Raw genomic sequence first — 42783 nt, 5'->3', positions numbered from 1 at the left:
CCGTGACGCCGCGACCGCCGCTGCTCGTCCAGAAGATTGCGCGAGTCGGTGCGGTGTCCGCCGCTCGCGACCGGAATGAAGTGGCGGGCGCCGGCGCCGAGCAGCAGTTCGATGTTCTGTTCGACTTCCTGGGCCGCGATCGCGTCCTCGTCGTCGCGATGCGGCACATGCGCGGCGAATGCAGCCGGCGTCGCGTGCGTGATGCGGGACGTGGCCACGAGCCCGGTCGACCGCCCGCACGACTCGGCGGCCTCGAGCAGGGTGCGATGGGCTCGACCGCGCGTATCGACTCCGATCGCTTCGTTGCGGGTCTGCACGCCGCATGCGAGCGCCGTCGCAGACGCTGCGGAATCGGTCACGCGTGAATCGCTGGCCGCGGTCTGGGACGCGCCGACCAGGTAGGGATCGAGCGAGAGCGGAGCACCCTTCACCCCGCGACCCAGCTCGACGTAGGCGGGGCCGCAGCCGTCACCGATCATGAAGATCACGTTGCGAGCAGTCGCGCGGTGCTCACCCGGCTCGATCGCCCTCGCCAGAGTCACCAGTCCGAGCATCAGCAGGCAACTCGTCATGAGCACCGGAAGCACCGCTGGCCGCGTCCGCCGTCCGCGAAATTTCACCGCGCGAGTACGAAGCGGCGCTGGAAGTTGCGGTCGCCGGCTCGAAAGCGCATGAAGTAAACGCCTGAACCGGCAGGGCGGCCGCCGGAGTTGCCGTCCCACGACGTCTGATGCCGCCCCGCACCCGCCCTGCCGTCGACCAGCCTCGCCACCTCGCGCCCCCGGATGTCGAAGACGCTCATGCGCACGTGGGCTTCGCGCGGCAGCTCGTAGTCGACCCGTGCGGTGCCATGGCTCGGATTCGGATGCACCGCGCCGAGCGCGAACTCCGTCACGGTCGCGACCGGCGTCACCGCGGTGACGCCGTCAACGATCTCAAATCCCGCATCACTCGAATCCACAGTCACGTTGCAGCCGGCGTCGTGCGCGACCACTCGCACGAACGCCGCGCCGGCCGCGACCGTGGGAGGCGAGACGTTCCATGCGAAGGAACCGGTGTTGGCGATTCCGGTCGCGAGGGCTTCGGGATAGCTCGTCCCGCCGTCGCGTGAGAGCAGCACGTCCACGGAGCTCACGGCGACGTCATCGGCGGCGTTCCAGGTGATCTCGCTCGAGGTTCCGACGCTCAGCACCTCCGCGCCATTGGGGGCGGTGACGGCGACGCTCGGCGCGATCGCGTCGTCGTCGTTCTGCAGCGTGCCGCTGGCGACCGCGTCCGCGAGAGTCGCCGCGGTCGGCGAGGCAAGTGTCACCGCGAAGGTCTCGTCGCTCTCGCCGCACGCGTCGCCGTGAATCGTCACGCTGATCGAACCAGAGAGCGCCAGGGCCGGGATCACGAGCACGTCCGAGACGGCATCGTAATCCCCGTCCGCGATCGTCGCGCTGCCGTCGGAGGTCTGGTAGGCGACCGTGACCGGAAGTCCGCTGGCGTAGGACAGCGTGACCGGAAACTCGAACGTGGTCGAGCCCGACTGGGTCTCGACCGCAATGACGTCGCCGATCGAGAGCGCGGGCGCCTCGTCGTCGTTCTCGAGCACGCCACGTCCGACCGAATCGGCCATCAACGCCCCGGCAGGGTTCGAGAGCACGACGTTGAACACCTCGTCCGCCTCGGGGACCGTATCCCCAAAAGCGAAGACGGTGATGCTCTGCGTGAGCTGGTCCGCCGCGAAATTCACGCTGCCGCTGGTCGCTCGATAGTCGCTATCGAGGGTCGTCGCGGTGCTGTCGGCGGTTGCGAAGTCCGCGGACACCGGCAGCCCACTCGCGGTCGAGAGCGAGAGCGTGAACGTGAACGCAGCACTGTCGGCGTCGCCCTCGGCCTGTACGAGGTCGTCGATCGTGAGGCTCGGTGGCGCGTCGTCGTTGGTGAGACTGCCGGCTGCCGCGACCGTCGCGCCGAGCGTCGCGTGGGTGGCCGAGGTGAGCGTGAGCACGAAGGTCTCCCCGTTTTCGAACCGCGTGTCCCCGTTCGCGTTCAGAGTGATCGGGCCGCTCGAGTTGCCGGGCAGAATCGTAATCGAGTCGGTGACGGCGACGTAATCGTTGTCGCTCACGGTCGCGGTCCCGTCCGAAGTCTGATAGCGCACCACCACCGAAGCGACGGCCGGGCTCGAGAGGTTGACCGTGAACTCGAGAGGGGTGGAGCCCGCGTTGCCTTCGTCGAGGGTCACTCCGCTGCCGAGGGTGGCCACCGGCGTTCCGTCCACCACCGTCAGCACCGCGGCGGAAGTGCTCTGCCCGTCGGGGTTCGTGACCTGCACCGTGTACTTCTCGCCGGGCAGGTTCGCGGTCGCGCTCGAGGCGTCGAGCGTCAATTGAAGCGTGGTCGGATTCACGTAGACGGCCGAGACCACGGTCGGCGGGGTGCCGGTGGCGCCGCCGTTCACGACGCTCGCCGCCACGTGTGCGTAAGGCGGAACCCCCGGCAGATTCGTGCCCGGATCCCAGAAGCCCGAGCCCGCGATCGACGCGCCGGTGAGCGTCACGTTCGCCGGGTTCTGGCCTTCGGTGACGTTGGCGATCGTACTGGGCGTCGCGGGCGGCGGCGCGATGAGCTTCACCACGCGCACCCCGTAGGAGTTGCTCGCGTCGCAGAACTCCTGCGTGGTCCACATCGTCTGGTCGTCGAGCGGATCGAGGCTGGTGTACGAGTAGTCGCCCCAGCGTCGTCCGCCGGAACCGCCGGGATCGCTCGGCGGGTTGTAGGGCGTGGTGCTGCTCGTGAACAGCACCGGTGTCTGCATGGTGCCCGGCGCATCGCCGGCGAGGCGCCCGACCGTCGCGGCGTTCGCGCGCTCGTTGGTGCCCGCCACGCTGAAGCCCATCGCCGCGTGGCCCTGACCCGAGACCATGATCGAGGGGATCCAGTAGTGGCGCTGGTCGGTGGAATTCGAACCGGAGGCGGTGAAGACGGTGCCGGACTGGACCAGCGTCGGCGTGCCGGAGCCGACCGGGACATTGAGTTCGTACCAGCGCGAGGCGTTGCGCGTCGCGGTCCCGGAAGTCGCTCCGGTGTTCGTCACTCCGAAGTTGTGCGCGGTCCACAGCCGGCCATTGCGCAGATGGGCCGCGAACAGGCGATCGTCGAGCGCATCGAGACGCCCGGGGTTGCCGCCGCTGTTGCCGAGGTGCGGCACCAGGATCGGCGAGCGCGTGGTCGGCACCGTGATCGAGAGGTTGCCGGAGATCGTGGGTGTGCCCGCGGGATTCGAGACCCGTCGGAACATGAGCGTGCCGAACGTCAGGTTGTCCACTCCGATGAAGTAGCCCTCGGTTGCGGCGGGGTCCAGGTTGTCGACGCCCTGCGGCGTGTAGGGGCCGCTCGAACCTGCGGTCGCGACCAGGCCTCGGAACGCCGTCACCACGATTGGACCCGCGCCGAGCACCGAACTCTTGCGCACGACGTAGCCGTCGGTGCTGTTGAAGGTCAGCGAGGCGCCGCAGAAGTTGTTGGTCCCGATGTACAGCGCGCCGGCGTCCACGCCGAGCGTCGGGTAGTCCGCCAGGCAGGTGTTCGAGATGGTCGGCGGCGTCGAAGCGATCGGGATGAAGAAGCGCGTGAAGACGGTACTCGGGGTGATCACGCCGGCGCTCGCCGCGTCGCTGACCGCGATCAGGATGCGATTCGGAACGCTCACCGAGATGATCACGAGGATCCAGCGCGCGCTCAGCCGGTCGTAGCGAATGCGCGGATCGCTCGTCGACGAGCCGGCCAGCACCGAACTGAAGAACACGTCGGTATCCGTGTTGAGCACGCCATCGGCGACTCCGGTCGACTTGTTGAACGTCACGAGACGACCGTTGACGAACGTCACGAACTGACTCGGCCCGACCGCGCCCATCACGTCAGGCGGGAACGACAGGGTGGGATTCACCCCCTGGAGCGTCGCGGCCGTAAAGTTGGTTCCCAACGTCTGAGGGCTGAGCAGGCCATTGCGATTCGCGTCGGTCTTGCCGTTCGAGGGCAGTCCTGAACCCGCGGGGCTCGCGGGCGAGGCGGGGTTCTGCGGCAGGTTCGAGCGGTCCGGCTGCTCGACTTCGCCCTCCATGTCCTTGGGCGCGCGTCCGCTCGCATCGACGGCCGCCTGCGCCCGCATGATCTGCGCGACCGACTGGCCGACCCCAACGGCACCGGTGCTGGTGGCGGAGGCGACCGGAAGCTCGCGCTCCGCGGCGTCGGCAAATCGAACCGCGAGCACCGGTGACGCGAGCACGAGCAGCATGATCAACAGTGGACGCCGAGGTGCGTTCATGGGGGACTCCGCGACTGGAGTGGGAGGCTCGGGGTATCGGGCTGGGCCGAGAGGACGGATGATTCTAGCCAGGTTGCGCGAATCTCCAACCCTTTCTTGCGCTGCTCCGACCTAGGGAGTGCCGCCACGCTGAACCGGTCGTGCGCCACCGCACGCGGTCGGGCCGGGTCGTCGGCTCGATTCCCGCTCTCCATCCCCACGGAGGACACATGAAGCTGGCCTGCTCCTGGTTGATCGTCGCTGTGGCATTCGCCTTCTCCACACCGGTTCGAGCGGCAGAGCTGCCTCGCTCGCCCGTCGGCGCGATCCGCAACAAGATCTCGGCCGCCGACCTGTTGAGCGCCGAGTCGATTCTCGAAGTCTACGAGCGCAACAATGGCCGCGACGCGCAATGGGTCGAGGGCCTTGGATGGCTGGCGCGTGGCGCGCTGCTGCTCGGCGAACGCGAGAAGGCTAAACGTTACGCGGACACCACCTGTCGGACCTGCGAGACGCGAATCGCAGCCGGGGCAGATCTCGAAACCGAGAGCAGCCTCGTCACCGCACTCGGTGCCTCGATCGAGGTCGAAGCTCAACTGCGGCAGCACTCGAAGGGAACGCGCAATGCGGCCCGGTACCTCGAGGGTCAGCTCGCGCGTTACTCGAAGCCGATCGGATTCCGATCGCGCATCTACAAGCGTCTCAACCTGTTGACGCTCGAGGGTCAGGCGGCGCCCGAGCTCGCGGTCGAGGATCGGCTCGGAGCCGCGTCGACGTCGCTCGCGGCGCTCGAGGGGCGGCCGGTGCTGCTGTTCGTGTGGTCGGAATCGTGCGGAGACTGCAAGGCTCAGGCGGCGGCACTGGCGGCGGTCAAACGGCGCTACGAACCCGCAGGGCTTCAGGTGGTGGCGTTGACGCGCTACTACGGTGGCGAGGAAGCGAGTGTCGAAAAGGCGCGGGCCGACAGCGTGTGGAACGACGTCTACCGCGACATCGGTCCGATCCCGAACGTGTTCAGCACCGCCTCGATGCAGCGCTACGGTGGCTCGAGCACGCCGACCTTCATTTTCGTGGATCGGCGCGGTGTGGTCCGTGACTACCTGCCGACGCGCCTCACCGAACAGGAACTCGATCGTCGCGTGGCCGCGATCCTTCGCTGACCTCGGGTTGCGGGGTCGTCGCGGGTGCCGTGACTGCTAGACTCGCGCCCATGCGCCGCCCCCTGATTGCAGTGCTGCTGCTCGTGACGGTCGCGACGGTCTGGTTGTTGATGCCTCCGCCCGCGGTTCAGCAGGCCGCTGCGCGCGACGCGTCTTCCTACGAGGAAGCGTTCGCGCGGTGGCAAGGACTGCGCGCCGCCGACGCGCTTGCGCTCACGCCCGGCTGCGAGAGCCGCGCGCTGTTGCAGGGTGCTCGCGCGCCCCGCGCGGTGTTGCTGCTGCACGGCATCACGAACTGCCCGCTTCAGTTCGCGGCGCTCGCCGAATCGCTGCACGCGACAGGAGACAACGTGCTGGTGCCGCGGCTGCCGCGTCACGGGCTCGCCGATCGAATGACCGTCGAGCTGGCCTCGCTTCGAGCCGAGGAGGTCGCGGGGCTGGTCGCCGAGTGCGTCGGTGTGGCGCGGGGCTTCGGCGACACCGTGGTGGTCGTGGGTCTCTCGCTGACCGGTGTCGCGACCGCGTGGGCGGCCGACAATCTGGCCGACGTCGACCGCGCGATCGTGATCGCTCCGGCCTTCGCGCCACCCTGGCGACCTGCCTGGCTCGCGCCGCTCGCGACGCGACTCTCGCTGCGACTGCCGAACGTGTTCGTGTGGTGGGACGATGCGAAGGAGGAACGGCTCGAAGGACCACGCCAGTGCTACCCGCGATTCTCGACCCGGGCGATGGGCGAGGGCTACCGATTCGGCGGGCAGGTCATGGTGGACGCCACCCGTGGCGCACCGCGCGCGCGCAGCCTGTGGATCTTCACCACCGCCGACGACCGCGCGGTCGACAATGTGCGCGCCGCGACGCTCGCGCGTCACTGGCGCAATGCGGGCGCGACCGTGAACGAGTACCAGTTCGCCGCCGGTGACTCGATCGTGCACGACATGATCGACCCGGCGCAGGTCGGAGCACGTGTGGCTCGCGTCTACCCGGTGCTGCTGGCCGCGATTCGCGGCGCGCCGCTGCCGCGCTGAGGTACGGCGCTACCGCCGCGTCCGAGCGGCACGGCGGTCGCGACCCGGCTACCGCATCCGCACCAGCTTGTGGCGCACCGTTTCGCCGCCGGCAGTGAGTTCGGCGAAGTAGACGCCCGAGACCATCCGTTCACCACGGTCGTTCGAGCCATCCCATGAAGCCGTCCGTACGCCCGGCTCGATCATCCCGTCCACCAGCGTGCGCACCAGCGCTCCCTGCAGGTCGAAGATTCGCATCCGCACCGGCAGTCGCGCGGGCAGCGAGTAGGTGAGTGCGGCATCGCGTGCGAACGGATTCGGGAACGGCGGGCGCATCACGACTCGAATCGGATCGAGCAACGCGATCGGCCCTTCCGGGATGTCCACGTTCGTGAGGGTGCCCGAGAGCGTGAAGTTGTAGTTGCCGGTGTCGTTGAGTCCCGCGTCCTCGATCATCACCATGTGATACCCGGTCGCGGTCAGCGGATAGCTGACGTTGTCGGTCGAGGTCGCGACCGTGGCGGGTCCGCCGCCGGGCGGATAGATCCAGATCTCGGTATTCAGCAGCCCCGAGGTGGTGACGGCGCCGATCTGCGCGGTCTGCCCGCTGGTGCCGTGGAACGAGTACACGTCGAGGTCGCCGATCGGCGAGATCGAGCCGCTGCGGGCGGCACCCGAGGTCACGACTCCACCGTTGGGATCGGTGGCGGAGGTGAAGATGCCGGTCGTGACGTTCACGAACGCGAGGTTGTAGGTGCCGGTGTGGTCACCGGCGAAGTCCTCGACCACCGCGGTGTAGGTGCCGGTCGCCAGCAGCTGATGATCGAGCCGGTTGGAGTTGACCGAGGCCTCGAAGTTGCCACCGCCCGGCGGGTAGATCGTGACCACGGTGTTGTAGCTCGCCGCACTGGTCTCGACCGCGCTGAAGACCACGCGTTGACCGAGGGTGCCCGTGAACGTGTATGCGTCGAAGTCGCCGACGCCGGTGTTGTTGCCGAGCCTGGTGCCGCCCGACACGATTGCGCCGCCATCCAGATCTCCGCCCGAGGTGTGGGGACCCGCCGAGACGTTCATCAGCGAGACCGAGTAGCTGCCGCTCTCATCGTTGGCGGCGTCTTCGATGAGTGCCGTCCAGGTGCCGGTGGCGTTCAGTTGCACATCCGCGCGGTCGGCCGAGCTGACATAGATGGGCGGGCCGCCACCTGCCGGGTAGAGCCACAGCTGGCTGTTCATCGCGCCACCGGTCGCCACACCCACGAACAGGACGCGCTGGCCCGATGTCCCCGAGAACGTGAACGCGTCCATGTCGCCGACCCCGCTCACGGTACCGGTCTTGATCTCGTTCGAAGCGATCGGGCCGCCATCCAGATCGCCGGCGATCGTGAATGGCCCGGCGGTGACGTTGAGATAGGAGAGTGTGTAGGTGCCGGTGTGGTCGTTCGCGAAGTCCTCGACCACCGCGGTGTAGGTGCCGGTCGCCAGCAGCTGATGATCGAGCCGGTTGGAGTTGACCGAGGCCTCGAAGTTGCCACCGCCCGGCGGGTAGATCGTGATCACGGTGTTGTAGCTCGCCGCGCTGGTCTCGACCGCCGCGAACGCGATGCGCTGGCCGGCCGTCCCGGAGAACGTGAACGCGTCGATGTCGCCGATGCCGGTGTTGTTGCCGGTCTTGATCTCGGCCGAGACGATCGCACCGCCATCGAGGTCGCCGACCGAGGTGAATGGCCCGGCGCTCACGTTCATGAACGAGACCGAGTAGCTGCCGCCCTGATCGTTGGCGGCGTCTTCGATGAGTGCCGTCCAGGTGCCGGTGGCGTTCAGTTGCACATCCGCGCGGTCGGCCGAGCTGACATAGATGGGCGGGCCACCACCGGCCGGGTAGAGCCACAGCTGGCTGTTCATCGCGCCACCGGTCGCCACATCCACGAACAGGACGCGCTGGCCCGTGGTTCCCGAGAACGTGAACGCGTCCATGTCGCCGACCCCGCTCACGGTACCGGTCTTGATCTCGTTCGAAGCGATCGGGCCGCCATCCAGATCGCCCGCGATCGTGAATGGCCCGGCGGTGACGTTGAGATAGGAGAGTGTGTAGGTGCCGGTGTGGTCGTTCGCGAAGTCCTCGACCACCGCGGTGTAGGTGCCGGTCGCCAGCAGCTGATGATCGAGCCGGTTGGAGTTGACCGAGGCCTCGAAGTTGCCACCGCCCGGCGGGTAGATCGTGACCACCGTGTTGTAGCTCGCCGCACTGGTCTCGACCGCCGCGAACGCGATGCGCTGGCCGGCGACTCCGGAGAACGTGAACGCGTCGATGTCGCCGATGCCGGTGTTGTTGCCGGTCTTGATCTCGGCCGAGACGATCGCGCCACCGTCGAGGTCACCGACCGAGGTGAACGGCCCGGCGCTCACGTTCATGAACGAGACCGAGTAGTTGCCACCCTGGTCGTTGGCGGCGTCTTCGATGAGTGCCGTCCAGGTGCCGGTGGCGTTCAGTTGCACATCCGCGCGGTCGGCGGTGCTGATGTAGATCGGAGGGCCACCACCTGCCGGGTAGAGCCACAGCTGGCTGTTCATCGCGCCACCGGTCGCCACACCCACGAACAGGACGCGCTGGCCCGATGTCCCCGAGAACGTGAACGCGTCCATGTCGCCGACCCCGCTCACGGTACCGGTCTTGATCTCGTTCGAAGCGATCGGGCCGCCATCCAGATCGCCGGCGATCGTGAATGGCCCGGCGGTGACGTTGAGATAGGAGAGTGTGTAGGTGCCGGTGTGGTCGTTCGCGAAGTCCTCGACCACCGCGGTGTAGGTGCCGGTCGCCAGCAGCTGATGATCGAGCCGGTTGGAGTTGACCGAGGCCTCGAAGTTGCCACCGCCCGGCGGGTAGATCGTGATCACGGTGTTGTAGCTCGCCGCGCTGGTCTCGACCGCCGCGAACGCGATGCGCTGGCCGGCCGTCCCGGAGAACGTGAACACGTCGAAGTCACCGATCGCCGCGTTGCTCCCGGTCTTGATCTCGGCCGAGACGATCGCCCCACCGTCCAGATCACCGCCCGAGGTATAGGGACCGATCGTCAGGTTCACGAAACCAATGCTGTAGCCGCCCGCGTCATTGAGTCCGACGTCCGAAATCTCAACCGTCCACGTCCCGTTGGCCGTGAGCTGAAAGTCGAGCCGGTCGGCGGAGCTGTTCCAGGTCACGGTTCCTCCCGGAGCTCTCAGGACGATGCTCGTGTTCGGGGCTCCGCTGGTCGTCACCGCGCTGATGAGGACGCGTTGACCGTTGCTGCCGGAAAAAGTCCAAGTCTCGGTAAAGGTGGGTCCCGCGATCGTGCCGCTGACCACCGTTCCCGAGGTGAGGGGTCCGGCAGCGAAGGCGGCCGGAGCCGCGGTCGCGAGCAGAGAGCACAGGGCGAGCATCACGCGAAGCGGGGGAGCGAAGCGCATGAGTGAGTCCTCGGTCGAAGCGGGGAGCGCGGCGTCGTAGCGGAAGGATGACGGCCCAAACGGGCAAAACGATGCACCAAGTCTACCGGCCGACCCCGACGAGTCGATAGCGAGAACTGGCAGAATCGGCCCGCAATGACGCCGCAAGGCGAATTCGGCGCTCGGGCCGCCTTGTCTCGAAGGGCCGTCTCGGGTCACACTGCGTCCCAGACCGACCTCGCCACCCCCGGCGGGTCGCCCCGATTGTGGCGCTGCCAGGTGCGCGCCGACCCCGACGGACGCCACCGGCTCAGGATCGACCATGGGACGCATTTTCGAAGCACGCAAACACGTCATGTTCGCCCGCTGGGACCGCATGTCCAAGGCGTTTGCGCGTGTCGGCAAGCAGATCGCGATCGCGGTGCGGGCCGGTGGCCCGAATCCCGACGACAATTCCACCCTGCGGCGCGTCATTCAGAACGCGCGGCAGGTCAACATGCCGAAGGACAAGGTCGAGGCCGCGATCAAGCGCGCGCTCGGCAACGACCAGGCGAACTACGAGGAAATCGTCTACGAAGCGTACGCACCACATGGAGTCGCGATCCTGATCGAGGCCGCGACCGACAACGTCACCCGCACTGCCGGAAGCATCCGCAGTCGCCTCTACAAGGGCAACGGAAACCTCGGCAGCACCGGAAGCGTGGCGTTCCAGTTCAAGCGCATGGGTGTCTTCCGCTTGAAACCCGAGGGCCTCGAACCCGAAGCCCTGGAACTCGATCTGATCGATCACGGTCTCGACGAAATGGGCGAGAGCACCGGAGAGAAGGGCGAGGCGCAGCTGGTAGTCCGTTGCGCGTTCGCCGACTTCGGGCAACTTCAGAAGGCCCTCGAGGACCGCAAGCTCGTGCCGCTCTCCGCCGAGTCCGAGTACATCGCGACGACTCCGATCGAACTGCCCGAAGCGCAGGCGACCGAAGTCATGAAACTCGTGGACCTGCTGGAGCAGGACGACGACGTGCAAAAGGTGTTTCACAACCTGGCCTGAGACGCCGGGTGGAAGGAATGGCATGAGTCCCCACACGAAACGCGGAGGCGAGCGCGAACGCGCGACGAAATCGACCTCCGCCGCTTCAAGTCACGCAGCCTCCGCAACGAAACACGCGGTCGCTGCACCCAGTCATGCGGCTCCTGCGCCGCGACGTCCGGCGGGTACGCGGAACGCATCGGTGACCACCAGCGTCACCTTCGAATCGCTCGGACTTCCCGAGAAACTGGTCCGCAACCTCCGCTCGGTCGGCTACGAGAATCCGACGCCGATCCAGGCTCGCGCGATTCCGCTCATTCTTCCCGGCCGCGATCTGGTCGCGGCCGCTCAGACCGGCAGCGGCAAGACTGCCGCATTTCTGCTTCCGATCCTGGTCCGGTTGCTGACCGCCGGGGACCGGCTGCGTGGCCTGGTTCTGGTGCCGACTCGTGAACTCGCGGCGCAGGTCGAGCAGGCGGCGCAGAAATACGCGCGTCACACCGGCATTCGCGTGGCATCCGTTTACGGCGGCGTGCCGATCGGACCGCAGGAGCGCGTGCTCAGGCACGAGGGCGTGGACCTGTTGATCGCCACTCCCGGACGCCTGCTGGACCTCAACGGCCGTCAAAGCGTCAGCCTTCAGGACGTCGAAGTTCTGGTGCTCGACGAAGCCGATCGCATGGTCGACATGGGGTTTGCCCCCGACCTGCGGCGCATCCTGCATCTGCTTCCGAGCCATCGTCAGACGCTGATGTTCTCCGCCACCATGCCGACCGAGCTGAACAAGGTCGCGAGCGAAGCGCTGAACAAGCCGCAGCGACTCGAGATCTCGCCGCCTTCCAAGCCGGTGGAATCGGTCTCGCAGGCGTTCTATCCGGTCTCGCGCCACTTGAAGGCGAACCTGCTCGAAGAAATCCTGCAGCGTGCCGAACGCGGCAGCACGATCGTGTTCGCGCGCACCAAGCGCGGAGCGGACCGGCTGACCCGCATCCTGCATGATCGCGGTCTCGACGCCGACGTGCTGCACGGCGATCGCAGCCAGGGTCAGCGCGAGCGCACCATGCTCAAGTTCCGCCGCGGTCGGGTGGACATTCTGGTGGCGACCGACATCGCCTCGCGGGGCATCGACGTGACCGACGTCACGCACGTCATCAACTTCGACGTGCCGCTGTCACCCGAGGACTACGTGCACCGCATCGGCCGCACCGGTCGCATGCACTCGACCGGCGATGCGCTGACGCTGGTGAGCCCCGAGGAAGAGAAGGACGCGAATGCGATCGAGCGTCACATCGGGCACAAGGTCACGCGCCGCAAGCTGAGCGATTTCGACTACGGCCGCGTGGCTCCGCCGCGCGGTGCGAACGCCGGTGGAGGGCGCGGTGGTGCGCGCGAACCTCGCGAGGAACGTGGTCGCGTTCGGCGCAGCGCGAGTCGCGAAGGTGCTCCGGCGCGTGCGTCGCACGCCCGCGACACCGCCGCTCCGGCGCGCGGTCGCAGCTCGCATGCGGCGACCGGTCGGTCGTCGTCCGGCGAGTCGAAGCCGGCCGGAGAATCGCGCTCGGGCGGACACGCGAAGCCTGCTGCATCGCACGGGCGGCGTCCCAAGCCCGCGCGTGACGGCCGGAGGCGTTAGCATTCCGCTTCTGCAAACTCACCGGGTCCGCCGCGATTCCGATTGACGCGGCGGAGCTCGGCCCCCAGACTTCCTGCCATGAAGACTTCTTCGCTCTCGATCTTCTGCACGTGTTGTTCCCCGCCTCGGCGGGGGACTTCACGTGGTTTTCTCGAGCGCGGCTGACGCAGACGACGCCGAAACTCGGGACTTGAGGCCCACCGCAACGCGGTGGGCTTTTTTGTTGGTGTTTGGAGCACCCGCCGGCGCCGCCAGGGAGTTCGATCGCTGAAACTTTTCGCCATTCCACCCAGTGTTGTCCTGGCCCCTCGGATCGCGCGGGCGCGCGATGCCGCGAGACCCTCGGAGCGGTGTCAGCCATGAATCATCAGACGCGTGTCTACGACGACATTCTCGAGCTGCTGCCCGACGTGGATCATCCGACGCCGCTGGTGCGCATTCGCCGTCTGGCGCCCGTGACGGGCTTCGAGCTGCACGCCAAGCTCGAGTGGATGAACCCGTTCGGCTCGGTAAAGGACCGGGCGGCGGCCTACCTGCTGCGGGACCTCGTGAGGCAGGGCAAGCTCGTGCCCGGTCGTTCCGCGGTCGAGGCGACTTCGGGAAACACCGGGCTCAGCATGGCGGGCATTGCGGCCGCCCTCGGTGTGGGGATGCGCGCCGTGGTTCCGAACCGGGTGCCGCTCGAGAAGAAAGTGCTGCTGCGCATCGCCGGCGCCGAACTCGACGTGATCAACGACGCGGTGTGCCCGAGTCCCGGCATGGGCGAGGGGTCGATCAACCTGGCGCGCACGCGCGCCAGGGCCGAACCGGATCGCTACGTGATGCCGAACCAGTACGAGAACGAGCTCAACGCGCGAGCCCACTACGAGACCACCGGCCCCGAGATCTGGCGCCAGACCGCCGGCCGCGTGACGCACCTGTTCGTGACGCTCGGCACCTGCGGGACCGCGATGGGTTGCGGCCGGTTCTTGAAGGAGCGCAATCCACGGGTGAAGCTGATCGCGCTGCAGCCGAGCGAGGGGCACGACGTGCCCGGCCTGCGCAACGTGTCGGAGCTCGGAGTTTCCAGGCTGTTCGACCCCGCGATGATCGACGAGCTGATCGAGATCGACTTCGAACTCGCCTACACACGTGCGCTCGAACTGGCACGCGGCGAAGGGCTGATGGCCGGTCCGAGCGCCGGACTGGTGTTCGAGGGCGCGTGTCGAGTGGCCGAGCGCGGGGGCGCGGGAGTCGGCGTGATGATCTTTCCGGACAATGCATTCAAGTACATCTCGAGCTTCGTCAAACACCTTCCACAGCTGGCCGAGGGGACGACGGCCGACCGTCGTGAACACGCGTCACGGACGACCGAATGAAAGGAAACTCCCAGATGTCGAAGCACGCGCAATCGGAAGTGCTGGTCACCACCGACTGGGTGAAGGCGAATCTCGACGCGCCGTCGATCAAGCTGGTCGAAGTCGATGTGGACACCCTCGCCTACGACGCCGGTCACATCGCGGGCGCGATCGGCTTCAACTGGCAGACGCAGCTGCAGGATCGCGTGCGCCGGGACATCCTGTCGAAGGAGACCTTCGAGCAATTGATGGGCGACCACGGGATCGGAAACGACGACATCGTGGTGCTGTATGGCGACAACAACAACTGGTTCGCGGCCTACGCGTTCTGGTTGTTCCGCATCTACGGACATCGCGACGTGCGCCTCATGAACGGCGGGCGCGTGAAGTGGCTCGCCGAAGACGACAAGGCGCTCACGGTCGTGAAGCCCACGATCGCGAAGACCCGGTATGTGGCACGCGAGCCCGATCGCTCGCTACGGGCGCTGGTCGTCGACGTGCTGCGGGCGGTCGAGGGCGGGAGTCACAACCTGATCGACGTGCGCAGCCCCGACGAATTTACAGGCAAGCTGCTGGCGCCTCCCGGCCTCTCCGAGACGGCCCAGCGCGCGGGTCACGTGCCCGGAGCGCGCAGCGTGCCCTGGTCGCGTGCCGTCAACCCGGACGGCACGTTCAAGTCCGTCGACGAGCTGCGAACCCTCTATCTGGGCGATGCCCAGCTCGATCCCGCCAAACCGACGATCGCCTACTGTCGCATCGGGGAGCGCTCGAGCCACACCTGGTTCGTGCTCACTTACCTGCTCGACCTGAAGGACGTCCGCAACTACGACGGATCGTGGACCGAGTACGGCTCGATGATCGGAGTGCCGATCGAGCGCGACCCGGTGGAAGCGCTCGCGACCACTTCGTAGCCCGCGTCGGCTGGATCACCAGATGCGGGCGCGCTCCGCTTCCGGAAGCACCATGGGCGCGCCCGCCTCGAGACCGAACGCGTCCGCGAACTCGGGCAGGTTCGAGAGCGGTCCATTGGTTCGAAACACTCCCGGTGCGTGCGGATCGGTGTTCAGCAGCAGCTTCGCCTGCGCGTCGCGCACGTTCTGACGCCACAGCTGCGCGTAGGCGAGGAAGAACCGCTGCGCGGGCGTGAAGCCGTCGATCTTCGGCATGCGCTTGTTCGCGAGCGAACGCTGCAGGGCGCCGTACGCGATGCTCACGCCGCCGAGGTCCGCGAGGTTCTCGCCGAGCGTGAGCTTGCCGTTGATCTTGAGCGTGTCGATCACCACGAAGCGGCTCGCCTGGCGTTCGACCTTCGACGAGCGCTCCTCGTAGCGCTTCGCGTCCTCGGGTGTCCACCAGTCGCGCAGGTTTCCGACCGCGTCCGACTTGCGGCCCTGGTCGTCGAAGCCGTGCGTCAGCTCGTGCCCGATCACCGAGCCGATGCCGCCGTAGTTGACCGCGTCGTCGGCCTCCGCGTCGAAGAACGGCGGCTGCAGGATGCCGGCCGGGAACACGATCTCGTTGAAGCGCGAGTTGTAGTACGCGTTCACCGTCGGCGGCGTCATGCTCCATTCCTTGCGATCGACCGGGCGACCGAGCTTGGCGATGTTGCGCCGGTATTCGAACTGTTGGGCGCGCATCACGTTCAGCACCAGCGGTCCGCGATCGATCTCGAGTCCGGAGTAGTCACGCCACTGGGCGGGGTAGCCGATCTTGACCGCGAATGCCTCGAGCTTGGCGAGCGCCTGCTGCTTGGTCTGGGGGCCCATCCAGTCGAGGGTCTGGATGCGCTCGCGCAGCTCGACCCGCAGGCTCTCGACCATCGCCTCGACTCGCAGCTTCGCTTCGGGCTTGAAGGTCCGCGCGACGTACAGCTCGCCGAGCGCCTCACCGATGCTGCGATCGACGGTGAGCAGCGCGCGCCGCCAGCGCGGACGCATCTCGCTGGTTCCACTCAGGGCACGCTGGAAGAAGTCGAAGTTCTCGTTCACGAAGGCACTGCTCAGGTACTCCGCGGAACTGCGCAACACGTTCCAGCGCAGGTACGATTTCCAGTCCTCGATCGGCACGCTCGCGATCATTCGGTCGAGCTGCTTCACGAACTCGGGCTGCCCCACGTTGAGCGCGCGCCGATCCGCGATCCCCATGCCCTCGTAGAGCCGGATCCACGACAGATTGGGGGTGAGCGACGCGAGCGAATCGAGCGTCATCTTGTGGTAGTTCGCCTCCTGGTCGCGCCGCTGAACGCGCGTCAGCGAGGCGTTCGCGAGTTCGGTCTCGATCTTCATCACCGCCGCCGCCTGCGCCGCGGCCGCCGTGGAGTCACCGCCCAGCATCCGGAACATGCGGCCCATGTGCGCGACGTACTGATCGCGCAGCTTCTGCGAGGCGGGGTCGGTCTTGGTGTAGTAGTCGCGGTCCGGCATGCCGAGCCCGCCCTGGAACACCTGCACGATCACGTCGGTGCTCTGCTTGGCGTCGGGGGCCGCGAACACGCCGAACGGTGCGCGAAGGCCCAGCGTCTGCAGATGAGCGATCGCATCCAGCAGCTGGTCGCGATCCGAGATGCGGGCGATCGACTTCAGTTCGCCGGCCAGCGGGCGGGCGCCGTCGATCTCGGCCCGCACCGAGTCCATCGCACTCGCATACAGGTCGCCGACGCGCTGAATCGTGCTGCCGTGCGGCGCCGACCGGGTGCGTGCCGCTTCTTCGAGCACCGAGCGCAGCAGATCCTGGTTGCTCTTCGCGAGCACCGCGAACGAGCCCCAGCGGCTCTCATCGGCCGGCACCGGATTGCGGTCGATCCAACCCCCGTTCGCAAAGCGATAGAAGTCGAGGCCGGGCGAGACCGACGGATCCAGGTTGAGCGGATCGATCGGCTTGGAGGCCGCCGACTCCGGCTGCGAGGCCGCGAGCACGAACAGTGTCGCGGCCACGAACAGCCGGCGAATGCGGGCGTGAAGAACAGGGCGATCGGGCATGGGATGGACTCCGGTCGAGGGGGCACGACGCAGGGGCGGCGCCACGCGGAAGGTCGGCGACTATAATGCCGCCATCATGCCGATCCAAGGAGTCGCACGAGGCGCGCATCGCGCGATGATTCTCGCCTCGATGCTGACGATGGCGCTCGCTTGCGCGGCCGCGCAGGCACGATCGTCGCCGGCGCCCCGCGCCGATTCGTGCGAAGCCGCGTGGGTGTGGGCCGGCATTCCGCCCGGCGCGATCCCGCAGTCGGTGCGCACGCTGTACGTGTACCAGGGCGAGCTGGTCGCCCACGCCGACGGCGTGCACTTCACGCGCGGCGGTCCGTGGCCGTCCGCCGGCGACTCGCGTGCGCTCATTCCGGTGGTGCGACTTCGCGGCGAGGTGGAAGCGCACGAATGCGTGCGGGTGCTCGAGAGCGCCGCGAACGCGTGGCGTTCGCGGGGCCGAACCGTGCCGGGTGTGCAACTCGACTACGACGCGCCGTCACGACGCCTCGGCGAGTACGCCAGATTCGTGCGCGAGGTGAGAAGCAATCTGGATCCTGCTCTGGCGCTGAGTGTTACGGGACTTGCCGATTGGCTGGTGGCAGCTCGACCCGAGGCACTCGACGCGCTTGCGGTCGCCGCGGACGATGTGGTTTTTCAGCTCTACCACTCGCATCACCCGGTCCCGCGCCTTGGTCTCTATCACGCCGCACTCGCGCGCTTCCGCCAGCCGTTTCGCGTCGGCCTGCTGGCCGGCATGTCGGTGCCGGCCGCCGTGCGATCGAATCCACGCTATCGCGGAAGCCTGCGCTTCATTCAAATGGGAGTCCCTGCGCCATGATTCGAGCCGTCGTGATGCGCCGCCTCGCCGAGGGTGCCCTGTGGCTGATCGCGATCGTTGCCGTGTCCGCTCCACCGACCGCGCGCGCCTGTGGTCCGGATCCCTGCGAGTCGTACGCGTGGCCCGGTCTCGCCGACAGCGCGCGCGTGTTTCCGATCCGCGACGACGATGGGCCAGGGCGACGACTCGAGGCCCTGATGCGCGTCTACCTGGGCGGGGACGTCACGCGAAAGCTGTGGAGCGCATCGCACGAGGCGAGCTGGCAATCGTTCCAGGCCGACTCCTTCGCCGCGCGCCTGCGCGACTTCTGCGCGACGCATCGGGTCGCGATGCCGACGCTCGCCGAGCATCCGACGCGCTACCTCAACTACTTCGACGGCGTGTGCGGGTCGAACGACTACGCCGCCGCAGCCCGCTTTCTGGACGCGATCGCGGCGGAGCCGGCGTTGCTCACGCGGCTCGACACGCTGATCGGCTGGCGACTTCGGCTGGTCGGGTGGTGCGCGAGCGAGGCCGCGTCGGCGGACAGCCTGATCGGCGAGATGCAGCGCGTGTCGAAGGGCGACGCGGTGCTCGCCGAGGCGGCCACTTACCTGGAAGGCGCGGCGTTGTTCTATACCGGCCGTGCGGCCGCGGCTCGAACCGTCTTCGAGCGTGCGACACAGGCGCGCAATCCGTGGATCGCTGAGACCTCGCGCTACATGATCGCGCGCTCGCTGCTGATCGCCGCGCAGGCGGGGTGGGACGGCTGGGGCGATCGTTCGGCGATCGACGTGGCGACGCTCACCGCGTCGCGGACGGCGTTCGCGACCTACTCGGCCAGGTTCCCCAATGGGCGCTATGCCTCGTCGGCCCGTGGCATCGAGCGTCGTATCCTGCTCCTGTCGGGTGGTGCCGCCGAGCTGGCGCGCCTCGAAGTATCCGGGTTTCACGCGCTGCTCGCCGACGGAAGTTCGGATCCAGGCGCGGGCTTCGTACTGGGGGAGGCGACCGCGTATTTCCCCGCTGCCGAGTTGAGCGCCGCCGACTATCCGTGGAGCGAGCCGTTGCTCGCGGTGGCGAATCTGCCGCGGGCGAGGTGGGTGATGAGCGATCTCGATGGAGCCATGAAGGCCCTGGCCGAGGCCAGGTCGGCATACAGCCGCTATCCCGGGTTGTACGTCTTCACACGTTCAAGTCTCGAGCTCGCGGCCGGGCGTCCGACCGCGCTCGGCGAGGAGCTGCCCGCGAACGCGCCACCGCTGTTGCGGCTTTCGCTGCACCTGTTGCGCGCTCGAGCGCTGGCCGGGATGGGGCGGAATGCGGCCGCGCGCGAAGCGCTTCGCCAGGTCGCGATCGGCGTCCCGGCAGTCGCTCAGGATGCGCGGTTCGTGGCCGATGTGGCGCGACTGCATCGGGCGGACGGCGACTGGGCGGGAGTGTTCGCGCCTGGCTCGCCGTTTCGCGACAGCCTGCAGGCGTTCGAGCTGTTCGATGCACTGCTTACGAGCCGAGCACTCGGGGAACTCCCGGCGAGCGGCACCGTCGGTGGAGCACGCGCGCTCACGTCGTTGCGATTGCTGAGACATCTGCGCTCGCGGCAGTACCTGGAGTTCCTCGAACTCTGGGAGCGCGCCGGGAAGCCCGCGCCGTTCGGCGAGGCCGAGACCGCTGCGCGTCGACTGGTCGCGAACCCGAACGATGCGGCCGGGCTGTTCAACGCGGGCTACTTCCTGCAACTGCGCGACCACTGGCCGGGCGTGTGTTGCGTTTGCTATCAACTTTCGAGCGATTCGCCACTTGCGGAGTCGGAGCGCTGGGGCGCGCCGCCAATCGACTACTACGTGCAGGCGCTGGCGCGACTCGCGACGCAGCCGCCGAGCGATCTCGAGGCCAAGGTGCTGCACTACGCGATCCTCACCCACAAGCCGGGCACCTTCGGATACGCGGGGCTTCGCACCTATGACGAGCGCATCCCCCAGGCCACGCGGCGTGCCTGGTTCCAGCGCCTGAAAACGCGTTACCCGAACAGTTCGTGGGCCCGCAAGACGCCGTACTTCTACTAGTTCGGGCTGCAGCTCTGGACGGAGCCGCCCGCGAACCTGGCGCGCAGCAGGATCGAGAGGTCGCGCGCATCGAGCTGCCCATCGGCGTTGTAGTCGCAGCGCGAGCCGTAGCTCGAGAAGCGCTGCGCGAGGAATCGACTCAAGTCCACGGCGTCGACTCCGTTGTGACCGTCGAGGTCGAGGGTGCTGATGATCAGCCGCCCGGCGACTGCGCCGTCGACGTAGACCTGCGCGCACGGCGGGAGAGTCGCGGCCGCGGGCGATGCACTCGCGTGGCCCGCCACTCGAATGCGTACTTCGGAGTTCGCGTCGGCGCTGAACACGATCGTCGCTCCGCTCGCAAACGTCCCCGGTGCTCCCCACAGGGGATCGGAGCAGAATTGCACGCCCTGCTCGCCGCACTCCGAGAAGTCGATCGAAACGCTCGCGAACGGGCACGGGGTGCCGGTGGTGGCGCGCCGCAGTTGGATGACCTTTTCGACCAGTGCATCGATCACGCCGCCGCTGGAAGCACCAAGCACCAGCCCGACGCCGAGCGGCGTCTGCTCGAGTTGCCAACAGCCGCTCTCGGGTCGCACTTCGGTGGCAGCCGAGGTCGTGGATGTGAAGAGCAGCAGGGCGGCCGCGCACGTCACGATCACTCGGGTCGCTCGGTGATGCGCATCTCTGGGGGGCATGGGCGGCCTCCGTTCGCGGGTCAGCCGGGACACTCGGCAATACCCCGAGCGCGGGAGTGAGTTCCGCGCTCACTCGACCTCGCGACGTGTCATGCCCCGCGGGGAAGCGCTACCCCAGCACTCCGCCACCGTAGGCCAGCGGAACCGGAGTGCGACGTCGCGAGAACAGAGACATCGGGAAGCGATATCCGGTATTGGGCAGCGTCAGCTCGAGCGGCTGCGCATCGGTGTTGCGGCCGCTGACATTGGCCGTCACTACCTCGGAGGCCAGCCAGCCGATCACCGGGGCGGCCTTGAACCACGCGCCGCTGGTGCCGATCGCGACGAAGTAGCCGCGCGTGTCGGTGCGATCGACGATCGGGTACCAGTCCTGCACTGTGACGTCGTAGAGCCCCACGAGGCCCATGATCTGATCGGGCTCGAGCCACGGCACGCGCTTGCGCGCCGCTTCGAGCCGACGCTGGAGCACCGCTCGCTCGGCCGTCGGCTCGTGCGCGTCGGCCTCGGCGATCCACTCGGTCTCGTCCTCGGGCCACACCGCTCCGATGCGCAAGCGCTCGGGATCGGGGCGCAGGTAGTAACCGTGGCGAAGGTCCGCGATCACGGGCAGCGCAGCGAGCCGCTCGGCCTGAGAAGTCGCGGTCGCGTGCAGCACGACCTGTCGCAGCGGTGCGGTCTGAAGCGCGAGCGGAGAGCGGGCGACGAGATTCACCCAGCCCGAGTGCGGTCCTGCGCAGTTGATCACGGTCGGCGCTTCGAGCAGTTCGTTCGCGTCGGTTCGCACCCCTCGCACCGACAGGCCGCCGTCGCGCCACTCGGTGAGCACCTCGCGCACGCGCGCACCGGTCACGATGTTGGCGCCCGCCGCGGCGGCCGCGCGAGCCACGTCGCGCGTCGCCTGCTCGGGCGCGTCGACGTAGCCGCCTTCGGGCTCGTAGAGCCCTTCGACTGACTCGTCCGCATCGAACTGAAGCGTCGGAAAGCGCTGCGCCAGCGCGTCGCGATCGAGCTGCTCGGCGACGATTCCCACCTGCCGCATCGAGCGTGCGAGCTGCGGCGTGCTGGGCTCGCCGGCCGGCAGCAGGAACAGCACGCCACAATTGCGAAGTGACGCTCGCTTGCCCTGATCACCGGGAGGCACCCGATCGGACCAGCGTTCCCATTCGCGCAGGCCCTCGAGCGCCAGCGCCATCGCCGCCTCGTGGCTGTAGCGCTGGCGAACGATCGCGGTCGAGCGCGCAGTCGAACCGAGCCCGACGCGAGCCTCGCGCTCGAGCACCGTGACGCGGGCCCCGCGGCGCGCGAGGTGCCACGCAGTCGAGCAGCCGATGATGCCGCCGCCGATGACGATCGCGTCGTGGCTCACGAGCCGTGCAGAATCCTGAGGTAGGCGTTCATCCACACGTCGCCCCACAGAAACGCGATCATCGCGGCGGGGGCGAGCAGCGTGCCGAACGGGAGCGCGGTCTGGCCGTTGCCGCCGCGCCGCAGGATCAGCCAGCCGCCCCACAGGCTGCCGGCGAGTGCGGCGAGAAACAGCGTGACGAGCGTCATCTCCCAGCCGAGCACCGCCCCGAACATCGCGGCGAGCTTGACGTCGCCACCGCCCATGCCCTCGACCTTTCGGAACTTCCAGTAGAGCCAGCCGAGCAGCCACAGCAGTCCGGCACCCAGCGCCATGCCCCACATCGCGTGGCGCGCCCCGTTGGGGATCATCAGGGCGGCGGCGACTCCAATGAGCGTGCCGGGCAGCGTGAGCACGTCGGGCAGGAGCTGAAAGTCGAGATCGATCCAGGTCAGCGCGATCAGGATGCTGCCCCACAGCGCGAGCGGGAGGTAAGGCCAGATGATCCCGATCTTGAAGTAGAGCAGCAGCCACCACGCCACGCACATCAGCTCGATCACCGGGTAACGAACCGGAATGCGCTCACGACAGTGGCGGCAACGACCGCCCGAGAACAGCCAGCTGAATACCGGGATGAGCTGCAACGGGCCGAGCGGCTTCCCGCACGACGGGCAAGCCGAGCGACCGCTCACCCACGAGATGTGACGCGGCACGCGCCACACCAGCGCGGTGGCGGCGCTGCCGGCGATCAGTCCCATCGCGACGACCAGGAACACGACCACGAACGCATCGAGACTCAAGAGTTCACGCTCCCGTTGAAGGCGGCGCCGTGGATCTGCCACAATCGTGCACGGCCGCGCACCGAAGCTCCCACTCGAAGGTCTCCGTGTTCAACATGCGCATCGTGTTGTTCCTCGCCATCCTGGCCAACAGCCTCGACCTGGTGCTGACTGCGTTCGGAATTCACCTGTTCGGCAACCGCGAGGGCAATCCGCTGCTGTCGGGGATGGCGCATCAGCACTGGATCTGGTTCGTGATCGTGAAGGGCATCGTGGTGCCGGCTCTCATCCTGAGGCTCCACCACATGCGCCGCACCTCGCCGACACTGGCGTCCGCCGGCCTGGCGCTCGTGACGCTCGCGCTGACCGTGGCCCTCGGCCAATGGATCGGCTGGATGGCGGGCGTCCTGCACGTTGCTGCATTCACGCACCTGTAGCCGGCCGCAGTAGCGGCCGGCCCTCGCTTCGACGCTACTTCTTCTCCGGCAGGATGCGCGGCGTGACCTCGATGACGAGATCGCGCTTGGTGAGCGTGTAGTTGTGGTGCTGGAACAACAATCCGAGTCCCGGGATGTCCCCGAGAATCGGAATCCGAGTGACGTTCTTCGTCTCGTCTTCCTGAAGCAGCCCACCGATGATCACGGAGTCGCCGTCCTTGAGGCGCACCGTGGTCGTGGCCTGTCGTGTCGAGACGATCGGGAGGTCGTTGTTCTGACCCACGAAGCCGGTCACTGAGCTGACTTCGGGCGAGATCGTGGTGGTGATGTATCCGTCGGCGTTGATGAGCGGCGTGATGCGCAGCTTGACGCCGACTTCTTCCTTCTCGACGCGCTGGGTCGGCGCGGCAGCGCCGCCGGCGAACACGGTGCCGGTCACCACGTACGGAATGCGGCGCCCGATCAGCATGGACGCTTCCTTGCCGTTGAGCGTCGCGATGCGAGGAGTCGCGAGAACGCGGGCTCGACCATCGCGAACCAGGAGGTCGAGGGCGATCTGGAACATGTCGTTCTGGCGATTCCAGGGTCCGTACTTGATCTGCTCGCCGATCTTCTGATAGCCCAGATTGGCGGGGCCCACATCGGGAGGAGTGCTGCCGGGGATCGGCCCCTCGACAATCACGGCGGTCTGGCGATTCAGCTTGTCCCAGTCGATGCCGAGCGTCTTCAGGTCATCGGTCGACACTTCGATGATGCGCGCCTCCAGCATCACCTGCTGTGCAGGGACGTCCATGATGCGGACGACTTCGTTGATCTCGGAGATCACGCGCGGGCTCGTCTTGACGATCAGCCGATTGCCGCTCTTGTCGATCTGAATTTCTTTGCACAGGTCCTGAAGCGCCTCACGCACCTCGTCGGCGCCGGCGAACTTGAGTTCCACGATGTACGTGCTCAGCCCCGACTCCTGCTTGAGCGCCTCGGGCGAAGCAACGAGGATCGAGTTACCGATGCGCTCATAGGCGAGGCCGGCCGCGCGTACCACCAGGTTGACCGCTTGATCGACCGGCACGTCCCGGATACTGATCGAGATCCGGGCCTCGGTGACGCCTGGCCCCGTCACGATGTTCAGGCCGCCCTTTTCGGCCAGAATCCTGAGCAGCGCGGGAATCGAGGTGTTGTCGGCTTGCAGTGTGATCGGGCGATCCAGGTCGCCCGCGGCGTGAACCGAGGCGGGAAGTGCGAATAGAACGGCGGCCGACGCGATCATGAGAACGCGCAGGCAGCGCACGAAGTGGTTCACGCTCATTCTCCTTTCGACGCGAGTCGAATCACGAGCCGCTGGCCGTTCGACTCCAGCACCACGGATTCGGGAGTCATGCTGATGACCTGAAAGCCCGCGAACGAATCGCCGGGCTTGACCATGTAGTTGCGACCTTCGAAGACGAGAATCGCGCGGGGGTCGGCGTCGCTCACGATCGCGGTGACGACTGGTGCGGGAGGGGCGACCGGCTTCGACGGTCGCACGATGCGCGGAGTCGTCGGCCCGGTGGGGACGATCGGACGCGCCGCACCGTAGCTGAACGGGTCGCGCAACGTCGAGGGGACCTCGCCGGACTCGGCCTGTGCCAGGACGCGCTCGAGGCGAGCATAGGGTGCCGAGACCGCCGTGGGCTTGGCGGCGCGGGGGCGCCAGGGTCCGGCGGCGCGCAGGGCTTCGGAAGTCTGCAGCCCGATGACGGCCAGCGCGATGGCGCCGATCGCGAGCGCCAGAACGCGCTGCGGGCCCGGACTCACGAACGGCTCCCCGAGCGCTTGAGCACGTAGCGCACGATCGACAACTCGCACACGCTGCGGCCCGAGCCTTTCAACACGAAATGGTCCACCGCGATGAGACGTGGACTGCGCGAAATCGCATCCATGAATCGGACCAGGTCCGAGTAGTCCGCGCGCGCGGTCAGGCGCGCTCGAACCTGCACCGCCTCGCCCTGCTGCGCCGCGGCGCCCGGTTCGGTGGTGAGCACGTCCATGCCGCATCGATTCGCGATCTCGGATGCTTCCGACAGGAGATCGGCCGTCAGCTCACCGGAATTGCCCAGCTCGACGGCGCGCGCGGTCGTCAATGAGTTCTCGGCAAACAGCGCCACGACCCGCGGGGGCACCAGCACGGGCTGACGGTCCGGGTCGAGCGTCACGCGCATCGACTGCGCTCGCGTCGTCGCGTGCTCGAGGCGCGTGCGCGCCGGATGAAAGATCATGAAGTGCGTCGCGAGGAAGGCGAGCAACAGAGTCGCCGCCGCGACGATCTGCCAGTGGCGGCGGAGCTGTTGGAGGAGGAGGGTGTTCACTAGCGGCACTCGATCACGAATTCAGTCTCCGGATTGGAAGCTTCGACGGCGCGGCTTGAGGACAAACGAATGGACGAATACCCGGTCGCGAACAGCGAGTCCCCGCGCAGGCGCGCGATCAAGTCGGCGACCGGGCGCATGCGATCCTGCCCTGCCGGGACCCGAATGAACCCGGTGATCACCAGGCGATTCCGATCGGCGTCCAGTTGCGTGTTCTCGGGATTGGCTTCGATCGTCGACAGCGCGGCGGTCGGCGGCAACAGCTCGGCCAGCCGAATCAGACGCTGACGCCAGCGCGGCGCGCTGGCGCGAAACGACTCGACCGCCACCAGAGTGGTCCCTTCGACGCGCCACTCCGGCGAAGCGCCCGGAGTCCGCGCCGCGCGCTCGACGAGTCGCTCGACCTGCCGAGTACGGCTGATGAGTGCGCCACAGTTCAGGCCATACAGTCCGATGACCACCGCGAGCACGCCGAAGTAAGCCAGCCAGCCGCCGAGCTGAAACAGGCGCTGTCGGGCCCGAGCCTGTTCGCGCTGATACGCCTCGCGCCGAAAGTTGATCGTGAACACGGGACTCATTGGTTCCTCAATGCGAGTCCGAACGCCTGAGCAAATTGCGGCCCTGAGAGCGAGGCATCCGCGGAGTTCTGTCCGAGGATCTGCTGAATCGGATTGAGCAGCGAAACCGGCGAACCCAACAACTCGGACATGCGTGCCGCGAGGCCTGGCAGTCGCGCCGAGCCACCCGAGATCGAGATACGGAGCGACTCCGGCAGCGTCCCCTGCGTGCGATAGAACGCGATCGACCGCCGAAGCTCCTCGACCAGCACGGTTCGAATTGCTTCGAGCACGGCGCGCATCTCCGACGAGTCCCAGTCCACTCGCAATCCGGGCTCGTCCGCGCCCGCCGCCAGCTTCCACTCTTCGGCCTCGGAGAACGGCACCCGAATGCCACGCGCGATCGCGTCGGTGAGGTGTCGCCCACCAAAGTCGAGGCGCCGACTGAAGAACGGCTGGCCGCGCTGATAGAGGACCAGGTGCGAGAAATCCTCGCCCATGTCGAGCAGCAGGTGAGCGCCAGTCTCGAGCTCGGTTCCATACATCAAGGCGTTCGCGAGGGCGAGCGGAGTGGCGTCGAGCACGTCCGGTTCGAGCCCGAGCAGGTTGAGCGGCGCGAGGTGCCGCTGCATGTGATCGTGCGAGACCGCCGCGAGCAGGATCTCGAGTTTTCGCTCACTGGGGAAGCGCCCCAGGATCTGAAAATCGAGATTCATCGCGCTCAAGTCGAAGGGCAGATGCTTGCGGGCCTCGAAGCGCAGCGCGGGGCCGACTTCCGAGTCATCGAGGAGCGGGAGCGTGATCTGTTTGACGATCACGTCCGGTCCCGAGATGCCGAGCGAAATCCCGCGCACCGTTCGAACGGCGAGACCGGCGAGCGAGAACGCCTCGTTGATGACGTGCGCGAGCGTCTCGGGCGTGCGGCTTCCGTCGGCTCCGCGCGGAGGGAGCGGAACCTCCGCGATCCAGTGACGCATGCCACCCACGCCTCCCTGCAGGGCGAGCAGCTTGACGCTGAAATTGCCGACATCGAGGCCGGCCCACGGCCGGGATCGCAGCCCTGATCTCATTCGTTCCTTCGAACTAGTTCAGCGGTGGCTGGAGCTGGCGCCAGGAGCCGGCCACGAGATCCAGTCGGGTCGGACCCGACGACGACCCATTCGGGAGCGCTCCCTGTTCGATCAGGTCGTCGATCAACTCTCCGGCGTCGTCGCGAGCGTCGCCGACCGCGTGAGTGTATCGCAAGTTCGCGTAGCTCCCGATCGCCCACGTGCCCATGACTCGGCAGTTCTGCGCGAAGATCGACAGATAGTCGGACGTGACGCCCAGATCGCCGTCCTGATTCGAAAGGTCGTGTTCGAGCTTGACCGTTCCGCTCGAGACCAGGATCAGGTTGCAGTTCGAGGTCTCGATTCCGCCGTAGAACAGCGTTCCGACATTCGCCTCATCTCCGGTCCGTCCCGGCAGCGGTCGCGTCACGATGATCAGCGTGGCGACGCCGGGTCCGCTCCCCACGATTCTCGCGCACGGCTCGATTCGGAGTCCGTCCTTGAGCAACCACACCGCGGTCCCAGTCACTCGAATCTCGGCACGTCCCGCGTTGGTTCGGTAGAGACTCCATTCCGGCGAGAGCCCGTCCTCGGTCTTGTAGTAGGTCAATCCGCTACTGAGATTCAAATTCCAGACGCGATCGTTCGGAAGCGCTCCGGGTGTCGCAAGCACGAACGTCGCCGAGCCATACCGAGAGGACCACCACGAGCCCTCGACATCCGGAGTTGGAATGCTGCCCGCGGGGCGAACCTCGGGGAGGCAACCCGTCGGCCACGGCCCCGGGGAGCCACCGAGCTTCCAGATCTCTCCCTCGAGTACGGTCTGGTTGATTCGGTTGGTACCCCCCGAATCGGTGACGGCGACGCTCAGATCTCCGGTGAGCGTCATGAGCCGCTTGTAGATCTCGTTCCCGGGGCTGTAGTTGAAACGCGCCTCGACCAGCTGACGCTCGCCGTTCACTTCCGCGAGCGCGCGAATCCAGATCGGTCCACCGCCGCCGCTCAGGTTTCCGGTCGAGTCGCCCGAGTCGTAGTCCGCGCCCTGCTTGGCACGCGCCCAGATGACCTGATTGCTCGGCAGGTTCTGGCCCACCCGGCTCAAGTCGGCGGTCGAAGCCAACACGTAGCGCGCCTGCTGAATTCCGCCGATCGCACTCTGCAGAGATTGCGTCCGGTCGTAGGACTTGAAGAAGAACTGTGACTCGAAGCTCGAGAGGCTGAACAGCGACAGGCCGAGAATGCTCAGGATGAGCGCGAACATGATCACGCCAACGAGCATGAAGCCGTGCTGTCCGGCCCTCGGATGGCGAAGTCGTGGGGTCATGGCGTGCGGTTGTACATCCCGAAGGTGGAACTCAGCGAGACCGGCTGTCCCATGGAGGAGCGGAGTCGCAGCGAGTCGATGTGAACCAGTCCGAGTGAGTCTTCGAGACTCACCGTGAATCGCTCGGCCCGGCTGGGAACCAGCGGCCCGCGATCTGCGGTGACGTCGTCTCCCCAGTGAATGAGCGAGTCGGCCGGGTCCCAGTAGTAGCGCCCGAGAAGTGTTCCGCCGGCATCGTAGACGAACAGATCGGAGTTGGTGCTGTCGCCGGCCGCCGGAAGCACGGTGGCGTTGTTGCCGCTCCAAACGGTTGCTCCGATCGCCTCCAGCGCACCGGTCGCGTCACGCTGCGTAAGGGCCTGGGTCGAAGCGTCGATCCAAGTGCTTTGAGAGTAGAGATAGAACGTAACGAGCCCCATGGTGACGACGCCGGCAAGGGCCATGACGACGACGACCTCGACGAGCGTGAATCCGGAGCGCTGAGCGGATCTCATGGCTGAGGGGAGGGGAGAATCGTGGTGAGTCGAAGGGTGTCCGTGACCGCCGCCTGGGTCCACCCGATTCGAACCGTCGCAAGTCGATAGTCGTCGGTGTTGTGATCGACGTCGGCTGCGCTGATTCCATCGGCTGTATCGTCGATCGACTCGATGAGCCACAACTCGACACCTGCGGTACGACCATTGAGCGTCAATGCAATCGGGCCGTGACTGCCCGGCGTGAGATCGGTGAAATTGGCAGCGCTGTCTTGCATGGCTTGCATCTGCAGGGTCTCGATTCGTCTCTCCGCGGCGCCGAGCGCGTCGCGAGAGGTCGCGTAGCGATCGATCAGCCCGCGACCGATTCCGAACGTGTGAGCGAGCCCGACCACGGTGATCACGCTGATCAGCAACGCGACCAGAACCTCGGTGAGCGTGAACCCCGAACAGACATCCGGCGGCCGTGAACTGCAGGGCCGCCGGATGAGATCGGGAGAACTCATGTCTTGGGTCACGAGCACGATGAGCATCGAGTTGTGCCGAGTGCTAGGTGCCTTCCCAAGGATCGGGCAAAGGAGTTGCCCTGGAATACGTGTAGGTCACGGTCAAGCCCGCGGTCGGACGCCCCACGACTCCCGTCGCCACGACTCTGAATCCATCAGTAGGGGTTGCGGCAGTGACCGAGATGTCCCAATTCTGCAGCGCTTCGGTCAGGTCGCAATTGAGCGCCTGAGTCGCCGGAGTCGGATTCCGAACGAACACATCGGCGGAGTAGGCGCCGGTTCGCTGGAATTGGGTCTGCTCCGCCGTGATGACTGCACCGATGGCGCCCCGCGCCTCGGTGCGCTGTGCGTCTCTGACATAATTGATGTAGAGCGGCACCGCGACCGCCGCGAGAATCGCGACGATGACAATGACGACCATCAACTCCATCAGGGTGAAGCCGCGCTGGTTCTTGAGCCGCATGAGTTCTGCTCCTCCTCCGCGAGGGTGTTGGCTCTCCTCGAGGTGACGTTTCCGGCGGCGCATCCATGCGGCCGGCTGACTTCCGTTGGAGACGATTCGCCTCGTTCCGTGCGAGGTTGATCGCCGTTTGCGTTCGCTAATGCTGCAGCAGGCCGGAACGCATGGCCTGGCCGAGATTGAAGATCGGCAGGTACAGCGCCAGCAGCATGAGTCCGACCATGCCGCCCAAAACCACGATCGCGATCGGCTCGATCAGAGAACTCAGGCCATCCACCTGCGTGGTGACCCGCTGCTCGTAGAAGTCCGCCGTGCGAGAAAGCATGTTGTCGAGCTGCCCGGTTTCCTCACCCGTCGCGGTCATCTGGACGAGCATCTCGGGAAACACCCCGGTGTCGGCCATGGCCTTGGCGAGTGCATCACCCTCTTCGACCCTCGAACGGACCTGGTCGATTCCACGCTCCAGCACCTTGTTTCCGGGCACCGGCCGTATCACTTTCAAAGAGTAGAGGATCTGCGTTCCGCTACCGGTCAGGATGCTGAGCGTGCGAGCGAATTTCGTGATGGCATACAGGCGGATCAGAGGGCCGAAGACCGGCATGCTGAACTTGATCCGATCCCACCACAGGCGCCCCATTTCCTTACGCAGATTGTACCAGACGGTCACCCAGCCCAGCAGCAGGAGCAAGAGGAGGATGGGGAGATTGCGGACCGCGAGCTGGCTCATCCCGAGGACCAGCTGGGTCGGAATCGGCAGCGGTACCCGGAACTGCGAATAAATGACCGAAAACTTGGGGATCACCCAGATGATCATCAGAAACAGCATCGCCACCGCGATCCCCAGCACGAACATGGGGTACCGGAGCGCCGCCTGGACCTTGAGCCTCAGGGTCTCGGCCCGCTCCAGGTAGCTGGCGGTCTGGTCCATGATGGTGTCGAGGGTTCCGCTAACCTCGCCGGTGTTCACGAGGCTCACGAACACCTCGTCGAATGCCCCGGGGTGCTTTCCGAGCGCGGTCGACAGCGAGTCGCCCTTCTGCACGTCGTCGGACACCCGTTCCAGGATGCGGCCGAGCCGCTTGTCCTCGTGATCCCGAGAGATCGAGCGCAGCGAGCGCACCAGCGGAAGTCCTGCGCTGATCATGGTGCTGAGCTGCCGCGCGAACAGGGCCACCGCAACCGGTTTGACCGAGGTGCGCATGCGCTGCGCCACGTCGGCCCACTCGCGCGCGAGCTGGCCGCGCACGGCCAGGACACCACCGGGAGCACGACTCTCGACGTAGATGGGAATCAGCTTCGAGTGCTCGAGGATTCGCAGCACCTCTTCTTCAGAGGCGGCGACCTCGATGCCTTCGTGGGCTTTCCCGCTGGCGTCTCGCGCCCGGTAGAAGTAGCTCGGCATTAAATGGAGTCCGCGAGCGTGGCGGTCCGGATCTCCTCGATGGTCGTCTGACCGTCGAGGATCTTGCGGATGCCGCTCTTTCGCAGCGTCGCGACGCCATCGGCGATCGCACGCTGCTTCAGCTGATCTTCGTTCGCGCCGTCGAGCACCATGCGCCGCAGCGCGCGCGACATTTCGAGTACTTCGAACACGGCCGTGCGGCCATGATAGCCGGTCTGCTTGCACACCAGGCAGCCGCGCCCGCGGTAGAGCGTTCGGCCCGCCAGCAGCGCGCCGTCCTCTGCGAGCGAGGCGATCGCCTCGGGTTCGGCGATGAACGGCTCGCGACACCGTTCGCACACGCGGCGCACCAGGCGCTGCGCGATCACCAGCGAGACCGCCGAGCCGACCAGGTAGCGGGGGACGCCCATGTCGATGAGTCGCGTGACGGTTGCGGCGGTGTCGTTCGCGTGCACGGTCGAGAACACCATGTGGCCGGTCAGCGCGCTCTTGACCGCGATGTCGGCGGTCTCCGAGTCACGAATCTCGCCGACCATGATGACGTCGGGATCCTGGCGCAGGATCGATCGAAGCGCTCTGGCGAAGGTCATTCCGACCTTGGCGTTCGCGTGCACCTGATTGATCGAGTCCATGTGGTACTCGATCGGATCCTCGACGGTGACCAGGTTGCGATGCACGCTCTTGATCTCGTTGAGCGCCGCATAGAGCGTCGTCGTCTTACCGCTGCCGGTCGGACCCGAGATCAGGACCATTCCCCACGGCTGACGAATCGCGCGCTGAAACTGCTCGTACCCGACACCCTCGAGCCCCAGGTTTGCGACCGTTCGGTTGAAGGCGGTCTTGTCGAACAGGCGCATCACGACCTTTTCGCCGTGAGAGGTCGGAAGAGTCGAGACTCGGATGTCGACTTCGCGATCGGGCATGTGGACCGTGAGTCGCCCGTCCTGCGGCACCAGCCGGGTCGCGATGTCGAGATCGGCCAGCACCTTGATGCGCGAGACGATCGCCATCTGCAGGTGCTTGGGCGGCCGCATCTCCTCGTGCAGCACGCCGTCGATGCGATTGCGCACGATGATGCGTTCGCGCGTCGGCTCAACGTGGATGTCGCTCGCGCGGTTGGCGATCGCTTCCGCCAGCATCAGGTTGACGAGCCGCACGACCGGGGCGTCCTCGACCTGCTGGCGCAGCAGCGCCAGGTCCACATCGTCGTCGCCATCGCCGCCCGGGGTCAGGTCGAGCTTGTCGATGATCTCGCCGTACTTCTCGCTGGCGCGGATCTCCGAGTAGAACTCTTCGACCGCCTCGCGCACCTCGCTCGGGCGGCCGAGCTGCACCTTGAGCTGGCAGCCCGTGAGTGCTCGCAGATGATCGAGCGACACCACGTCGAGCGGGTCGCTCACCGCGACCTCGAGCGTGTCGCCGTCGCGCTGCAGCGCCAGCACGCCCGACTGCCGCGCGAGGTGTTCCGGGATCAGGCGCACCGCGGCGGGATCGGCCTTCGAGAGCTTCTCGGGGGTCGCGACCGGCAGCGAGAACTGCTCGGCCAGCAACTTCACCACGTCGCTCTCGTCCATGAAGCCGAGGCGCACCAGCGTCTGCCCGAGGCGCTCCCGCGGATCGGTCTTCGAGCGCATGGCCTGCTCGAGCTGATCGGGCGAGACCTTGCCACCCTCGATCACGAGCTCGCCGAAGCGCCGCGTGGACAGTCGGAAGGACAGGGGCATGGGGCTCGTTTCCTAGCGCGGCCGCGCGCCGGTTTCGGGCACCGCTGCGATTCGGTAGTAGCGCTTCTGAAGCAACGCGCGTTTCTCGGGATCCTCGAAGAACGGATAGGCGGTCTCGAACGCGATGGTGCCGCGCTCGACCAGCTCGGTGATCGACTCGTCGAGCGGCACCATGTCCTCGCGCAGGCTGGTCGCGATCACGTTCGGGATCTGATGCCCCTTGTCCTCGCGGATCAGATTCTGGATCGCCTGATTCACGAACATGATCTCGCGCGCGGCCACGCGACCCTTGCCGTCGGCGCGCGGCAGCAGCACCTGAGAGATCACCGCGCGCAGCGTGAGCGACAGCTGCGCGCGCACCTGCGACTGCTGATGCGGCGGGAACGAATCGATGATGCGCGTCACGGTCTGAGATGCGGACTGGGTCGCCATGGTCGAGATCACCAGGTTGCCGGTCTCGGCGGCGGTGAGCGCGATCGCCATGCTGGTCAGATCGCGCATCTCGCCGACGAAGATGATGTGTGGAAGCTGGCGCAGGGCGCCCTTCAATCCACGTGCATAGCTGCGGGTGTCGACGCCGACTTCGCGCTGATCGAACACCGCGGTCTTCGACCGGAACATGAACTCGATTGGATCCTCGACCGTCACGATGTGGCGTGCCGGTCCGGTCTGATTGATCTGCTCCAGGATCGACGCGATCGTCGTCGACTTGCCGGCACCGGTGGGGCCGGTGACGAGCACCAGCCCGCGAGTGAGCGCAAGCACCCGGCTCAGGACGTGCGGCGCGATTCCGAGCTCACCCGGCAGAGGAATGGTGAGCGGCACGATGCGCACCGCGCAGCCCCACGCGCCTCTCTGGACGTAGAGGTTGACGCGAAAATTTGCCACACCAGGTAACTCGTACCGGGTATCGAGCTCCAGGTCGCGCGTGAACTTCTCGTGGAGCGCGGGTGTCAAAAAACTTTCGGATAGCGAACGTGAGTCCGCGGGCGTCAGCACCGGCGCGCCCGGCATCGGGCGCAACGCACCCGAGATCGTCACCATAGGAGGGTGGCCGGCCGTGAGAATCAGGTCGGAAGCACCCAACCCCACGGCGCCACGCAAGATGGCGTCACGTTCGAGGACGAATGGGGTCATGGGGCGGGGGTCCGACTCACGCGCTGAGAGTGCGCCTTTCGATTGCGCGAGCGGTCACGGCTCGAGTGCTCCGCACGCAGTGGGTGATGATGCTAGGGGCGCGCTGAAATGCTGTCAACGATCCGACTTCATTCGTTTTTAGTAGATCGAAACGCACGACTGTGGCAAGTTCTCGCGCGCGCGGAACTCTGCAATCACGCCCCCGCGCCAGCCCATGGAGGGGCATTCTTCGAGAGCCCTCCTCGGCTCCGAACTTCGACAGGGAAGGTCGCCCTGCGTTGCATTCGGCGGGGTCCTCGTTTGCAGAATCCAAGGGGTCTCTCCGCCCCGCCTCCCAGCAGCACTTGCTCCGATTCGCCTCGAATCGCGCGAGCGCCGTGAATTCGCGGCTTCTCGGGCATTCGGGCCGCGTCGTTCGAACTTGCTCGATGCAGGGCACGGTTCGTGCTCAATCGCTGCGCGGCTCTTCGGCTTAGGCCGAGAGCCACGCACGGCCGCCAGGGAATCGGCGAGCCAGGCACGACCGGAAACACCGCCCTCGCATCTCGCATGTAGACGACGCGGTGGCCCCGGCTCGCAGTCCCAAAGGACGAGAGCGTGGGTCGCGACATCCTGGAGGAAGACACCATGCGCTTTCGCTCCTTTGTGCTGAGTGCGGCTCTACTGAGCCTCGCGATGAGCGCTACGACGTCGATGGCTCAAGTCACGCACAACAGCGTGACGCTGAACTGGACCACACCGGGAGACGACAGCTTGTTGGGAACGGCTTCACAGTTCGACATCCGCTTCTCGACCGCGCAGATCACGGCGGCGAATTTCGCGTCGGCGACTCGCTGGACGACCGGCGTGCCGGCGCCCGCGGCGTCGGGAACCAATCAGTCGGCGACGGTGAGCGGACTCTCGCCGAACACGACCTACTGGTTCGCGATCAAGACCGCCGATGAAGTTCCGAACTGGGCGGGTCTCTCGAACGTTCTCTCTCGCACCACGCTTGCCGCCCCGGATCTGATCCGGCCGGCCGCGATCGCGAACCTCGCGATCACGAACGCGACCGAGCGCACGCTGGCGCTCGGCTGGGCCGCGGTCGGTGACGACAGCCTCACCGGCACCGCGACGACCTACGACATTCGCTACTCGACCGCGCCGATCACGGCTGCCAACTGGGGCGCTGCGACGCAGGTGAGTGGCGAGCCGGCTCCCTCGGCTCCCGGAAGCAATCAGACGTTCACCATCAACAACCTCAACCGTCAGACGACCTACTACGTGGCGATTCGAACCACCGACGACGCGGGCAACGCCTCGGCGATCTCGAACGTCGCGTCGGCGACCACGCCCGACCAGACCGCTCCGAGCAGCATCTCGAATCTCGCTGTCGGTTTCATGGGTGTCGTGTGGTCGCTGGGTGCTACTCCGGCAGTCGAAGCGCCGCGAGTGACGCTCTCGCACGTCCGTCGTAACAGCTGATCCGATCAGGGAGAGATCCATGCCGAAACTCAGAACCCAGGAGCGGACGAGGCGACGCCTCGGGCGGTGGATTCCGCTCGGCCTCGTTCTGGTTCTCCTGCTGGTGCTCGCACCGGCACTCGCGCGCGCGCAGGCTCCGGACACCGCGTCGGTGACGCTGGCGTGGACGTCGCCCGGCGATGACGCGAACGTCGGAACCGCGACGACGTACGACGTGCGTATGTCGACTGCTCCGATCAGCGCCGGCAACTTCGACGCGGCGACCGCGCTCGGAGGACTTCCGACTCCGCTGTCGGCCGGCACGCGCCAGACGGCGCGAGTCTCGGGGCTGACGCGCGGCACGACCTACTACTTCGCGATCAAGACGGTCGACGACGTCGGCAACTGGTCGGGGATCTCGAACGTGGTGCGCTTCGACTGGGTGATCGACTCCGCACCTCCCGGTACTCCGAGCGGCGTGAGCGTGACCCGCCAGGGCGCCGACGCACGCGTGCAGTGGGCCGCGAACAGCGAGCCGGATCTGGCCGGCTACCGCGTCTATCGCGCGACCACGCAGAACGGCAGCTACACGCGCCTCAACAACAACCTGATCGTCGCAACGCAATTCACCGACAACTCGGTGCCGGTGGGTGGCAGCGAGGTCTGGTACAAGGTCACCGCGCTCGACGCGACCGGCAACGAGAGCGCACGCAGCACGGGAGCCGTCCTCTCGCTCACCGGCGAGGGTGCTTCGGCCGAGTGGCGAATCGATCCTGCGTATCCGAATCCGGGCCGCGTCGGTGGCTCCGTGAACGTTCCGGTCTACGTCGCAGGCGGAGGCTCGGCGGAACTCATGGTCACCGACGCCGCGCGTCGCATCGTGCGCCGTTACGACCTCGGCTCGATGCCGGCCGGTCCTCAAACCGTGGTCTGGGATGGCCGCAACGATGCAGGCCGTCCCGTGGTGCCCGGTGTCTACACTGCGTGGATCATTGCCGGCGGCACGCGCCGCAACGTTCGCGTGGTACTCGTCCCATGACCGCGGGAGCTGACATGAACCGGATCCTCAAGCTCGCGGCCGGGGCTGCCATCGTGATGGCGCTGGTCGCGGCGGGCTTCGCCCACGCCGACATCAATCAGGCCGGCACCACCGCGGCCAACTTTCTTTCGGTCGGCAGCGGCGCGCGCGTGCTGGGCATGGGCGGCGCGACGCTCGGTCTGACCGACGACATCTCGAGCGGCGCGTGGAATCCCGCCGCGGTCGCCTGGGCGCAGCGCGGCGAGCTCGTGCTGTCACACGCGGGCCTCGACGACGGCAGCGCTCAGGAGTGGCTCGGCTACGGCGGCCGCTTCGGCAACTCGCGTACGTCTTGGATGGTGTCGGGCCTTTACCAGGGTCTCGGCGGCATCGAAGGTCGCGACGCTTCGAACAACCCGACCGGCACTCTGAACGCCTCCAGCATGGCGTTCGGCGCTCACGTCGCGCATCGCGTGAACGAATCATTCGGCGTCGGCTTCGCGGCCAAGGGCGTCAGCGAGCAACTCGCGGGCTCGTCGGGACTCGGCATGACGTTCGATGCCGGCGCGACCTACCGCACCGGCAACCTCGGCTTCGCGCTCGCAGGCCAGAACATGGGCGGCCAGATGCGCTACTCCGGCGTGCCCTATCCGTTCCCGTGGAACGTCGGCGCCGGTGTCGCCTACACGCTTCCACAGTCGGGCGTGCGACTGGCGCTCGACGCGAACTTCCCGAAGGCCTACTACAACGACGTGCGCCTGGGCGCCGAGTGGCGGTGGCGCGAGATGCTCGCGTTGCGCGCCGGCTATCGTCACGAAATGAGTGACCTCGGCAACGATCCGCTGTCGGGCCCGAGCTTCGGCCTGGGTGCGGGGCACAACGGCTACTGGCTCGACTACGGCTACCTGATTCCGAGCGACGGCGAAGCGCAGCATCGGGTCGGCTTCCACTTCACGCCCGGCAACTTTGGCGGCGGGGGAGACGGCTACGGCAGCATCGAGTCGATGGAACCCCAGCGCCGGCCGGCCAAGGCGACGCCCGCTCCGAAGCCGGTCGCGGCGAAGCCGGTGAAGGCTGCCAAGTCGCTCAAGCCGGTCGAGGCGCCGAAGGCTGAAGTTGCGAAGGCCGAGCCGAAGCCCACGCAGAGCAAGCAGGCGGACGAATCGATGAGCGTCACTCCGGCAGTGCGTCCTTCGGAATCGAAGATCGCGCCGGTTCCGGTCGGCGCAACCGAGACCAAGGCGGCTCCGGCTCCGCCCGAGCCCGAGAAGGTCGAGGCGCCGAAGATCGAGTCCAAGCCCGCGCCTCCGGCGCAGGAAGCGGCCCCGCAGAAGCGTCCGGACAAGGTGACCGTCAAGGATGGCGACACGCTCTACTCGATCGCCAAGCGCTACGGGCTCTCGGTTCCGGAAGTGATGATGGAGAACAACCTGGTCAACGAGTCCGTCAAGCCTGGCCAGGTGCTGCGGATCCCGAAGAAGCGCTGATCCCCGGGATTCGATCGAAGGGCGCGGGAGCGATCCCGCGCCCTTCTTCGTTTGGGGCGGGGCTCAAATTCGCTGCGGCTCGAAGCGTCGCAAATAATAGAGGCTGACAGATCGGAGACGCGGACGGCACAATGTCCCCATGCTCTTCAGCGGCACGTTTCGCCGCGGCGTGAACACCCCGCCGATCGCGCGCCCGTTCGCGCTCGCGCTGGTTGCGCTGATGCTGGGTAGCGTCGCCGCGCACGCGGTGGAACTCCAGCCCGGCGACTACGTCATGCTCGCGCCGGACGCCGGCCCGCGGCTGTGGCGCATCGACCCGGCCACCTTCCAGCGTGAGTTGATCGCTTCCCACGGGCTGATCGGGCAAGGCGGTCGCATCGCAGTCGACGCGCGGGACCGCATCTACGTACCCGATCAGACCAACGGAATCGTCGAGGTCGACGCGGCGACCGGTTCGCAGACGCAGCGCTTCACGCTCGCGGAGCTCGGTAACCGGGTTCCGCGAGGGCTCTGCATCGCACCCAACGGCGGGCTCTACGTGGCCGCGGGGGACGCGATTCTGTGGCTCGACGTCGCGGCGCATCAGTCGCGCGTCGTCACCTCGGGCGGCTGGCTCAGCGAGCCGCACGACGTGGACGTTGGCCCCGATGGCCGCCTGTACGTCGCTGAGTTCGCGATCCCGCTCAGTACCGCATCCCCGCCGTGGCGCGGCAGCATCGTGCGGGTGGATCCCTCGAGCGGCGCGCAGACGCGGGTCGCGGAGCACGGCAACCGGTTGCTGGGACCGTTCGACATCGAGGTCGCACCGGACGGCTTCATCTGGACCGCGAACCGCGGCTACGTCTCGGGTCGGGAGGGTGCCTTCTGTCGCACCGATCCGAACAGCGGCGTCTCGGTCGCCGTCAGCCAGGGCGTGCCCGGTTACTCATCCATGCGCTCCCAAGCACTCACGATCGGCGCCCACGGAGAACTGCTGCTCGCGGATTGCCTGACCGTCGGTCCCAATTGCGCAACGCCGTTCCTCTATTTGCAGACGTTGTTTCCCAATGGCCCCACTTACCCGATGCCGGTGGGCCCGATCGCAACCGCGCCGGCGGGCGCAACGAGCACGCGCGCCGCGAGCTGGGGCCGACTCAAGACGCGCTACCGATAGTTGGGCTGCGAAGCGCTGCTATAGTCGCGCGCCATGCGCGAACTTCGGGGCGGGTCATGAGCTTTCGCACGGTCGCCGCCGCCGGAGCGGGCCCGCTGCTCACCACGCTGTTGCGTGCTTCGCGTCCCGACGAGGCTGCCGTTCGCGCGTTCGCCGATCCGGAACGCGTGAAGCGCGTGCTGGTAATCAAGCTGCACGATCAGCTCGGCGACTTCCTGGTCGCGACCCCGGCCGTGCGCGCGCTGCGCCGCCGCTATCCGAACGCGCGATTGGTGTTGCTCACGCGCGAGTTCCTGCGCCCGCTCGCCGAGCGCAATCGCGATCTCGATCAGGTCGTGAGCCTGCCGCGCATCGAAGACGCGGCTTCGCTCGCTCGTTTCGTGCAGGCCGTTCGAGTGACCGCCACGTTCCGTCCCGAGCTGACGTTCGTGATGAACAGCGTGTCGCGTTCGAAGAGCGCCGACGGATTCGCCGCGCTCTCGCGTGCGGGATGCGTGGTGGGGCGGAGTCGGGTCGGTGATGGGCCGGTGCCCGACGCGGAGCCGCTCCCCGTGCTGCGAGATCCGGTCTACGACCTCGATGTTCCGGTCGCCCGCGGCTCGACCCACCAGACCGCGCGGCTGCTCGATCTGGTGCGCTGGTGCGGCGCCGATGCGGGGCCCGATCTGGTGCTCGAACTGGATCCGAGCGAACGACTCGTGGCGCGCACCCGTTTCGAGGAACTGTGGCGCGCTTGCGCGCCGGTCGACGCTTCCCCGGGCCCGGCGGGTGCTCGGGTACGCTGGATCGGTATCCATCCGGGGGCCGCGAACCCGCTCAAGTGCTGGCCGCTCGACCGCTTCGTCCAACTTGGTGCGGCACTGGTGGGAGACGCACCCGCCGCAGGGCTCGAGCGGCCGCACGAAGCTCGACGCCTGATCGTGTTCGACGCGCCGCGCGAGCGCGGCCGCGCGGCGGCGGTACACGTTGGATTGCTGGCGCGCGGTGTTCGTGTGGCGTTCGCGCCGGCGGGTTCGATCGGCGACTTCGCGGCCGCGTGCTCGGCGCTCGATCTGCTGATCTGCAACGACTCAGGAGTCGCGCACATTGCTTCTGCGCTGCGGGTGCCGAGCGTCTCGTTTCACGCGCTCGGAGATCCCGCCGAGTGGGGACCGCAGCACGATCGTGCGGTGACGTTCTACGCGCCGCGCGCCATCGAGGCCCTGGAGCTCGAGCCGGCGATCAGCGCGGCGGAACGTCTGCTGGCGAGCGGGTGACTCGGATTCATGACTAGAGCGGGAACGCGCCGTCGAACCTGGTGCCTTCGCCCATCGCGATCGCGTAGCGCATCTGCTCTTCGATGTGGCGCGGCACCTGGGAGTAGACATCGCGGAAAAGCGTCTCGATCGCGGGTGGCGGCAGCGCCTCCGCTTCGGTCACCGCGACCGAAATCTCGTCATTGATCTCTTCGGTCCAGCGCTCCTCGTCGCCGTCCTTCAACAAGCTTGCCCCGCGCAGCCAGGCGCGCAGGCGCGTGACCGGGTCCTTCTTCTCCCACTCGGGCACGAGGTGCGCCCCGCGGTAGCGCGAGGGATCGTCGCTCGAGGAGTGGCCGCCCATGCGAAAGGTCACGGCTTCGATGAGCGTGGGGCCTTCGCCGCGGCGCGCTCGATCGGCGGCCTCACGGGAAGCCGTGATGACGGCGAGGATGTCGTTGCCGTCCACGCGCACGCCCGGGAACCCGTAAGCGACCGCCTTGATGGCGATGCTCTCGGAGGCGGTCTGCTGGGAGACCGGGACCGAGATCGCCCACTGGTTGTTCTGGCAGAAGAACACGACCGGCAGTTTGTAGACGCCGGCGAAGTTCGCCGCGGCATGGAAGTCGCCGCCGGAGGTCGCGCCGTCACCGAGGTAGCCGATCATCACGGTGTCCTCGCGCCGCAGCTTGGCGGCCCACGCCGCACCGACCGCGTGGGGAAGCTGCGTGCCGATCACCGACGACCAGGCCACGCTGCGCACCCTGCGATCGCTGAAGTGCATCGGCATCTGACGCCCGATCAGCACGTCGCCACTGTTGCCGATCAGCTGGCACACCACTTCCTTCATGCTGGTGCCGCGCCACATCGAGACGCCGAGTTCACGGAGCGCCGGGAAGATCCAGTCGGTCGCGCGCCATGCGTAGGCCGAGCCGACGATCGCCGCCTCCTGGCCTCCCGCGGTGCCGTAGAAGCCGATGCGGCCCTGGCGCTGAAGCGAGAGCATGCGCTGATCCAGCACCCGCAGCTTGAGCATGTGCCGATGGAGCGCGAGCAGATCGGCGTTCGGAACCTCGGGCGCCTCGCCGACCAGTCGACCTTCGGGGTCGAGTACCTGCTGCATCATCCGATCACCTCGGGGGTCAGCCAGCTTGCGGGCTTCTCGAGTCGTGCGATCAGCGCGTAGAGGAAGTCCGCGCCGAGCGCGCCATCCACCACGCGGTGATCGAGCGACAGCGACAGGTTCGTCATCTCGCGGATCACGATCGCGTCCTCCACCACCACCGGCTTCTTCTTGACCTCGTGCATGCCGAGGATCGCCACCTGCGGATGATGCAGGATGGGCGTGGCGAGCAGTCCGCCGCGCGCGCCGGTGCTGGTCACGGTCAGGGTCCCGCCCTGCATTTCCTCGAGCTTGAGCACGCCGTCGCGCGCCCCGCGGGCGAGGCGCTGGATCTCGCCCGCGACCTGCAGGAGGGTGCGCCGGTCGACATCGCGGATCACCGGCACCATCAGGCCCTGCTCGGTCGCGGTCGCCATGCCGACGTGGAGCGACTTGCGCACCACGATCTCCTGGCTCGATTCGTCCACGCTGGCATTGAGCAGCGGGAACTTCCGGATCGGTTCGTCGAGCGCCTTCACGAGATAGGCGAGGAAGGTGAGCGTCACGCCCTGCTGACCCGCATGGGCGAGGGTCGCGCTGCGGTGCGCGACGATCGCCGACATGTCGCACTCGGCGACGAAAGTGAATTGCGCCGCGCGCTCGAGCGAATGCTTCATGTGCTCGGCGATTCGACGTCTCATCCCGCGAATCGGCAGGCGCTCATCGCCGGCTGCTGCGGCCAGCGGGCCATCGCTCGCGGCACGCGGCCGCTCGGCGACCGCGCCGGGTTGCGCCGCGCTCGCCGGACCGCTCGCGCTCTTCACATCCTCCGCGACGATGCGACCGTTCGGGCCGCTGCCGCGCAGGCCTGCGAGTGCCACGCCGAGCTGCCTGGCGAGGGTTCGGACCGCGGGAGTCGAGTGCACCTGGCCGCTCGGGGCGAGCGAGCCGTAGTTCGGGGTGCGGCCGCTGTAGCTCTCGGCCGTCGCGGCAGGCGCGCCGCGGCCCGACGGGGTTTCGTGGTGCGTCCCTGCGAAGGTCGCGCCCGTCTCGTCGGCCGGAGTCGCGCCCGCGATGGCGCCCACCTCGATGCTCACGATCACGGTGCCGACCGGCACGACCTTGCCCTCGGCGACGTGCACCGCGGCGATCACGCCGTTGCGGGGCGAGGGGATCTCGACGGTCGCCTTGTCGGTCATCACTTCGACCAGCGGCTGGTCCTCGCGCACCGCGTCGCCGGCCTTCACGAACCAGCGCACGATCTCGCCTTCGGCGACGCCTTCGCCGATATCGGGCAGCTTCACGTCGAAGGCCATGGCGTCTCCTAGTGCACGAAGTCGAAGCGCCCGAGCTCGGTCTCGCGCTCGGTGAACCGCTGGCAGCGCAGATCGAGCGCCTGATAG

General features: G+C 67.1%; 35 protein-coding genes. 14 read left to right on the top strand and 21 right to left on the bottom strand.

From position 1 onward, the window contains the following. Together HOP12_00580 and HOP12_00575 are read right to left on the bottom strand one after the other, a co-directional pair. Positions 1-587 (bottom strand): alkaline phosphatase (locus HOP12_00580; GenBank protein ID NOT32647.1); only part of this gene is annotated, 587 nt, incomplete at its 3' end. A 29-nt stretch (positions 588-616) separates the two neighbouring features. Next, positions 617-4315, bottom strand: a complete 3699-nt coding sequence (locus HOP12_00575) for a T9SS type A sorting domain-containing protein (protein ID NOT32646.1) — start codon at positions 4313-4315, stop codon at positions 617-619. Between the two features lie 209 nt (positions 4316-4524). On the opposite strand from HOP12_00575, the gene HOP12_00570 reads away from it, so the two are divergent. Together HOP12_00570 and HOP12_00565 are read left to right on the top strand one after the other, a co-directional pair. Beyond that, positions 4525-5454, top strand: a complete 930-nt coding sequence (locus HOP12_00570; protein NOT32645.1) for a TlpA family protein disulfide reductase — start codon at positions 4525-4527, stop codon at positions 5452-5454. Positions 5455-5504: 50 nt separating this feature from the next. Next, positions 5505-6479, top strand: coding sequence for a hypothetical protein (locus HOP12_00565; protein ID NOT32644.1), 975 nt, complete (start codon positions 5505-5507; stop codon positions 6477-6479). A gap of 48 nt (positions 6480-6527) precedes the next feature. Here HOP12_00565 and HOP12_00560 read toward each other — a convergent pair whose 3' ends face one another. Further along, complete coding sequence (locus tag HOP12_00560; protein ID NOT32643.1) at positions 6528-9902, bottom strand: T9SS type A sorting domain-containing protein; 3375 nt, start codon at positions 9900-9902, stop codon at positions 6528-6530. A gap of 301 nt (positions 9903-10203) precedes the next feature. On the opposite strand from HOP12_00560, the gene HOP12_00555 reads away from it, so the two are divergent. The 4 genes from HOP12_00555 to HOP12_00540 all read left to right on the top strand — a co-directional run bounded on the left by HOP12_00555 (position 10204) and on the right by HOP12_00540 (position 14786). Beyond that, on the top strand, positions 10204-10926 hold the full coding sequence (locus tag HOP12_00555; GenBank protein ID NOT32642.1) for a YebC/PmpR family DNA-binding transcriptional regulator: 723 nt from the start codon (positions 10204-10206) through the stop codon (positions 10924-10926). A gap of 181 nt (positions 10927-11107) precedes the next feature. After that, positions 11108-12538: a DEAD/DEAH box helicase gene (locus HOP12_00550; protein NOT32641.1), complete on the top strand. Its 1431-nt coding sequence runs from the start codon at positions 11108-11110 to the stop codon at positions 12536-12538. 359 nt (positions 12539-12897) lie between these two features. Next, a complete protein-coding gene (locus tag HOP12_00545; GenBank protein ID NOT32640.1) occupies positions 12898-13896 on the top strand; it encodes a cysteine synthase family protein in 999 nt (332 codons plus the stop codon). A gap of 14 nt (positions 13897-13910) precedes the next feature. Beyond that, the gene (locus HOP12_00540) at positions 13911-14786 is read left to right on the top strand and encodes a sulfurtransferase (GenBank protein ID NOT32639.1); all 876 of its coding nucleotides are present in this window, start codon (positions 13911-13913) and stop codon (positions 14784-14786) included. Positions 14787-14801: 15 nt separating this feature from the next. Here HOP12_00540 and HOP12_00535 read toward each other — a convergent pair whose 3' ends face one another. Beyond that, positions 14802-16853 carry a M13 family metallopeptidase gene (locus HOP12_00535; GenBank protein ID NOT32638.1) on the bottom strand — a complete coding sequence of 684 codons (2052 nt, stop codon included), beginning with the start codon at positions 16851-16853 and terminating at the stop codon, positions 14802-14804. Positions 16854-16968: 115 nt separating this feature from the next. On the opposite strand from HOP12_00535, the gene HOP12_00530 reads away from it, so the two are divergent. Next, positions 16969-17682, top strand: a complete 714-nt coding sequence (locus HOP12_00530) for a DUF3142 domain-containing protein (GenBank protein NOT32637.1) — start codon at positions 16969-16971, stop codon at positions 17680-17682. Continuing rightward, entirely contained in the window at positions 17679-19727 is a 2049-nt protein-coding gene (locus HOP12_00525) for a hypothetical protein (GenBank protein ID NOT32636.1), read from the top strand. The genes HOP12_00530 and HOP12_00525 overlap by 4 nt, the downstream gene beginning before the upstream one ends. Here the strand turns inward: HOP12_00525 and HOP12_00520 are convergent. The 3 genes from HOP12_00520 to HOP12_00510 form a co-directional block, all read right to left on the bottom strand. Next, complete coding sequence (locus tag HOP12_00520; protein ID NOT32635.1) at positions 19724-20404, bottom strand: hypothetical protein; 681 nt, start codon at positions 20402-20404, stop codon at positions 19724-19726. The genes HOP12_00525 and HOP12_00520 overlap by 4 nt on opposite strands. A 109-nt stretch (positions 20405-20513) precedes the next feature. Beyond that, a complete protein-coding gene (locus HOP12_00515) occupies positions 20514-21770 on the bottom strand; it encodes an FAD-binding oxidoreductase (GenBank protein ID NOT32634.1) in 1257 nt (418 codons plus the stop codon). Beyond that, positions 21767-22549, bottom strand: coding sequence for a prepilin peptidase (locus tag HOP12_00510; GenBank protein NOT32633.1), 783 nt, complete (start codon positions 22547-22549; stop codon positions 21767-21769). The genes HOP12_00515 and HOP12_00510 overlap by 4 nt, the downstream gene beginning before the upstream one ends. 86 nt (positions 22550-22635) lie before the next feature. Between HOP12_00510 and HOP12_00505 the strand changes: the two genes are divergently transcribed. After that, positions 22636-22965 (top strand): hypothetical protein, encoded by a 330-nt coding sequence (locus HOP12_00505; protein ID NOT32632.1) that lies wholly within the window; start codon positions 22636-22638, stop codon positions 22963-22965. A gap of 34 nt (positions 22966-22999) precedes the next feature. Here HOP12_00505 and HOP12_00500 read toward each other — a convergent pair whose 3' ends face one another. The 12 genes from HOP12_00500 to HOP12_00445 form a co-directional block, all read right to left on the bottom strand. Next, entirely contained in the window at positions 23000-24265 is a 1266-nt protein-coding gene (locus HOP12_00500) for a hypothetical protein (protein ID NOT32631.1), read from the bottom strand. A gap of 2 nt (positions 24266-24267) precedes the next feature. Continuing rightward, on the bottom strand, positions 24268-24759 hold the full coding sequence (locus tag HOP12_00495; protein NOT32630.1) for a hypothetical protein: 492 nt from the start codon (positions 24757-24759) through the stop codon (positions 24268-24270). Continuing rightward, positions 24756-25310 (bottom strand): type 4a pilus biogenesis protein PilO, encoded by a 555-nt coding sequence (gene pilO / locus HOP12_00490; GenBank protein NOT32629.1) that lies wholly within the window; start codon positions 25308-25310, stop codon positions 24756-24758. The genes HOP12_00495 and pilO overlap by 4 nt, the downstream gene beginning before the upstream one ends. Next, positions 25310-25888: a hypothetical protein gene (locus HOP12_00485; protein ID NOT32628.1), complete on the bottom strand. Its 579-nt coding sequence runs from the start codon at positions 25886-25888 to the stop codon at positions 25310-25312. The genes pilO and HOP12_00485 overlap by 1 nt, the downstream gene beginning before the upstream one ends. Then, a complete protein-coding gene (pilM, locus tag HOP12_00480; protein ID NOT32627.1) occupies positions 25885-26937 on the bottom strand; it encodes a type IV pilus assembly protein PilM in 1053 nt (350 codons plus the stop codon). The genes HOP12_00485 and pilM overlap by 4 nt, the downstream gene beginning before the upstream one ends. Before the next feature lie 13 nt (positions 26938-26950). Then, positions 26951-28240 carry a hypothetical protein gene (locus HOP12_00475; GenBank protein ID NOT32626.1) on the bottom strand — a complete coding sequence of 430 codons (1290 nt, stop codon included), beginning with the start codon at positions 28238-28240 and terminating at the stop codon, positions 26951-26953. Beyond that, on the bottom strand, positions 28237-28734 hold the full coding sequence (locus HOP12_00470) for a type II secretion system protein (GenBank protein ID NOT32625.1): 498 nt from the start codon (positions 28732-28734) through the stop codon (positions 28237-28239). Before HOP12_00470 ends, HOP12_00475 begins: the two co-directional genes overlap by 4 nt. Further along, positions 28731-29237 (bottom strand): prepilin-type N-terminal cleavage/methylation domain-containing protein, encoded by a 507-nt coding sequence (locus tag HOP12_00465; GenBank protein NOT32624.1) that lies wholly within the window; start codon positions 29235-29237, stop codon positions 28731-28733. Before HOP12_00465 ends, HOP12_00470 begins: the two co-directional genes overlap by 4 nt. A gap of 25 nt (positions 29238-29262) precedes the next feature. Beyond that, a complete protein-coding gene (locus tag HOP12_00460; protein ID NOT32623.1) occupies positions 29263-29682 on the bottom strand; it encodes a prepilin-type N-terminal cleavage/methylation domain-containing protein in 420 nt (139 codons plus the stop codon). Between the two features lie 136 nt (positions 29683-29818). Continuing rightward, positions 29819-31081, bottom strand: coding sequence for a type II secretion system F family protein (locus HOP12_00455; protein NOT32622.1), 1263 nt, complete (start codon positions 31079-31081; stop codon positions 29819-29821). Further along, on the bottom strand, positions 31081-32805 hold the full coding sequence (gene tadA, locus HOP12_00450; protein NOT32621.1) for a Flp pilus assembly complex ATPase component TadA: 1725 nt from the start codon (positions 32803-32805) through the stop codon (positions 31081-31083). The genes HOP12_00455 and tadA overlap by 1 nt, the downstream gene beginning before the upstream one ends. A 12-nt stretch (positions 32806-32817) precedes the next feature. After that, on the bottom strand, positions 32818-33942 hold the full coding sequence (locus HOP12_00445; GenBank protein ID NOT32620.1) for a PilT/PilU family type 4a pilus ATPase: 1125 nt from the start codon (positions 33940-33942) through the stop codon (positions 32818-32820). Positions 33943-34569: 627 nt separating this feature from the next. On the opposite strand from HOP12_00445, the gene HOP12_00440 reads away from it, so the two are divergent. The 5 genes from HOP12_00440 to HOP12_00420 all read left to right on the top strand — a co-directional run bounded on the left by HOP12_00440 (position 34570) and on the right by HOP12_00420 (position 40299). Beyond that, positions 34570-35406, top strand: a complete 837-nt coding sequence (locus tag HOP12_00440) for a hypothetical protein (protein NOT32619.1) — start codon at positions 34570-34572, stop codon at positions 35404-35406. 19 nt (positions 35407-35425) lie between these two features. Further along, complete coding sequence (locus HOP12_00435) at positions 35426-36424, top strand: hypothetical protein (protein NOT32618.1); 999 nt, start codon at positions 35426-35428, stop codon at positions 36422-36424. Positions 36425-36438: 14 nt separating this feature from the next. Continuing rightward, entirely contained in the window at positions 36439-37890 is a 1452-nt protein-coding gene (locus HOP12_00430) for a PorV/PorQ family protein (GenBank protein ID NOT32617.1), read from the top strand. A 139-nt stretch (positions 37891-38029) separates the two neighbouring features. Next, on the top strand, positions 38030-39043 hold the full coding sequence (locus tag HOP12_00425) for a hypothetical protein (GenBank protein ID NOT32616.1): 1014 nt from the start codon (positions 38030-38032) through the stop codon (positions 39041-39043). Positions 39044-39099: 56 nt separating this feature from the next. Then, positions 39100-40299, top strand: a complete 1200-nt coding sequence (locus tag HOP12_00420; protein NOT32615.1) for a glycosyltransferase family 9 protein — start codon at positions 39100-39102, stop codon at positions 40297-40299. A gap of 13 nt (positions 40300-40312) precedes the next feature. Here HOP12_00420 and HOP12_00415 read toward each other — a convergent pair whose 3' ends face one another. Further along, the gene (locus HOP12_00415) at positions 40313-41401 is read right to left on the bottom strand and encodes a thiamine pyrophosphate-dependent dehydrogenase E1 component subunit alpha (GenBank protein ID NOT32614.1); all 1089 of its coding nucleotides are present in this window, start codon (positions 41399-41401) and stop codon (positions 40313-40315) included. Then, on the bottom strand, positions 41401-42696 hold the full coding sequence (locus HOP12_00410) for a 2-oxo acid dehydrogenase subunit E2 (GenBank protein ID NOT32613.1): 1296 nt from the start codon (positions 42694-42696) through the stop codon (positions 41401-41403). Before HOP12_00410 ends, HOP12_00415 begins: the two co-directional genes overlap by 1 nt. Between the last annotated feature and the right edge of the window lie 87 nt (positions 42697-42783).

It is taken from the genome of Candidatus Eisenbacteria bacterium, assembly GCA_013140805.1.
GTDB lineage: Bacteria > Eisenbacteria > RBG-16-71-46 > RBG-16-71-46 > RBG-16-71-46 > JABFRW01.
This window is presented reverse-complemented; position numbering and strand designations above follow the sequence as displayed.

What these genes read in the sequence shown, in the direction of transcription:
- HOP12_00475 (NOT32626.1), bottom strand. Translation starts at nt 28,240, where the DNA reads ATGACCCCACGACTTCGCCATCCGAGGGCCGGACAGCACGGCTTCATG.
- HOP12_00455 (NOT32622.1), bottom strand. Translation starts at nt 31,081, where the DNA reads ATGCCGAGCTACTTCTACCGGGCGCGAGACGCCAGCGGGAAAGCCCAC.
- pilM (NOT32627.1), bottom strand. Translation starts at nt 26,937, where the DNA reads ATGAGATCAGGGCTGCGATCCCGGCCGTGGGCCGGCCTCGATGTCGGC.
- HOP12_00520 (NOT32635.1), bottom strand. Translation starts at nt 20,404, where the DNA reads ATGCCCCCCAGAGATGCGCATCACCGAGCGACCCGAGTGATCGTGACG.
- HOP12_00415 (NOT32614.1), bottom strand. Translation starts at nt 41,401, where the DNA reads ATGCAGCAGGTACTCGACCCCGAAGGTCGACTGGTCGGCGAGGCGCCC.
- HOP12_00420 (NOT32615.1), top strand. Translation starts at nt 39,100, where the DNA reads ATGAGCTTTCGCACGGTCGCCGCCGCCGGAGCGGGCCCGCTGCTCACC.
- HOP12_00440 (NOT32619.1), top strand. Translation starts at nt 34,570, where the DNA reads ATGCGCTTTCGCTCCTTTGTGCTGAGTGCGGCTCTACTGAGCCTCGCG.
- HOP12_00460 (NOT32623.1), bottom strand. Translation starts at nt 29,682, where the DNA reads ATGCGGCTCAAGAACCAGCGCGGCTTCACCCTGATGGAGTTGATGGTC.
- HOP12_00485 (NOT32628.1), bottom strand. Translation starts at nt 25,888, where the DNA reads ATGAGTCCCGTGTTCACGATCAACTTTCGGCGCGAGGCGTATCAGCGC.
- tadA (NOT32621.1), bottom strand. Translation starts at nt 32,805, where the DNA reads ATGCCCCTGTCCTTCCGACTGTCCACGCGGCGCTTCGGCGAGCTCGTG.
- HOP12_00545 (NOT32640.1), top strand. Translation starts at nt 12,898, where the DNA reads ATGAATCATCAGACGCGTGTCTACGACGACATTCTCGAGCTGCTGCCC.
- HOP12_00435 (NOT32618.1), top strand. Translation starts at nt 35,426, where the DNA reads ATGCCGAAACTCAGAACCCAGGAGCGGACGAGGCGACGCCTCGGGCGG.
- HOP12_00575 (NOT32646.1), bottom strand. Translation starts at nt 4,315, where the DNA reads ATGAACGCACCTCGGCGTCCACTGTTGATCATGCTGCTCGTGCTCGCG.
- HOP12_00555 (NOT32642.1), top strand. Translation starts at nt 10,204, where the DNA reads ATGGGACGCATTTTCGAAGCACGCAAACACGTCATGTTCGCCCGCTGG.
- HOP12_00430 (NOT32617.1), top strand. Translation starts at nt 36,439, where the DNA reads ATGAACCGGATCCTCAAGCTCGCGGCCGGGGCTGCCATCGTGATGGCG.
- HOP12_00540 (NOT32639.1), top strand. Translation starts at nt 13,911, where the DNA reads ATGTCGAAGCACGCGCAATCGGAAGTGCTGGTCACCACCGACTGGGTG.
- HOP12_00425 (NOT32616.1), top strand. Translation starts at nt 38,030, where the DNA reads ATGCTCTTCAGCGGCACGTTTCGCCGCGGCGTGAACACCCCGCCGATC.
- HOP12_00565 (NOT32644.1), top strand. Translation starts at nt 5,505, where the DNA reads ATGCGCCGCCCCCTGATTGCAGTGCTGCTGCTCGTGACGGTCGCGACG.
- HOP12_00525 (NOT32636.1), top strand. Translation starts at nt 17,679, where the DNA reads ATGATTCGAGCCGTCGTGATGCGCCGCCTCGCCGAGGGTGCCCTGTGG.
- HOP12_00560 (NOT32643.1), bottom strand. Translation starts at nt 9,902, where the DNA reads ATGCGCTTCGCTCCCCCGCTTCGCGTGATGCTCGCCCTGTGCTCTCTG.
- HOP12_00445 (NOT32620.1), bottom strand. Translation starts at nt 33,942, where the DNA reads ATGACCCCATTCGTCCTCGAACGTGACGCCATCTTGCGTGGCGCCGTG.
- HOP12_00530 (NOT32637.1), top strand. Translation starts at nt 16,969, where the DNA reads ATGATTCTCGCCTCGATGCTGACGATGGCGCTCGCTTGCGCGGCCGCG.
- HOP12_00570 (NOT32645.1), top strand. Translation starts at nt 4,525, where the DNA reads ATGAAGCTGGCCTGCTCCTGGTTGATCGTCGCTGTGGCATTCGCCTTC.
- HOP12_00410 (NOT32613.1), bottom strand. Translation starts at nt 42,696, where the DNA reads ATGGCCTTCGACGTGAAGCTGCCCGATATCGGCGAAGGCGTCGCCGAA.
- HOP12_00470 (NOT32625.1), bottom strand. Translation starts at nt 28,734, where the DNA reads ATGAGATCCGCTCAGCGCTCCGGATTCACGCTCGTCGAGGTCGTCGTC.
- HOP12_00535 (NOT32638.1), bottom strand. Translation starts at nt 16,853, where the DNA reads ATGCCCGATCGCCCTGTTCTTCACGCCCGCATTCGCCGGCTGTTCGTG.